We start from the raw sequence: 55,395 nt of genomic DNA, 5'->3' as shown, positions 1-55,395 counted from the left end.
GCCGCGCTCGCGATCAACCGCGCCGACCGGCTGACGGTGCTGGCCGCGAAGCCGCTGCCGGCCGGCTGGTCGGGCAAGGTGTGGGCGCAGTCGCAGGGGATCGCCGCGGTGCAGACGCTCGGCCTGCCGGCCGACTACCTGCTGCTGACGGATGCCGACATCGGCCATCCGCCCGACGCCGTCGCGCAGCTCGTCACGCGCGCGCAGGCCGAGAACCGCGATCTCGTGTCGCTGATGGTGCGGCTGCGCTGCGATTCGTTGTGGGAAAAGGCGCTGATCCCGGCGTTCGTGTTCTTCTTCGCGAAGCTCTACCCGTTCTCGTGGATCAACAATCCGCGCAACCGGACGGCCGGCGCCGCGGGCGGCTGCATGCTCGTCAAGCGCACCGCGCTCGAGGAAGCGGGCGGCATCGAGTCGATCCGAGGCGCGCTGATCGACGACTGCAGCCTCGCCGCGCAGATCAAGCATCGCGGCGAAGGCCGCCATCCGATCCGGCTCGACCTGGCCGACCGCAGCGTGTCGCTGCGCCCGTACGACAGCTGGCGCGACATCTGGAACATGATCGCGCGCACCGCGTTCACGCAGCTGCACTATTCGCCGCTGCTGCTGGCGGGCACGCTGCTCGGGATGACGATCATCTATCTCGTGCCGCCTGCCGCGGCGCTCGCGTACGGCGCGCGCGCATGGCCGGCGTGGCTCGCGTGGGCGTCGATGTGCGCCGCGTATGCGCCGATGCTGCGCTACTACCGGCGCTCGCCGCTGTGGGCGCCTGCGCTGCCGCTCGTCGCGCTGTTCTACGTCGGCGCGACGTTCGCGTCCGCGTGGCGCTACTGGCGCGGCAAGGGCGGCCAGTGGAAGGCGCGCGTGCAGGCGCCGGTGGATCGCTGAGTATTGCCCGGGAGGCGCGCCTCCCGGCAGCCGGAAAGCAAACAGCCCGATCGGTGGAAACCGGTCGGGCTGTTTCGTTTTCGGCGGTGCTGCCTGCCGGCGCTTAGCGCTGGGTCAGCATCATGTACATCTGGACCACGACGTCCGGCGAGAACGTGAACGGCACCCAGCCGTAGCCCGTGTGGCGGGCCACCAGCAGGCGGTCGCCGTTCGTCTGCTTCTGCACGGCCATCATCGGGTTCTTCGTCGTCACGAAGCGCCAGCCGGCCGGGATGCCGGGCGGCGGCTCCGGCTGCATCGACGCGCGCACGTGCGCGAGTTCCTCGATCAGCTGGCCCAGTTGCTCCGGATGCAGCGTGATCGATTCGCCGTTGATGGTCAGCGTGAGTTCGTTCTGCGTCGGGCGCGACACGTGCAGCGTCGATTTGTCGGCCGGGGCCGGGGTGATGGCGTCGGTTTCGACTTCGCCTTCAACCGGCGTTTCGGCTTGCGCCGTCGCGACGATGGCCGTTTCGGCATCGGCCGTTGAATCCACCGTTTCGGCCGCAGCCGGCGCGGGTGCGATCACGGCTGGTTCCGCTGCCGGCGTATCGGCCGGCGCAGGTTTGACGACTTCGGCTGCAATTGCCGGGGCTGCGACCGCCGGGGCTGCAACCGCCGGCGCTGCAACCGCGTTGGTCGCGGCTTCCTTGACGACGGCCTCGACCAGCGCCTCGGCATCGGCGATGGCCTTCGCGTGGTGCTGCGCAGCCGCTTCGGCTTGTGCGATCGCTTCGGAGTGGCGCTGCGTGACGGCCTCGGCCTGCGCGGCGGCATCGGCGTGGCGTTGCGCGGCCGCCTCGGCCTGCGCGATCGCTTCAGTATGGCGTTGCGTGACGGCTTCGGCCTCGGCGGTCGCGTCGGCATGACGCTGCGCGGCGGCCTGCGTTTCCGCGATCGCCTGCGTGTGCTGCTGCGCGAGTGCTTCGGCTTCCGCGATCACAGCCGTGTGGCGCTGCGCGGCGGCTTCGGCTTCGGCGATTGCTGCCGCGTGACGCTGCGTGGCCGCTTCGGCTTCGGCGGTCGCTTCCGCGTGACGCTTCGCAGCGGCCTCGGCTTCGACGGTCGCGGCCGTGTGGCGTTGCGCGGCCGCATCGGCTTCGGTGGCTGCCGCGTGATGACGCTGCGCAGCGGCCTCGGCTTCGGCGATCGCTGCCGCGTGGCGCTGCGACGCCGCTTCGGCATCCGCGTGACGCTGCGCGAGCGCTTCGGTCAGCGCGGTGGCTTCCGCATGGCGCTGCGAGGCGGCTTCGGCTTGCGCGGTCGCATCGGTATGACGCTGGGCGGCGGCTTCCGCGGCGGCGGTCGCGCTGGCGTGGCGCTGCTGCGCAGCCTCGGCATCGGCGGCCGCAGCCGTGTGGCGTTGCGCGGCGGCCTGCGCTTCGGTTTCCGCGGCGGCGTGACGCTCTGCCGCGGCCTGGGCTTCCGTTGCTGCGGCGCGCGCGAAGGCTTCCGCGCTGCGGGCCGCCTGCTGCGCGGCGTGGTGATCGTGGAGGAGCTGATCGACGCCCATGGTGAGCGAAGCGATCTGATCGTTCAGGTTCATGCGTGTCTTCTCTGCGTAAGACCCGCGATTTTAACCGCTGCGCCGGTACCGGGCCGCGCGGGACGTGTAACAAAGTGCGCAAAGCGGCGTGAGGCACGCCGCTTTGTGTTACTTCAGGTAGCCCGCGGAGCCGAACCAGTCGAGCGCATCGCGCAGCCCTTCGCGGTACGGACGGGCACGGTAGCCGAGCTCGCGCTCGGCTTTCGCGGACGTGAAATACATCTTGTTCTTCGACATCCGCAGCCCGTCCACGGTGACGAACGGCTCCTTCTTCGTGAACTTCGCGACCGCTTCCGCACCGACCGCGAGCGGGTAGAGCGGCCAGCGCGGCAGCGCGATCGTCGGCGCCTTGCGGCCCGTCATCTGCGCGATGTCCGCGAGCATCTGCTGCAGCGGCAGGTTTTCGCCGCCGAGGATGTAGCGCTCGCCGATCCGGCCGCGCTCGAGCGCGAGGAAGTGGCCGTGCGCGACGTCGTCGACGTGCACGAGGTTCAGCCCCGTGTCGACGAATGCGGGAATCTTGCCGAGCGCGGCCTCGACGATGATGCGGCCGGTCGGCGTCGGCTTCACGTCGCGCGGGCCGATCGGCGTCGACGGATTGACGATCACGGCCGGCAGCCCCTCGTCGGCGATCATCCGCTCGACCGCGCGTTCCGCGAGCACCTTGCTGCGCTTGTAGACCCCGATCGCCTGCTCTGCCGTGAGCGGCCGGTTTTCGTCGGACGGATCGCCGGCGCTCGTCACCTTCAGCGTCGCGACGCTGCTCGTGTAGACGATCCGCTCGACGCCTTCCGCACGCGCCGCGCGCATCGTCGCGACCGCGCCCTCGAGGTTCGCACGCTCGATCTCGTCGGGATCGGGGGCCCACAGCCGGTAGTCGGCTGCCACGTGCAGCAGGTAGCGCACGCCGCGCAGCGCGGCGCGCATCGACGCCTCGTCGCGCATGTCGCCGGTGACGATCTCGGCGTCGAGATCCGCCACGTTCGTGCGCGGGCTGGTCGGACGCACGAGCACGCGTACCGCATAGCCTTTCTGCTGCGCAATGCGCGCGACGGCCGAGCCGACGAAACCGGATGCGCCGGTGACGAGAACGAGATCGCGGGAGGTATCAGTCATGCGTTTCCTTCAGGGCCGCGCGCGGGCGGCGCGGCGGTTGAGCATCGGCGAGATTGTACGTGGTCGGCGCGCGCGGCGACGCCAGGCCGTGACGGGTGCGAACCGGCTCCGGCCCGTGTGCGAAGCGGCCGACGCGACTACAATGCCGGGCTTGAATGCAACGGGAGGGCGACGCGATGAGCCGCAATGAACTGGACGAACGGATCGAGACCTACTACGTGCGGGTGCGCGGCGTCGTGCAGGGCGTCGGCTTCCGTCATGCGACGGTGCGCGAGGCGCATGCGCTGAAGCTGCGCGGCTGGGTCGCGAATCTCGAGGACGGCACCGTCGAGGCGATGATCCAGGGCCCCGGCGCGCAGATCGACCGGATGCTCGCGTGGCTGCGTCACGGCCCGCCGGCCGCGCACGTGACCGAGGTGACGTTCGAGGAACGCCAGACCGAGAAGCGCTTCGAGCGTTTCCAGCAGCAGTAAGAGGCACGGAACGATCATGACGGGGTATCCGGAGGCCGGGCGCGGCCTCATGTTGTCGGTGGCGGCGTCGACGCTGTTCGCGCTGATGTCCGCCTACGCGAAACTGCTGGCGCCGCTCACGGGGCTCGACATCTTCGCGTGGCGCGTGTTGTGGACCGCACCGGGCGCGCTCGCGCTGATCGCGCTGCGCGGCCGTTTGCCCGCACTCGTCGATCTCGTTCGACGCAGCGTGCGCGACTGGCGTCTGCTGATTGCGCTGCCCGTGAGCGCCGCGCTGCTCGGCGTGCAGTTGTGGCTGTTCCTGTGGGCGCCGCTGCACGGCCGCATGCTCGAAGTGTCGCTCGGCTATTTCCTGCTGCCGCTGACGATGGTGCTCGTCGGCCGCTTCTACTATCACGAACGGCTCGATCCGCTGCAATGGGCGGCGGTCGCGTGCGCCGCGCTCGGCGTCGCGCACGAAGTGTGGGCGACGCGCGCGTTCGCGTGGCCGACGCTCGTCGTCGCGCTCGGCTATCCGCCGTATTTCGTGCTGCGCCGGCGGATCAACGCCGATTCGCTCGCCGCGTTCGCGGTCGAGATCGCGCTGCTATGCCCGATCGCGTTCGCGATGGTCGTGACGAGCACGACGCGCGTGGCCGACCACCCGGTGCTGTGGGCCGTGCTGCTGCCGGGGCTCGGCGTGCTCAGCACGCTCGCGCTCGCGAGCTACCTGAAGGCGAGCCGGATGCTGCCGATGGCGCTGTTCGGGATTCTCGGCTACGTCGAGCCGGTGCTGCTCGTCGCGGTGTCGCTGCTGCTGCTCGGCGAGACGCTGAGCATTGCGAAGCTCGCGACGTACGGGCCGATCTGGGTCGCCGTTGCGCTGACCGCATGGCACAGCGCCATGCTGATGCGGAGCCTGCCTGCGCGCGGATAAGCGTCGATCGCGATGCGGCGGCTGCATGCAGCGTGCCGCGTCGTGTATCGAAAAACATCTGCACGGCAGCGGTCGAACGCATCGATGCTGACTGCAAACTGGCGTCGCGCTGACGTGAGTCTGGCGACGCTGCCTGCTTTGAACCACAAGGCTCGCGCGTGTAATCGAACAGAAGATTCGGTTGCACTTTGTTACTTAGGGTCTCCCCGGATCGGCCATTAGACTGGCCTCACCGACTTCCCTACGTATGCAGCCTTTCAATGAACGGTCATCCCCGTGCCTGGCCGGCCGGGTTGGCGCGATGCGGGCATACGCGTATCGCCGCTGATCACGCTCGCCTTCTTCTCCCCGATCCAGTCCCCGGTGCGTGCTGCACCGCCGTCGTGCAGGTGTGCTCATGTCGTTGAGCCCGCCGCCTTCCGCCACGTTTCCACCGTCGCGCAGCGGCCGCCTGATCGAAGTCGATTTCTTCCGCGGCATCGTGCTGTTGATGATCGTCGTCGATCACATCGGCGCAAGCGTGCTGTCGCGCGTCACGCTGCACGCGTTCGCGCTGTGCGACGCGGCCGAGGTCTTCGTCTTTCTCGGCGGCTTCGCGACCGCGAGCGCCTATGGCGCGATCGCCGAACGACAGGGCGCGCGCGCCGCGCAAAAGCGGTTCGTGCGCCGCGCGATGCAGATCTACCGCGCGTTTCTCGCGACCTCGACGCTGATGCTCGTCGTGTCGGCCGTGCTCGACCACTACGGGATCGATGCGCCGAACCTCGCGCTCGACGACGTCAGCGTGATGCTCGCGTCGCCGCTCACGGGCGCAGCCGAGCTGCTGACGTTCCAGCGCCAGCCCTATCTCGCGTCGGTGCTGCCGATGTATGTGCTGTTCGCGCTGGCGTCGCCGGTGCTCGTGCCGTTCGCGCGTCGCCATCCGTGGCTGCTCGTCGCGCTCGGCATCGCGTCGTGGCTCGCGGCGGGCTGGCTCGGCCCCGAGTTGCTGGATACCGACGGATTCCGCTGGAGTTTCAATCCGTTCGCGTGGCAACTGATGTTCGTCGCCGGCGTGCTCGCGCGCTGCCAGCCGTTCTACCGGCGCATCGCGCTCGGGCGCTGGGGGGCCGCGGCGACCGGGCTCGCGTGCGCGGTCGTGCTCGGCTGTGCGAGCTACAAGCTGTTCTCGGGGCTGCCGCTGCCGGAAGGCGTGTTCAAGCGCGATCTCGCGCTGCCGCGCGTCGTGAGCTTCGCGGCCATCGCGTGGCTGATGGCCGATTGCGTGCGCTTCGGCTGGATCGCGCGGATCGCGCAGGGCGTGCGGCCCGTCGTGGCCGTGGGCCAGCGCGGGCTGATCTGTTTCGTCGCGGGCGCGGCGATCTCGCTCGTCATCGATTCGTTATTGCATCCGGTCGTGCGGAGTGCCGATCTGCGGCATGTCGGCGTGGGCCTCGTGGCCGACGCGTGCGCGCTCGGGCTGATGATGGCCGTGGCCGGTTCGGGAACGTGGATCGCGCGATGGCGCAGCGCGACCGCGTGAGCGGTGCGGGAGGCGGCGCGTGCGGCACGGGGTGTGCCGCGCGGCCTTAATGAGGTGAGCTGATACGGGAGCGGGGAACGGCGGTTGCGTCGTCGGATTCGGCGTCGTCGCGTTCGTCGGGCGCCGGATCGTCGCGCTCCGCGAGTACCGCGTCGGCTTCGGCTGCCGCCCGGGCGGCGCGCAGCGCAGTGCATCGCTGTGCGTGCCGGATGTCCGAGAGGATTCTCAGAAGCCTCGTGGTCTTGCTTTTCATGGTCTTCTCCCGCCAGTGCGCATCTCGGCGGATGCACTGCTTGCAACCAGTGTAGGACGCAATCGCGCAACCGGCGGGAGAATGTGGCGTGCAGGCCGCACGCCGAGGGATTTTACTTACTGCGCGGTGGCGACGCCCTGCGCCTGCAGCGCTTCTTCGCGGCGCTCTTCCGCACAACGCTGGTGCTGGCGCGACAGGCGGTTCATCAGCGGCAGCAGCAGCAGCGCGAGCAGCATGCCGATCGCGGCGAGCCAGCCGAGCTTCTCGAACAGCGACAGGTACAGCGGCAGCGATTCGGTGGCCGGCAGTTCGTGCGACGGCATCTGCGCGAAGTTCGCGACGACGCTGCCCAGATACTGTGACACGCCCGTCGCGACGAAGTACGCACCCATCATGAAGCCGCTCATGCGCGCCGGCACGTAGCGGGCGATCATCGCGAGGCCGAGGCCGCTCACCAGCAGTTCGCCGAGCGAGTAAAGGCCGTAGCCCCACACCATGAACCACGACGACACACGGCCGTCGACCGCGTAGCGGCCGCTGATCGTGAACACCAGGTAGCCCGCGGCCACCGCGCCGAAGCCGAGCGCATACTTCGCGGCGACCGGCAGGTCACGGCCGCCCTTCGCGACGGAGTTGTAGACCCACACGAGCACGGGGCTCAGCAGCATGATCCAGATCGGGTTCAGCGCCTGGAACTGCGCGGCGCTCCACGTGAACAGCGTCGTGCCGAACAGCATGAAGCGCGGATCGACGTTGCGCAGCGCGAACAGCGTCAGCGACGTCGACATCTGCACGTAGAAGATGAAGAACAGGATCACCTGGCCGATCAGCACGAGTGCCGCGATCAGGCCTGCGCGCTCCGAGCGCTCCGACTTCGCGATCATGTACGCGAAGATCGCGAGGATCGCGAACGCTGCGGTCCACACGCTGGCGACGGCGAGCTGCTTGTGCTGCAGCACGTACAGCGTGATCAGCGCGAGCCCGACACCGCCCAGCGCGACTGCGCCGAGGCGCTTCCAGCGGATCGGCTGGTCGTCCGGCAGCGAGCCGACGTGCGCGAGCGTGCGATGCATCAGCATGAAGTTGAGGATCGCGAGCAGCATGCCGCCGCAGCAGACCGCGAACGCGGTGTGCCAGCCCCAGTGATCCTTGATCCACGGCGTCGCGAGCATCGACACCGTCGAGCCGATGTTGACCGCCATGTAGTAGATCGTGAACGCGCTGTCGATGCGCGCGTCGTCGCCTTCATAGATGCGGCGCACGAGGTTCGCTGCGTTGGCCTTGAACAGGCCGTTGCCGACGACGATCACGCCGAGCGACGCATACATGTACGTCAGCTGATCGTTCGGTACCGACAGCATCAGGTAGCCGGCGCACAGCACGGACGCGCCGATGATCATCGTGCGGCGGGCGCCGAGCACCTTGTCGCCGATCCAGCCGCCGATCGACGGCGCGGCATAGACGAGTGCGGTGAACGCACCCCAGGTCAGGTTCGCATGGCTGTCGGTGAAACCGAGCCGGTCGACCATGAAGAGGACCAGGAGCGCGGCCATGCCGTAGTAGCCGAAGCGCTCCCACATTTCGATGAGGAAGACCGTCGTAAACGATCGGGTTTGTGAAACAGGTGGTTGCATCATCAATCTCGTTTGAAACGGACGGCACGGATCGCGCGTCGTCTTGGGGTCGAACTGGCGCCGGTGCACAATGGGCCGGGTAGGCTTCGTGCTGGCGGTGGAACAGTCGGGCGGTTAGCCCGGGCCGGGGTCTGACTCCGCCTGGTGTGGCGGGGAGGGGCCCCGACCGGCGCGCGCGTGGTAGCGGCTGCCGGTCCGGTGCGTCAGGTATCTGCCACCTAGGGAAACTCCCAATGTGGCAGTAGCTTTCAGGAACATTCGTCTCATCATCTATTTGTAAACTTTCGAGCCGTCCCTCCGAAGATTCCCGGAGAGCCGCTTGCAGCTTGCCTGTGAAGCCGGCGAGTCTGGCAAGATAGCGCGTCGTTTCGCTCGCTTCGTGTCCCGTTTAGTGCACCGGGCTCAACACCGAAGACGTGTGCGAACCCGAAGACTAAGCTATATCGTTCTAACTTAGTTATTTTCCATCAAACATTTTTTGACGATCACTTTTCGGCCTGCTATGGTTCCCCCCACTGAAAACTCGCGGTCTGCAAACGCTACCGCCGCACTGGGCAGCAAGATTCGCGCGTTGCGCCAACGACTCAAGCGCACGCTCGACGACACCGCTACCGCCGCGGGGATTTCGAAGCCGTTTCTGTCTCAAGTCGAACGCGGGCTCGCGTCGCCGTCGCTGACATCGTTGGCCGGTATCGCGCACGCGCTCGGTGTGACGGTGCAGTACTTCGTGGATACGCCGAGCGAGGAACGCTCGGTTTGCCGAGGCGAGCAGCTGCGCTTCTTCGGGTTTGCCGATTCGGCGAACCTGTTCGCGAGGCTGACGAACGTGTCCGAAGGACGCCAGCTGGAGGCGATCCTCGTGAGGATGCCGCCGGGGCAGAAGCGGTCGGAGGTGACGACACATGCAGGAGAGGAGTTCCTGTATGTGATTGAAGGGGAAGTGTCGCTGACGCTGGAAGGCAAGACGTTCGTCCTGCAGGCCGGTGACAGTTCGCACTATCAGTCGACGGTCCCGCACAGCTGGGTCAACACCGCGAAGATCGAGTCGGTGGTGGTCTGGGTCGGTACGCCGAGGCTGTTCTAACGCACAGGTATTCCTTCGTTTCCAAGACGGAATGCCTGTCGAAAGAAACGTAAGGAATACTAAAATGCAATACGAGAATCACGGGCCTCCTCAATCGCTGCACCCGTCAGCGTCTCACGCGTAAGCCGCGGCATTCGCCGCGCGACGCTCACCGAACAACCCTTCTCAAGACTGCCACGATGAAATCCTTGCATGCCATGTCGGCCGTGCTGGCCGCGCTCGCCCTGACGCCTGCCGCCCACGCCGTTACCGTTCCGTCGAACGTCGCGCTCGCTCCTCAACAGGACCTGACGCGCCAGGTGCCCGCCGAAGTCGAGTCGCTCGACCCCGCGCACATCGAGTCGTGGACCGGCAACACGATCGGCCTCGACCTGTTCGAAGGGCTGGCCCGCATCGATGCAGGCGGCCAGGTCGTGCCGGGTGTCGCGCTGTCGTGGGAACACAAGACGCCGACGACGTGGATCTTCAAGCTTCGCCGTGACGCGAAGTGGAGCAACGGCCAGCCGGTGACGGCCGCCGATTTCGTCTATTCGTGGCAGCGCCTCGTCGATCCGAAGACGGGCTCGAAATACACGATCCTCGTCGAGTTCGTGAAGAACTCGAAGGACATCATCGCGGGCAAGGCCGCGCCGTCGACGCTCGGCGTGCGCGCCGTCGATCCGTACACGCTCGAGGTGACGACCGACGCGCCCGTCGCGTTCTTCCCTGAGCTGACCGCGATGGCGCCGCTCGTGCCGGTGAACAAGGATGTCGTCGCGAAATTCGGCGACGCGTGGACGCGCCCGGGCAACATCGTCAGCAACGGTGCATACCAGCTGGTCGACTGGCAGCCGAACAACCGCATCGTCGTGACGAAGGACGCGAAGTACTGGAACGCGTCGAAGGTCGTGATCAACAAGGTCACGTTCCTGCCGATCGAAAGCGACGAAACCGCGATGCGCATGTACCAGGCCGGCCAGATCGACTACAGCTACTCGATTCCGTCGGGCATCTTCCAGCAGGTCAGCAAGCAGTTCGGCGGCGAACTGCGCCCGGGCCTGCAGCTCGCGACCTACTACTACTACCTGAACAACAGCGATGCGGCACTGAAGGACAAGCGCGTGCGCCAGGCGCTGTCGATGGTGATCGATCGCGAAGTGCTGACGTCGAAGCTCACGCAGGCCGGCGAGAAGCCGATGTACGGCCTGATGCCGAACGGCACAAAGGGCGTGCAGCCGTTCACGCCGGAATGGGCGTCGTGGCCGATGGCCAAGCGCATCGAGGCCGCGAAGGGCCTGCTGAAGCAGGCCGGCTACTCGGACGCGAAGCCGCTGTCGTTCACGCTGACGTACAACACCAACGACCTGCACAAGAAGGTCGCGCTGTTTACCGCGTCGGAATGGCGCACGAAGCTCGGCATCAACACGAAGCTCGAGAACGTCGAGTTCAAGGTGCTGATGAAGGAGCGGCATGACGGCAAGGTGCAGATCGCGCGCGACGGCTGGTTCGCCGACTACAACGACGCGATGACCTTCTTCGACCTGATCCGCTGCGGCAGCTCGCAGAACACCGTCGGCTACTGCAACAAGCAGGTCGATACGTACGTCGAGGACGGCAACCAGAAGCTCGACGACAAGGCGCGCACCGCGCTGCTCACGCAGGCGCACGACGCGGCGATGAACGACACGCCGATGGTGCCGCTGTTCCAGTACTCGGCAGACCGTCTCGTGAAGCCCTACGTGGGCGGCTACTCGCTGAAGAACGTGATCGACATGCGTGCTTCGCAGGACATGTACCTGATCAAGCACTGAGCGGAGCGATCATGCTGGCCTACGCACTGAGGCGCACGTTGTGGGCGGTGCCGACGATCCTCGCGGTCGTCACCGTCTGCTACCTGCTCCTGCATTTCACGCCCGGCGGCCCGTTCGATACGGAGAAGCAGCTGTCCGCGGCCACGCTCGCGAACCTGAACGCGAAGTATCACCTCGACGAGCCGCTGTGGAAGCAGTACCTGCTGTACCTGAACGCACTGCTGCACGGTGATCTCGGCCCGTCGTTCCGCTACGTCGACTGGTCGGTGAACGATCTCGTGAAGAAGGCGCTGCCCGTGAGCCTCGGCGTGGGCGGCGTGTCGATCCCGATCTCGATCGGGTGCGGCGTGCTGCTCGGCACCGTCGCGGCCGTGCGCCGCGACAGCTTCATCGACCGCTTCGTGATGCTGATCGGCAACTTCGGCAACGTGATCCCGCCGTTCGTGCTCGGCCCCGTGCTCGTGTGGATCTTCGCGATCCTGCTGAAGACGTCGTCCGGCAACGGCTGGCTGCCCGCTGGCGGCTGGGGCGACGGCGGCTGGCAGTACCGGCTGCTGCCGATCGTGCTGCTGACCTTCATCAACATGTCGCTGCTCGCACGCGTGATGCGCGGCTCGATGATCGAGACGCTGTCGAGCAACTACATTCGCACCGCGCGCGCGAAGGGCCTGCCGGGCTCGACGATCGTGCTGCGCCACGCGCTGAAGCCCGCGCTGATGCCGGTCGTGTCGCTGTTCGGCACGGTCTGCATCTCGTCGATCACGGCGGCCGTCGTCACCGAATCGGTGTTCGCGCTGCCGGGGCTCGGGCAGCTCGTCGTGAACGGTGCAATCAACCGCGACTACACGCTGGTGCTCGGCCTCGTCGTCCTGACGACCGTCTGCGCGGTGCTGTTCAACCTGCTGGTCGATCTCGCGTACGCGTGGCTCGATCCGCGCATCCGTTATTGAGCGAGGCACAGCGATGACTCCGACTACTCCTGTCGTCGGCCTGCCCGTGCAGACCGACTCGCCGCCGCGTTCGCGCTCGCCGCTCGCGCTTGCGATGGCGCGCTTCCTTCACAACCGTGCGGCCGTGTTCAGCCTCGTGCTGCTCGTGCTGGTCACGCTCATGTGTTTCGTCGGCCCGTGGCTGCTCGCGGCCGATCCCGCCGCGAGCGACTGGGGCTCGATCAGCCTGCCGCCCACCTGGGCGAACCAGCACTGGTTCGGCACCGACGAACTTGGCCGCGACCTGCTGGTGCGTACGCTGATCGGCGGCCGCGTGTCGATCGAGGTCGGCCTGCTCGGCACGCTCGTGTCGGGCCTGTTCGGCGTCGCGTGGGGTGCGACCGCGGGCTTCGCGGGCGGCCGCGTCGACTCCGTGATGATGCGCATCGTCGACATGATGTACGCGATCCCGTACCTGCTGATCGCGATCCTGATGATGACCCTGTTCGGCCGCTCGTTCATGCTGGTCGTGCTGACCATCAGCGCGTTCTCGTGGATCGACATGGCGCGTGTCGTGCGCGGCCAGACGCTGTCGCTGCGCAGCCGCGAGTTCGTCGATGCGGCACGTGCGATCGGCGTGTCGCCGGCGTCGATCGTGCTGCGCCACATCGTGCCGAACCTGCTGGGCGTGGTCGTCGTGTACGCGACGGTCTCGGTGCCGGGCATCGTGCTGACCGAATCGGTGCTGTCGTTCCTCGGCCTCGGCGTGCAGGAACCGATGACGAGCTGGGGCGTGCTGATCCAGGACGGCGCGCAGAAACTGGAATCGATGCCGTGGCTGCTGCTGGCCCCGGCCGTCATGCTGTGCGTGACGCTTTACTGCGTGAACTTCGTCGGCGATGGCCTGCGTGACGCGCTCGACCCGAAGGATCGCTAACGATGGCCGCACTACTTGAAGTAGACAACCTCGGCGTGCGCTTCACGCGCAAGGACGCGCCGCCGGTCGACGCCGTGAGCGGCGTGTCGTTCTCGCTCGAAGCCGGCAAGACGCTTGGCATCGTCGGCGAATCGGGCTCGGGCAAGAGCCAGACCGTGATGGCGATGCTCGGCCTGCTGGCCGGCAACGGCTCGACGACCGGCGCCGCGCGCTATCGCGGCGACAACCTGCTCGAGATGGATTCGCGTGCGCTGAACAAGGTGCGTGGCGACCGGATCGCGATGATCTTCCAGGATCCGATGACGTCGCTCAATCCGTTCCTGACGATCGAGCGGCAGATGACCGAGACGCTGCAGCTGCATCGCAAGCTGTCGCGCAAGGAAGCCACGAAGCGCGCGATCGAGGCGCTCGAGTCGGTGCGCATTCCCGATGCGGCGCGCCGCATCCGCATGTATCCGCACGAGTTCTCGGGCGGCATGCGCCAGCGCGTGATGATCGCGATGGCGCTGCTGTCCGAGCCGGAAATCCTGATCGCCGACGAGCCGACCACCGCGCTCGACGTGACCGTGCAGGCACAGATCATCGACCTGCTGCGCGAGTTGAACCGCGAGCGCGGCACCGCGATCGTGCTGATCACGCACGACATGGGCGTGGTCGCGGGCCTCGCGGACGACGTGATGGTCATGTATGCGGGCCGCACCGTCGAATACGCGCCGGCCGAATCGATCTTCGCGGCGCCGTCGCATCCGTACACGATCGGCCTGCTCAACGCGCTGCCGCGCCTGACCGACGCGGACGATGCGCCGCTCGTCGCGATTCCCGGCAATCCGCCGATGCCCGGCACCGCGCCGGCCGGCTGCGCGTTCGCGAAGCGCTGCACGTATGCGGAAGAACGCTGCGGCGCGGCGCGCCCCGCGCTCGAAACCTATGGCGCCGTGGGCGCGGTGCGCGCGTGCCACCGGCCCGTGGCCGATCTGACGGGAGGTCTGCGATGAGCGTCGATGAACGCCGCCATGCCGGCGCGATGGACGACACGCTGCTGTCCGTCGATGGTCTGAAAGTGCATTTCCGCGTGCCGCTCGGCGGCTATCCGTGGTCGCCGAAGGGCACGCTGCGCGCCGTCGACGGCGTGTCGTTCGACGTGAAGCGCGGCGAGACCGTCGGGCTCGTCGGCGAATCGGGCTGCGGGAAGTCGACGCTCGCGCGTGCGCTGATCGGTCTCGTGCCGATGACGGCCGGCACGGTGAAATGGCGCGGCGAAGCCGTGGCGCCCGATCACCTGCGCGGCACCACGATGCGCAGCGAAGTGCAGATGATCTTCCAGGATCCGCTCGCGTCGCTCGATCCGCGCATGACGATCGAACAGGTCGTCGCCGAGCCGCTCGTCACGCACCAGGCCGGCCTCGGCCGCGCCGAGGTGCGTCGCCGCGTGGTCACGATGCTCGAACGCGTCGGCCTGAACGCGCATCACCTGCTGCGTTATCCGCACGAATTTTCCGGCGGGCAGTGCCAGCGCGTCGGCATCGCACGCGCACTGATCGGCGAGCCGAAGCTCGTGATCTGCGACGAACCCGTATCGGCGCTCGACGTGTCGATCCAGGCGCAGATCGTGAACCTGCTGCGCGATCTGCAACGCGAACTGTCGTTGTCCTATCTGTTCGTTGCACACGATCTGGCGGTGGTGAAGGCGATCAGCCAGCGTGTGCTCGTGATGTATCTCGGTCGCGTGATGGAGTTCGGCACGCGACATGACGTGTACGGCGTGCCGCAGCACCCGTACACGAAGGCGCTGCTCGACGCGGCGCCGACGCCGGAGCCGGCGCGCGAGCGTGCTCGCCGCCCGATGCTCCTGGCGGGCGAGATGCCCTCGCCGCTCAACCCGCCGTCCGGCTGCGCGTTCCGCACGCGCTGCCCGGTCGCGATCGACGCGTGCGCGCAGGACGTGCCGCTGCCGGAAGTCCGGCAGGGGTCGGCAGCGCGTGTCGCGTGCATCCGCGCGGGTGTGGCGTGAGCTGAAGTGACGCAGCAAACATAACCAAGGCAGGTCAACAGGGGTAGGTGCGGCGCGAACGATCTTCGCGCCGCGGGTACAGGCGCGTCCTTAACCGGGCGTGCCGGGGGGCCGGGCGCGGATCGCAACCGGCGTGGACGATATCAACACAAGACGAGAATGACGATGAAAAAACAGAAGACGATCGGGACGGCATCGAAAATGCTGCTCGCATGGGGGCTGCCGGCACTCGCCGGTGTCTCGCTGACGGGCGTCGCGCACGCCGACGACGCGGCCCCCGCACCGCTGACGGTCGCACAGGCCGCACCGGGCACGACCGTTGCGCAGGCAACGACCCCGAACGCCATTATCAACGCCGAAGCGAACCAGGCCGTCACGCCGCCCGACGAGCCGTCGGCCCAGTCGCAGTCGAAGGGCTTCATTGCCGACAGCCATCTGAACTTCCTGTTCCGCAACTATGCGGACGTGCTCGACGCCAAGGGCGGCCCGCATCGTCACGCGTGGGTCCAGGGCGCGATGGCGAACTTCGAGTCGGGCTATACGACGGGCCTGATCGGTATCGGTTTCGACGCGTCGCTGTATGCGGCGTTGAAGCTCGACGGCGGCCAGGGCGCCGGCAGCATGGTGCACATCGCGAAGGGCGGCGGTGGCGGCAACCAGCTCGCATGGGCCTATCCCGGCATCTACGACGTGAAGGCGCGCATCTCGAACACGGTGGTCAAGTACGGTCTGCAGGCCGTCGACAACCCGTTCATGGAACAGCACGACAACCGTGCGCTGCCGCCGACGTTCCTCGGCGCGACTCTCGTCAGCAATGAATTCAAGAACGTGATGCTCGAGGCCGGCAGCTTCACGAAGACCGACGCGCGCGGTCACACGACGCTCACCAACCTGACGACGCAATACGGCGGCACGCGCATCAATCGCCTGTCGTATGTCGGCGGCACGTGGGATTACTCGCCGAACGGCGAAGTCGCGCTGTACGCGAACCAGGCCGACGACGTGTGGCATCAGTACTACGCGTCGGTGAAGCACAGCATCGGCAGCCCGCAGACGATCAAGTGGACGGGCTTCGGCAACGTCTACTCGACGCACGACACGGGCGATGCGCTGCAAGGCAAGATCAACAACAACGCATACAGCCTGTCGCTGGCCGCGCAGCACGGCCCGCACGAACTGCTGCTCGGCTTCCAGCAGGTGCTCGGCGACCAGTTCTTCGACTACCTGAACGAAACGAACGGCATCTTCCTGACCAACTCGATGGACGTCGACTACAACGCGCCGCACGAAAAGTCGCTGCAGCTGCGTTACACGTTCTACGGCAAGGAAGCGGGCCTGCCGGGCTTCAAGGCGATGGTCTGGGGCGTGACGGGCTGGGGTGCGGACGGCAGCGCGGGCGCGGCGAACGACCCGAGCAAGTCGAGCATCTACTGGAGCAACGGCGCGCCGGTGCAGGGCCGTCACCACGAGTTCGGCTTCATCCCGTCGTACACGTTCCAGAGCGGCAAGCTGAAGGACACGAAGGTCACGTTCATCGCGATGTGGCACGCCGGTTCGGCGCACTACTCGGACGCGACGAACACCGAGTACCGACTGGTCGTGAACCTGCCGCTGCACGCGTTCTGATCGAAGGGGGCGCATGCGCCCCCGCATCGCACGGCCGGCCTTCGATCGAGACGATCAGGCCGGCTTGTGCAGCCCCGCGACCGGATCGTTCGCGGCGGGCATGTCTTCCACCAGCGACGTGAGCTGGCGGCCCGTATCGCGCCATGCGTCGAGGCCGCCGCGCAGCGCGAGCGCATCGGTGAAGCCTGCGTCGAGCAGGCGCTTCGCCATCAGCGCGGCCGTGAACTCGTTCGGGCACGAGCAATACACGACGAACTTCTGCGTGAACGGGTAGCGCGCGACGATGTCGCCGATCTGGCGTTCGTCCGCGAACTGCGCGCCGGGAATCGTGAACGGGTCGAGTTTGCGGTGCTCGGGCGAGCGCACGTCGAGGACCACCGGCGCGGACGTATCGCGCAGCATCGCGTCGAGCTCGTCGACGCCGACCCGTGCGCTCGCGAGCTGGCGGATCAGCGCGCGGCGGCGCATCCAGCGAATCGCCGCATACACCGCCAGCACTGCGACGGCCGCCAGCAGCGCCACGCGGCCGAGCTGGCCCGCACCGGCGAACAGCCAGTCGATCTGGCGATAGAACGTCACCCCGACCACCAGCCCGACGATCGTCCACAGCGCGGCGCCGAGCGCATCGTAGCCGACGAACGTGCGATAGCGCGTGCCGAACGCGCCGGCCATCGGCACCGACACGAGCGACAGCCCCGGAATGAAGCGCGCGACGGCGAGCACGCGCACGCCGTAGCGACCGAAGAAGCGTTCGGTCTTTTTCACGCAGCTGTCACGCGACAGCGACAGCCGGCAGATCGTCTTCAGCGTCGTGCCGCCGAAGCGCCGGCCGGCGAGGTACCAGACGGTGTCGCCGATCAGGGCGCCGAGCACCGACAGCGCGACCACCGTGACCAGTTGCGAGCCGATCATCGCCGGATGCATCGCGGACATCGCGCCGAACAGCACGAGCGTCGGCATCGCGGGCACCGGCAGCCCGATGGCCGCGGCGAGTACGTTGGCGAAGACGAGAAGCGGCCCGTATTGGGCGACGAGGTCACGGAGGAGCATGACGGGCTGGCCGAAAAGGAAACGCGTGCGGAAAGCACACAGATGGGCCGATTATCGGCCTTTTTCAAGACAACGGCGGGAATGACGGAAAGCGCCTGATGGCGGCAGGGGGATGTCGGTGAGCCGGCAATCTGTATGCGGCTCACCGTCCGAATTCAAATCAGGAGGAGGTGCGGGCGAGCGACGCTGCGCCGTGGTTTTCGCCGGGCAGCTCGGCGCCGTGCGAGCGGATCGCCGCGATCAGTTCGGCCGGCGTGATCTCGTAGCGGACTTCGCGGTGGATGCCGGGCTTGCGTTCGTCGATCTCGATCAGCAGCACGCTCTTGCCGTCGCCGGTTGCTTCGAGCCTGAGCGAGCGCAGTTCGCGGCCGTCGGCCGGGTCGTGTTCGGTGAGCAGGGTCATTGCCCCGGATGAGCCGGTAGTGCGCATCGAACCTATCCTCGTATCGTGGATGCCGTAGTGGCGAAGATGTCTTTGTTGAATGCAGCTTGACGCAGTTTAACGCGAACGGGCCGCAATTCGGAGCAATTTCGTGGGGCGAAATGAGGGCTGAAGCAGGGATCCTTCTGATGTTTGAGCCACGCGGGGCGGGCGTTTGCGCCGGATCGGGCGCAAACGCGGCCGGCGCCTGACCGCCGTTCGCGGCCGGGCCGGCTCGGGTGGCGACACGCGGCGCAACGCGGGTCGCCACGGTGGCATCAGAAGCGGTCGGCGAGCCCCATCGCCGGGTCGCTGACCGAGTGGCGGCCGGTTTCGACGCGGCCGGCGACGCGGCGCGAGAAACTCGCGTCGCTGTCCGCGGTGACGATGAAGTCGTACCAGTGGCCGGTCGAGTCGAGCTTCCAGTGCAGCTCGGCCTGGTCGCCGGCGCGCACCGTGACGGTCCACGTGGTACCGGTACCGTGGCCGTGCCCCTGGCTGTTGCCGTCCTCGTTGCCCTGGCCATGGCCGCGATCGTCGTGTGCGCCGCGGCCGGACAGCGGCCCGTAGACCTGGTTCGACTTCACGGTGAAGCGCACCGTGCCGCCGCCGTGGTTGCGCAGCCGCAGGTGGAGGTTGCCGCTCGCGCTCGCATAGCCGACGCGAACTTCCGGATGAGGCGCGCGTGCACCGGCCAGGCGGCTCAGGTCGCCGGTGAAGCGGCGGTGATAGCCGTTCGGGCCCAGCACCCACAGGTCATATTTACCGCCATTGTCGGCGCGCGCGGCCCAGTCGCCGTGCAGCGTCTTGCCCGGTTCGACGACGTAGCGCTGCGGCAGGCGGTCGAGGTGCAGCTTGTCATAGACGTGGAACACGGCGGCGGCGCGGCCCGTGTTCGCGAACGTCAGCGTGACCGTGCCGTTGCCGGCATCGGCGCGCGCGCTGGCATGCAGTTCGTAAGGCAGCGCGCGCGACGGGCGCACGCCGGTGGCCTGCGCGGGCAATGACGGCACGGCCGGCGGCACGATCTTCGGCGCGGCCTGCTGCGCGGCGCTCAGCGCGTCGACCTGGCTTTTCGTCGTATGGCCGGCGAGCGTCGGCAGCGGTTCGTTGTTCGGCGAGCGGAAGTTGAACGCGCTCGTCAGGTCGCCGCACACCGCGCGGCGGTACGCGCTGATCTGCGGCTCCGCGACGCCGAAGCGCTTTTCGAGGAAAAGCAGCGTCGACGTATGGTCGAACACCTGCGAGTTGACCCAGCCGCCACGGCTCCACGGCGACACGACCCACATCGGCACGCGCGGGCCCGGGCCGTACGGACGGCCATCGGCCGCCGGCTGGCTCGACGTGGCCGGCGTGAAGTCGTGGTATTCGGCGGCGACGTCGGCATCCCGTAGCGTATGGCCGCCCGCGAGCGTGCCGTCGGCGTTGCGCGACGGCACGGCCGGCGACGGCATGTGGTCGAAGAAGCCGTCGTTCTCGTCGTAGTTGACCAGCAGCACGGTCTTGCTCCACACCTCCGGGTTCGCCGTCAGCGCATCGAGCACGGCCTGCACGTACCAGCCGCCCTGCGCGGGGCTCGACGGCCCCGGGTGTTCGCTGTACACGGACGGCGGGATGATCCACGACACCTCGGGCAGCGTGCCGTTGCGGATGTCGTCGCGGAACGATTCGAGGAAGCCGTACGGCATCGTGTTGCCGAACCCTTTCGCGAGCGGGCTCAGCGGATCGTCGATCGCCGGATCGTAGAACGCGCCGGCCGCCGTCACGGGCTGCGTGATGTCCGTCGACGCGACGTACGCGGGCCGGCGAGCCGGCGGCATCTGCTCGATCGCCGCGCGCCAGTGGCGGAAGCTCATCATCTCGTTGCAGCCGAAGTTGTCGATCAGGCTCTGGTAGACCTTCCAGTTCACGCCGGCCTGCTGCAGCCGGTCGGCGTAGGTGGTCCAGGTCCAACCCTGGCTCGACGGGCCGATGTCGTTGCCGCCGTTGAACTGGTTGTTCAGCGCGGCGATCTTCACGCGGCTGCCGTCGGCCGGGCTGATGCCGTTCGGGCCGTTGGTGCCGCTCCAGTAGAACAGGCGGTTCGCGATCGTGCCCGTGTGCATCCCGCAGTGGTAGTGGTCGCACAGCGTGAACGCATCGGCGAGCGCGCGCTGGAACGGTACTTCCGCCGCGTCGTAGTAGCCCATCGCCAGTGGCGTCTTCGCGTCGGGCCAGCGGTTCATCCGGCCGTGGTCCCACGCGGCCTGCGCATCGGCCCACGTGTGCGGCGTGCCGCCCGCGCGTTGCGCGTTGCCCTGGCTCGCGTCGAGGTGATACGGCGTGACGGTGGTGGCGGGCGTCGGCTTCGTGTACGTCTGGTAGAACACGTTGCGGCCGTTCGGCGACGGCACCGCGAAGCGGTCTCCGTAACCGCGCACGCCCCTGAACGTGCCGAAGTAGCTGTCGAAAGCGCGGTTCTCCATCATCAGCAGCACGACGTGCTTCACATCCTTGATGGTCCCCGTTTCGTGAAACGCGGGAATCGCGAGCGCGCGGCGGATGCTCGGCGGAAACGCGGACAGCGCGGCGGCGGCGAGGCCGGAAGTGGCGGTCTGCTGGAGGAATTTGCGGCGTGACGTCATGGCGTTCGGGTCCTGTGATGATGGGAGCGTTCGTGACTTCGTCTGGAGGCGCCCGTGCATCGCCCCCCTGGGACGATTCGCGCGGCGTGTGCGTTCGAGTGCATCGGCCGATGCGTGGCGGAGGTGCGCGCATCGCGCGCGGTGCGTGATGTCGCGTGGATGCGATGGCCGTCGCCGCGATCCTGCGCGCCGCGCGCTCGTGATGCGCGGGCCAGGACGTCGGCGCATGCCGGGTTGGGCGGCGCCTAGTCTAGGGAGACGACGTGACGTCGACGTGATGAAGACGTGACATCGCATGTCGCACGCGTGACGTTGCGTGTGCAACGATTGATCGGGAAGCGATGCGTGACGGAAGCGAGTCGGGAATTACCGATTGCCGCTTGTGGGGCCGGTAAGATTTTTCCTGTTCGCGGTGGTGTGATCGCGTGTCGTTGCGGGTGCAACGGCATCGCATGGCGCCCATGTTTCAAATGCGTGAAATCGGCTAAGCTCGATCTGTTGCTGCGCACGTGTGCAGCCCGCGCGACTGGCGCGACTTTTCGGAACCGGCCCACCCATGACCGACATCACGATCCGGCACAGCGAGGCGCACGACGTCGACGCGATCCGGCAGATCGCCGCGCATCCCGCGGTGTACGCGAATACGTTGCAGCATCCGTTTCCGTCGTTCGAGAAATGGCAGAAGCGGCTCGACGGCGTGCGCGAGCACGGCGTGAGCATCGTCGCCGGAATCGACGGCGTGGTGGTCGGCCACCTCGGCCTGCATCCCGAACAGAATCCGCGCCGGCGCCATGCGGCAGGGCTCGGCATGATGGTCGATGCGGCGCGTCACGGGCGCGGTATCGGCGGCCGGTTGCTCGCGGCCGCGATCGATCTCGCGGAAAACTGGCTGAACATCACGCGTCTCGAGCTGACCGTATTCACCGACAACCGCGCGGCGATTGCGCTCTACGAGAAGCACGGCTTCCGGATCGAGGGCGAATCGCCGGGCTATGCATTGCGCGACGGCGTGCATGAGTCCGTGTATCACATGGCACGGATCAAGGCGCGGCAGTGAAGGCTCGGCCGACGCGTATCTGACAGCACGCGCGGCCGCGATGCCGCGCGTCATATTCATTCGAGAATTCGTTCGTTTTCTGCCGGCTGTGCCCGTCGTATCGTTGAAGGATTTGCCGGTCGCCTCGGCCGGCGTGCACTTTTCCGTAACGATCATGCGCGGCGTTGCACATCGGCAGGCTTCATCGTCATCGCTTCATGGCTGTCGCTTCACAGCCATCGCTTCGCGCGCCGCACCTTCCCGCAACCGTCTCTTTCAACGGACCCGCTTCGATGAAAACCGCTCTCCGGAATCTGACTGCCACCTGCCTGCTCGCCGCCGCGGGTGCGGCGCTTGCCGCTGCCACGCCCACGGCCGCCCCGGTGGCGAGCGCGTCGCCTGACGGCGCGCATCTGCCGCCCGGCATCGCATGGCAGCACGGCGACGTCGACGCCGCCTTCGCGTTGGCGAAGCGCACCGGCAAGCCGCTGCTGCTCTACTGGGGCGCGGTGTGGTGCCCGTCGTGCAACCAGGTGAAGTCGACGATCTTCAGCCAGCAGGCATTCAAAGCCCGTTCGTCGTTCTTCGTGCCCGTGTATCTCGACGGCGATACCGAAAGCGCGCAGAAGCTCGGCGAGCGTTTCAAGGTGCACGGCTATCCGACGATGATCCTGTTCCGTCCCGACGGCACCGAAGTGACGCGGCTACCGGGCGAAGCCGATCTCGATCGCTACATGCAGGCGCTGTCGCTCGGGATGACGGCCGCGCATCCGGTGCGGCAGACGCTCGCGACCGCGCTGAAGAACGGCGCGTCGCTGACGCCGGACGAATGGCGCCTGCTGGCCGATTATTCGTGGGATACCGATGGCGCGCTGCCGGTGGCGGCCGATCGCGTCGCCGAGACGCTGCAGTCGCTCGCGCAACGCGCGCGGGCGGCCGGAGCGAAGGCCGAATCGGCGCGCTTCGCGCTGAAGTCGGCCGTGGTCGCCGCGTCCGGTGATCCGGCACAGGCCGGCGCGCTCGACAAGGCGGCGCTTGCCGATTCGCTGCGCGCGGTGCTGCAGGACCCTGCATTGTCGCGGGCCGATTCGGATGTGCTCGTCGCGGCGCCCGCGCGCGTGGTCACGTATCTCGGCAGCGACGACGCGCAGCGCGCGAAATTGCGAGGCGCATATGACGCAGCGCTTGCGCGCCTGTCGACTGACACCACGCTGTCGTCGATCGACCGGCTGATGGCGCTGCACGGCCGCGTGCTGCTCGCGCGCGGCGATGCACGCAAGGGCGCACCGCTTGCCGCGCCAGCGCTGGCCGACACGGCGCGCAAGCAGATCGCCGCGTCCGTGCAGGGCGCCGCAAATGCATACGAGCGGCAGGCGCTCGTCAGCGAAGGCGCGGACACGCTGACCGACGCGGGGCTGTACGACGAGTCGGATGCGTTGCTGAAGGCCGAGTTGCCGCGTTCGTCCACGCCGTACTACTTCATGTCCGGACTGGCCGCGAATGCGAAGGCGCGCGGCGACAAGGCCGCGGCGCTCGACTGGTACCGCAAGGCATATGACGCGGCGAGCGGGCCGGCGACGAAGCTGCGCTGGGGCGCGACCTACTTTGCGAATGCGGTCGAACTGGCGCCGGACGATTCGGCGCGCATCGAAGGGATTGCCGCGAGCGTGCTCGCGCAGGCCGACAAGACGCGCGACGCGTTCTACGGCGCGAACCTGCGCGCGTTGACCAAGGTCGTCACGCAGTTGAACCGCTGGCGCGGTGGCGGCGCGCACGATGCATCGGTCAGGTCGATCGCGAAGCAGTTCGACGGCATCTGTGGGAAACTGCCCGCCGGCGATCCGCAGGCAAATGCCTGCGCGCGCCTGATCCAGCCGGTCAAGGCATAGATCCGGTGGCACTGCGTGGGCTTTCGGGATGCCGTCCGGCGCTGTTCCCGATACCCACGAGGCCACCGACTCCATGCCCCACCTGACGCTCGAATATTCCGCGAACCTCGACGGGTTCGACGCCGGCGCGACCCTGCGCGCGCTCAATGCCGCGCTTGCCGCGTCCGGCCATTTCGACGAACTCGACATCAAGGGCCGCGCGCTGCGGCTCGACACATTCGCGGTCGGCACGTCGCCGGCGCCGCGCGCGTTCGTCCACGCGAAGCTCGCGGTGCTGAGCGGCCGGACGACTGACGTCAAGCGCGAATTTTCGGAGCAGGTGCTGGCGGAACTGAAGCGGCACGTCGTCGCGCCGCCCGGCACGCACCTGCAGCTGTGCGCGGAAATACTGGAGCTGGAGCGCGAGTCCTACACGAAAGCGAGCATCGAGCCGCGCTGACCGGGCAGGGCGGTGCGTGCTGCGCGGGCCGGGAACGTGGCGCTGACGCGAGCGCCGCCCACGGGTTCGAAACCGGACTATTGGCCCGTGGAGTACGTGCCGCGATTGCCGTAGCCGGCGCCCGTGGCACGCGGCGCGCCCTGCTGCCGGGCGATCTTCGCCTCGGCGGCCTGAATGCTGGCCGGGTAGAACCAGTCGCTCGGCTGGAAGCCGGCCTTTCTCAATGCAACCACTTCAGAATGAACTTCGGCGCGCGTGAGCGGCTGGTTGGCTTGCGCGTGCGCGGCGAGGGGCGCGGCGAATGCGGCAGCCAGGGCGATGGTGCGGATCAGCGGGTTCATAAGCGGAGACCTCCAGGTTTTCGACGGTGCCGATCGCATACGGCAACCGTCGAAACCAGTGTAGGCCTCGCCTGCGTCGCGAAAAATGCCGCTACGCCCAACGTAGTGTTCTGCTGCAGACAACAATGAGTGAGCCGGCGAGAGCGCCTGGACGGCGTTCGGCAAAAGGGGGGGAGGAGCGGAGGAGAAGCCGGCCGCATCGACGCGGCCGGCGGGCGGCGGCCCGGAGACGGGCCGCTGCGGAGGGTGTTACACGAGCCCCGTCGTGTAGTACACGGCGATCACGAAGAACACCGCGAGCGTCTTGATGATCGTGACCGCGAAGATGTCGCGATACGACTGGCGGTGCGTGAGGCCCGTGACCGCGAGCAGCGTGATCACCGCGCCGTTGTGCGGCAGCGTGTCCATGCCGCCGCTCGCCATCGCGACGACCCGGTGCAGCACGTCCATCGGGATGTTCGCGGCCTGCGCGCCCTTGATGAACAGGTCGGACATCGCGGCGAGCGCGATGCTCATGCCGCCCGACGCCGAGCCCGTGATGCCGGCGAGCGAGCTGACCGACACGGCCGCGTTGACGAGCGGGTTCGGAATGCTCTTCAGCGCATCGCCGACGACGAGGAAGCCCGGCAGTGCGGCGATCACGCCGCCGAAGCCGTATTCGGACGCCGTGTTCATCGCGGCGAGCAGCGCGCCGCCCACCGCCGCCTTCGACCCGGCCGCGAAGTGTTCGCTGACACGCTTGAACGCGGTGGCGACGACGAGCAGGATGCCGAGCAGCAGCGCGGCCTCCACCGACCAGATCGCGACGACGGTCTTGATCGACGTCGTCACCGGCGTATGCACGCCCGGCAGCACGTCGGGCGCGACCGTGTACGACGCAGCGCCGTACCACGTCGGGATCAGCTTGGTGAGCGCGAAGTTCGACACACCGACGAGGATCAGCGGCAGGATCGCGAGGAACGGGCTCGGCAGAGATTCGGCCGCGACGCGCTCCGGTTCGTTGACGAGCGACGTGCCGTAGCCTTCGCCCTTCGCCATCGCCGAACGGCGGCGCCATTCGAGATACGAGAGGCCGACGACGATGATGAACAGCGAGCCGATCGTGCCGAGCGCCGGGGCGGCCCAGGCGGTCGTCTTGAAGAACGTGGTCGGGATGATGTTCTGGATCTGCGGCGTGCCGGGCAGCGAATCCATCGTGAACGAGAACGCACCGAGCGCGATCGCGCCGGGCATCAGCCGCTTCGGAATGTTGCTCTGGCGGTACAGCTCGGCCGCGAACGGATAGACCGCGAACACCACGACGAACAGCGACACGCCGCCATAGGTGAGCAGCGCGCACACCGCGACGATCACCGCATTCGCGCGCGAGCGGCCGATGTAGCGGATCGCCGCATGGACGATCGACTCGGAGAACCCGGAGAGTTCGATCACCTTGCCGAACACGGCGCCGAGCATGAACACCGGGAAATACAGTTTGACGAAGCCGACCATCTTCTCCATGAAGATGCCGGAGAAGACCGGAGCGACGGCCGCTGGCTCGGTCATCAGGACCGCGCCGAGCGCGGCGATCGGCGCGAACAGGATCACGCTGTAGCCGCGGTACGCGGCGAACATCAGGAACGCCAGCGCGGCGAGGACGATCACGAAAGACAAGGGAGTCTCCTAATGGCTTTGGTTGTTGTTCGATCGCGCGATGCGCCGCGGACCGGCTCAGGTTCGTGCAGGTTTCGTGCCATCGGCCGGATTGCGCCGCCGGACGCGGGTCCGCCGGAGACTGGCGGGCCCGCGCCGGTCGTTGTCTGAGGATTCTACATAAAACGTCTCCATCCGGAGACGAAATGGCCGTCCGGCCAGCCCGTTGAATCGGGCAGGGCTTTCCCGGACAACGCATTGCGGCGTGTCTCCATAGTGAGATAATCCGTCCCGTTCCGGAGACAACCGGCCAAAAATACACGGAGACGACGACACGATGATGAACGACTGGGCCCGCCTGCCCGTCAACTACGGCGACGTGCTGCGGCGCGCCGCCGAGTCGCTGTTCCGGACCTTCGAGGATTCGAGCGCGGGCACGGTGGTCGTCGATCGCGATGCGCGCGTCGTGTGGATGAACGAGCGGTACGCGGCGCGCTTCGGGTTCGCCGATCCGCAGCAGGCCGTCGGCCTCGACTGCGAGGCCGTGATCCCGAACAGCCTGATGCGCGAGGTCGTGTCGACCGGGCAGCCGATCCTGCTCGACATCATGGAGACGGGCCGCGAGCCGCTCGTCGTCACGCGCCTGCCGCTGAAGAACGAGGCCGGCGAGACGGTCGGCGCGATCGGCTTCGCGCTGTTCGACCAGTTGAAGACGCTCACGCCGATCTTTTCCCGCTACGCACAGCTTCAGCAGCAGCTGATTGCAACGCAGCGTTCGCTCGCGCAGGCGCGCCGCGCGAAATACACGTTCGCGAGCTTCGTCGGCACGAGCGCCGCGAGCCTCGAAACCAAGCGCCAGGCGCGCCGCGCCGCGCAGGTCGATTCGCCGGTGTTGCTGCTCGGCGAGACGGGCACCGGCAAGGAACTGCTCGCGCATGCGATCCACGCGGCGTCGGCGCGTGCACTCCAGCCGCTCGTGACCGTCAACGTCGCCGCGATTCCCGACACGCTGCTCGAAACCGAATTCTTCGGCGCGGCGCCCGGTGCGTACACGGGCGCCGACCGCAAGGGGCGCGTCGGCAAGTTCGAGCTGGCCGATCGCGGCACGCTGTTTCTCGACGAGATCGGCGACATGCCGCTGCCGCTGCAGGGCAAGCTGCTGCGCGTGCTGCAGGACAAGGAATTCGAGCCGGTCGGCTCGAACCGCATCGTGCGCGCGGACGTCCGGATCATCGCGGCGACCAGCGCCGACCTGCCCGCGCTGGTCGCGGCCGGGCGTTTTCGCGCGGATCTCTATTACCGGCTGAACGTGCTGACGATCCACGCGCCACCGCTGCGCGAACGTGCGTCCGACATCGCGGCGCTCGTCTACGCAACGCTCGAGGAACTGGCCGCGCAGCACGGGCGCGCCGCCCATTGCGAGCTGACCGACGATGCGCTGCGGATGCTGTGTGCGTATCCGTGGCCGGGCAACGTGCGCGAGTTGCGCAATACGCTCGAACGCGCGCTGATGCTGTCGGACCGGTCGGTGATCGATGCGCGTGCGCTCGCGCCGTTCCTCGGGCCGGTGCGCGTATCGACGGACGGTGCAGCGCCGGCGCAGCCGGTTGCCGCGCAGCCGGTCGAGCGGCGTGCGGGCGAAGGGCCTGCTGCGCCGGCCGCTTCGTATGCCGATGCATTGGCGGCGTGGGAGCGCCAGTTCCTGACCGATGCGCTGGCGGCCTGTGACGGGAAGGTGGTGGAAGCGGCCGCGCGCATCGGGATCGGCCGCGCGACGCTGTACAAGAAGCTGGCGGCGCTGGGCATCGACCGGTAGGCCGATCGGCCAGGCCGACGCGCTCGGACGTGACGCATCGAACAGGAGATCACGATGAAACGGATCGGCATCGCAGGGTGGCTGGCCCTGTTGCTGGCGACCTCCGCGCTCGCGCAGCCCGGCGACGCCGACGCACCCGAGGCGCGGCGCAACTGGTACAACGATCCGTTCATCGCGCTGTCGCGGGACGTGGCCGAATGCCCGTTGCCGCTCGGCCCATGGATGACACGGGCCGAGATGACGGACGACGCGCATTACCGCGCCGAACGCGGCACCACCTGCTGGCTCGCGCACCGCTGCACGAAGCCGAACTCTTATATGTATGACGCACCGATCGCCGATGTCGTGAAGGCGCACTTCGCCGGCTCCGACCGGCTGCATGGCACGAGCCTGTGGATCACCGTGCAGCGACGTTTCATTTACGTCGAAGGATGTGCCGATACGGCGTTCGATCGGCAGGCGTTGCAACGCGAACTCGAGGCGCTTCCGGACGTCGAGCAGGTGTTCGTTCGCATCACCGACGATCCGCGCAAGAGCTTGCCGTACAAGGCGCGCGGGCAACCGGGCCGCACGCCGAACTGACGGCGGAACGGCCGCGCATGGCATACTCGCGACATTCAAAAAAAGGTTGACGGGAACAACAATGAAACACATGCTTGCGTCGGTCTGTCGGTGGCCTCGGGCGGCCGTGGTGTTGGCTCTGGTTGCGGGGCTCGGCGGGTGTGGCGGCAGCGCGCCGCTGTTCACTTCGGACGGGCGTCCGACCACACAGGTGCAATGCACCGGCCGCGACTGGAGCAATTGCACGGACAATGCCCGGGCGATCTGCAACGGGGATTTCGAAGTGCTTCAGCAATCGAGCGATGACACCACGCGAAATCTTCTCTTCGCATGCAAGAAGAAGAGCGGTTATTGATCCCGAGATAACCGGCTGGGGAGACCCCGATCGGGCGAAGTGTTTTTCTGTTGGCTGAGAGTCATCTATTTTTCACGAATAACACTCACGGAGTCCCATCCATATGGCGACCTACAGGCAACTGACCGCGCAGCTCGAACGGCTTCAGCAAAAGATCGACAAGGAACGCGAAAAGGCGATTGCCGATGCGATTGCCGATATCCGCGCGAAAATCGAGGAATACGACATTACGCCGGAAGAGCTCGGGTTTCGCCCGGTAGGAGCGGCGGCTGCCACGGCGAAGCCGAAGCGTACGTCGCCGCCGAAATACCTGAACCCGAAGACGGGCGAAACGTGGAGTGGCCGCGGGCGATCGCCGACGTGGCTCGGCAAGAATCGCGAGCGTTTCCTGATCAAGGACTGACTCCCGAAAAACCTCACCTTTCGCGTGTTGACTGACGGTGCGAACGGCCATGCGGCCGTCGCACCGTTTTGTTTTTGTGGATTCCCGGTGCGATTCCCCACGGCGTATTGAACTGCGAAGCCGCGTAATTAACGGATCCTGTTTTGCGAATTCGCCGCGATTCGACGGTATATCGCGGTGAATTCCGGTAAACAGCACTGCAATTGCGCAGCGCATGTGCATTGGCCTGCGCCATTCTCGCGGTGCAAGCGTGCCGCGAATTCGGATCACCTTTCGCGCGTTTGCGCGTGGCGCCGTGCAATTCCCGAAGATCCTCACCATGGCTCCTGTAAATCCTCACCTTTGACGAAGCGGACGCAGCGTCGCGCAGCATGCGCGCACCGCGTGCGCCGAGCGAATGTGTACGGCCGGCGCGCGGCGATGGCTTCCGTGCTCGTGTTACAGGCCTATGGTGCGAGCGTTGACGCGTGTCGAATAGTCGGCCGTTCGGCATATAGGCAGCCGCATGCGCTTCGCCTATGCTTGGGGTTCGCGTCGATCGGTGCACGGCACGGTGCGTGCCGCATGCCGATCGGGTCGTCTTTCGTTACCGCAGGGAGCCGATGTGACCGTTCGCCATCTCGATGCGTTGTTCCAGCCCAAGTCCGTTGCGGTCGTCGGCGCGTCGTCGCGCGCGGGCAGTATCGGCGCGATGGTGTGGTCGCGCGTGCTCGACGGTGCATTCCAGGGGCCCGTGTGGCCCGTCAATCCGAAGTATCGTGACCTGCACGGGCATGCGGTCGTTTCCGATGTCGACCGGTTGCCGGCGGCGCCGTCGGTTGCCGTGATCTGCACGCCGCCCGCGACCTGGGCCGGCATCGTTCGAAAGCTCGGCGAGCTCGGCACGCGCGTCGCGGTGATCGTCGGTGAGGCGCGCACGGACGCCGATCGCGCCGCGCTCGATCGCACGCTGAAGGCGGCGAAGCCGTTCGTGCTCCGTGTCGTCGGGCCCGGCAGCCTGGGCGTGCTGTCGCCTGCACGGCATGCGCATTTCGGCGCGCCGGCCTATACGGCGCGATCGGGCGGCGTCGCGTGGGTGTCGCAATCGAATGCGCTGACGAACGCGGTGCTCGGCTGGGCCGATGCACGGGGCCTCGGCTTTTCGCATGTCGTCGCGCTCGGCGGCGAGTCCGACGTCGATGCGGGCGACGTGCTCGACTATCTCGCGAGCGATCCCGGCACGCGCGCGATCCTGCTCGAACTCGATACCGTGCGTGCCGCGCGCAAGTTCATGTCGGCCGCGCGCGCGGCCGCACGCAACAAGCCGGTGCTCGCCTTGCGCACCGGCCGCGCCGATCCCGGCGACGCGCTCTATACGGCGGCGTTCCAGCGCGCGGGGATCGTGCGTGTCGATGCGCTCGACGATCTGCTCGACGAGATCGAGACGCTCGGCGTCGGCCGCGTCACGGCGCGCGGCGCGGCCACGCTCGTGACGAGCGATGCGGGCGTCGCGAAGCTTGCAGTCGATGCAGTGGCCGAGGTGCGCGACGTGCTGGCCGACTGGTCGCCCGCGGCCACGTCGGCCGTGTCGGCCGCGCTGCCGCATCTCGCGGCGCCCGGCAATCCGCTGACGCTGGGCGACGATGCGCGCCCCGAACACTTTGCCGCGGCGGTCAAGGCGCTCGCGCCGTTCCCGCAAACGGGCACGCTGTTCGTCGTCCATTCGACTTCCCACAGCGCGCCGGCCGATGCGGTTGCGCACACGCTGATCGAATCACGGCAGTACGCGCATCGCGGCATCCTCGCGTGTTTCTTCGGCGCGGTCGACTCGGCGACGCGCGATGCACTGCACGCGAACGGCATTCCCGTACACACCACGCCGCAGCGGCTTGCACGTGCGTATGCGCGTCTCGTCGACTACAACCTCGGGCGGCAACTGCTGATGCAAACGCCCGAGGGCACACCGCCGCAGCCGGCTGAGTGCGTTGCATCCGCGCAGGCCGACGCGCGCCGGATGGTCGAAGCCGGCCAGCATGAACTGACCGGCGAAGCGGCGTTGCACTGGCTGTCGCATTTCGGCCTGCACGGTGAACCGGCCGTCGAGCCGGCCGGGAAGAAAGTTGTCGATTTCACCGTCGACATGTACGACGATTCGAACTTCGGCCCGGTGTTTCGCTATGCCGTGCCGCCCGCGGACGGCGTCTCAGCACCGTTCGTCGTCTATGGCCTGCCGCCGCTGAACAGCGTGCTCGCCCGCGCGGTGATGGAACGTTCACCGTATGCGCGCAGCACGCCCATCGAGCCGACGCTTGACGCGTTGACGGCGCTGTCGCAGGTCGTCTGCGACGTGCGGGAAGTCGTTGGGATGTCGGTCACGCTGCGCGTGCTGCCCGACCGCGCGCAGGTGATCGCGCCGCGCATCACGCTGGCTGCGGGGCGCAGCCGGCTCGCGATCATGCCGTATCCGCGCCACCTCGAGCAGACGCTCGAGTGGCGCGGCGAGACGGTGACGATCCGCCCGATCCGTCCGGAAGACGAGGCCGCGCACAACGAGCTGCTCGGCGCGATGACACCGGACGATCTGCGGATGCGTTTCTTCGGCGCGGTGCGCAGCTTTGATCATTCGCAGGTCGCGCGCATGACGCAGATCGATTACGACCGTGAGATGGCTTTCATCGTGTCGTTCACCGATGTGTCCGGGCGCGACCACACGCTCGCAGTGGCACGCGCGGTTGCGGATCCCGACAACGAGACGGCGGAGTTCGCGATCGCGGTACGACCTGATCAGAAGGGCAAGGGGCTTGGCCGGCTGATGATGAACCGGATCATCGACTATGCGCGCTCGCGCGGAACCGCATGGATGATCGGCGAGGCGCTGCGCGAGAACTCGGCGATGATCTCGCTTGCGAAGTCGTGCGGTTTTGCTGTGTCGACGACGGAGGAGCCCGGCGTCGTGGGCTTCAGGATGAAGCTGCAGCCGTAACGTCTGCCGGCGGCACGATGCGCGGTGACGTCGCATGCAGTCGATGTCTCCGGCCTGCCGGCACGTCGCGGATGTTTCCAGTCAGGAATGCAGAGCATTCGAACCTGTCTCGCGAGCGAAGCAACCGTGAACGTCGCGGCGCCTGTTCGCAACGGCAATATCGCCGCACAAACGGCACCGGTGAGGCAGCGCGAGACGCGTGCCGCTCGTCGCGATGCCCGTCCCGCGCCGCTGTTTCAGGCAAGGTGTCCGCACGCATTTACCGCTGCATCCCACCCTCGAAAATTCAAACTTGCTCAAAAGGTGAGATTTTTCGGGAGCCGCTGGTGAGCTTCTCCGGGATGGAAGGGGTGAGCCGATACGGGAGCGCTCGGTGAGCCTTCCCGGGAGTGGCCGGTGAGCACCTTCGGGAGGCGCCGGTGAGCCTTTCCGGGGCGCATCGGTGAGGGGCTGCGGGAAGTATCGGTGAGGACATCCGGGAGGCTTCGGTGAGGGTCTCCGGGAGCCTTGGTGAGCTTTTTCGGGAGATGTAGGTGAGCGCTTGCGGGACGCCAAGGTGAGACTTTTCGGGAGCGTCCGGACGTACGGCTCCCGCAAGCGCAACACCGGCCAAGGCTGGCGTTGCGCAGGGGGCGGGCACGCACGAACCGTGCCCACGGCTACCTTCAGGCAGCGAGTTTCAACGCCGCGTCGTTCACCTGGTCGCGCGAAATCGCGAGTTCCTCGAGGTGCGGATCGGCATAAACGGCGCCGGTTTCACGCTCGAGGCGGGCGATCGTCAGTGCACAGCGTGCAGCGTCCTTCGGCATCGCGATGAAGCGCTTGACCGATTCGCCTGACGTGAACGCTTCGAACAGCGCGCCGCGAACGTCGTCCGGAAGCGTCTTGGTCCACTGGTACGGCTTGCCGTTGAACGTGATCGACGGCGGCAGCGTGCGTTCCTTCTTGGTCGCCGTGATGAGCCCATAGGTGCGGGCCGCGTCGCCGATCTGCTCGGGCGAGAAGAGCTCGTCGGGCGTGATGTCGAACTGCTCGATGTAGTTCTCGATCGCCTGCATTGCGGCGGTACGATCGTCGCGCTTCTTCTGCGCGCGCGCGACGATATCGCGCAGCTCGTCCGCCTCTTCGGGCGTGATCGTGAAGCTTGCCTGCTTCTGCTGAAGTTCGGAGAAACGCTGGAATTCTTGATCGTTCAGAAGTTTGGCCATGACATCCATCGGGCACGACGGCCGCGACAACCGGCCGCCGTAGTTTTTGAGAGGGCCGCTATTTTAGCGTAGCGCCGTGAGCGCACGATATGGCACCGTGCGTCGCGCCGCGCACAGGTGTTGCGCGCGACCGGGATCGACGCAATGGCGCCGTACCCGGTGCGCTCCGCCGAGCCTGCGCGTCAGCAGGCTTCGTCGCGGCACATCGACAGCTGGGCGGCCGTGTCGCGCAACCCTTCGACGACCGCGTCGACGGACGGCGCCATGTGCGCATCGATCCGCCGCATGTACGGGCACGTCAGCACCGCGATCGCATGGCCTGACGGCCCGAGGATCGGCGCGGTCAGGTCGGTCACGCCGTACGCCTGGCGGCTGTCCTGGCGCAGGTAACCGTCCTGCCGGATGGACTGGCACGCATACGCGAGTTCCTGCTCGTTCAGTGGCGCTTCGCCCTTGACCTTGCGGTGCTCGACGAGCATGTGCGAGCGCTGCTCGGCGCCCTGGAACGCCAGCATCACGCGCCCCGATGCGGTATCGGCGAGCCCGACGCGCGAGCCGAGCCGGACCGACACGCCCCACGCGCCGGGCCCGTCGACCTGCGCGATCACGAGCAGGTTGCCGCGATCGTAGACGGACAGGTGGCACGATTGCTCGGAGGAATCGGCGAAACGCTGCATCGGCGGCAAGGCCTCGGCGATCAGCCGGCTCATCGGTGGATGCCGGTGCGCGAGCGAGAACAACTTGAGGCTGAGCGTGTAACGGTCGCCGCCGGTCGAGCGCATAACGTAGCGGCGCGCGACGAGGCGTTCGAGCATCCGGTAGATCTCGCTCGCGTTGCGGCCGAGTTCCTTCGTGATTTCGGTGCGGGTGAGGCCTTCTTTCTGCTCCGACAGGAGTTCGAGAATGTCGAGACCCTTGTCGAGCGCGGGTGCGCGATAGCGGTCGATTGCGCCCATCGATTCCCGTGCGTCGCAGCCGGGAAGCAGGTCGTTGGTTGTTTGCATTGTCGGTGTGAAGTTGGGGGGAATTACTTTCGATCGATTGGCGACGCACGCTGACCAATTCTGCAACTTGCTTGTGTCGAGCCCGCGTGTGGCGACGAACGCCAACCGTTTGAGCTTAACAACAAACATTTAGTGTGCAATGCAGCGTCTTTTTACCGATCGTTACCGAATAAGAACGGATCGATTCCCTTTTGGGATGACAGGGAAGCCCCGAATACCCGGTATTCATGACAGGTGGCACCGGTTCAAGGTTTTCGAAAGGAAATCGGGCGGCGGCGCTGCCCCTGATGCTGCGCCGCAGCGTCCGCAGTTGTACCAATAGTCGGTATCCGTCGCGCGTCATTTCACGGCGCGCGGCCGATGGTACAAAGGCTGGCGGGCCAGCGACGGTGCGGCCGCGCGTGAAGCCGGCCGGTACGGGCCGGACCATGTCGCGGGTGCCGGGCCGTCGTCGCCGATGCGCAGACCGGCGGCCGCCCGTTCGATGTGCGCCGTACTTCCGTGCGGTGCCACGATCGCTGCGCCCGCGCGACCCTCGCGCGTCGAACGGCATGCCGGATTAGGCGCCGACGCGCGCAATCGACGATCGACAATCAGTTCGGCGCGCGGCCGCGGAGGGCCGCGTCGGCCGGTATCCTGTCCCATTCGACTACAGAGGTTGAGCACGATGAAACTGCTTCGCTATGGCCCGTCCGGCCAGGAAAAGCCCGGTATTCTCGACGCGGACGGCCGGATTCGCGACCTGTCCGCACATGTGCCGGATCTGTCCGGCGACGTGCTGTCCGACGCGGGTCTCGCGCGGCTGCGCGCGATCGATCCGGCCACGCTGCCGCTGGTATCAGGCGAGCCGCGCATCGGCGCGTGCGTCGGGCATGTCGGCAAGTTCATCGGCATCGGCCTGAACTACGCCGATCACGCGGCCGAAGCCGGCATGCCGGTGCCGAAGGAGCCGGTCGTGTTCGGCAAGTGGACGAGTTCGATCTGCGGCCCGAACGACGGCATCGACATCCCGAAGGGCTCGGTCAAGACCGACTGGGAAGTCGAGCTGGGCGTCGTGATCGGCGCGACCTGCAAGGACGTCGACGAAGCGCGCGCGCTCGATTATGTCGCGGGCTATTGCGTCGTCAACGACGTGTCCGAGCGCGAATGGCAGATCGAGCGCGGCGGCCAGTGGGACAAGGGCAAGGGCTTCGACACGTTCGGCCCGATCGGTCCGTGGCTCGTCACGCGCGACGAGGTGCCCGATCCGCAGCGTCTCGACCTGTGGCTCGAAATCGACGGCCACCGCTATCAGAACGGCAACACGCGCACGATGGTGTTCACCGTCGCGCAGCTGATCGCCTATCTGTCGAGCTGCATGACGCTGCAGCCGGGCGACGTGATCACGACCGGCACGCCGCCGGGCGTCGGCATGGGCATCAAGCCGTCGCCGGTGTTCCTGAAGGCCGGCCAGACCGTACGCCTCGGTGTCGAAGGGCTCGGCGAGCAACTGCAGCGCACGCGCGACGCGCGATAACCGCTCACCCGGCGATCCCGTCGAACGGCCGCCGGATACTGATTAGTGGTTCAAAGACAAGGGCCCGATTCCGCATTGCGCGGAATCGGGCCCTTGGCATTGGTACGCCGGCTCGATTACACGATGTTGTCGAGTTCGCAATGCGCTTCCAGCCGATACCCGTCGGGATCGACGACGAACGCCGCGTAGTAGCCGGGGCCGTAGTGTTCGCGCTTGCCGGGCCCGCCGTTGTCCTGGCCGCCGTGCTCGAGTGCGGCACGGTAGAACGCGTCGACTTCGACCGGTGAAGCGGCCTTGAACGACAGGTGCATCCCCGAGTCGGGATCGGCGACGACGGGGCGAGTCGCATGCTGCAACCACAGCTCCGGCTCGGTCGAGCCGTACCCGATGGAGCCGTCGTCGCTATACAGCCGTTTGTAGCCGAGCGCGCCGAGGGCGTTGTCGTAGAACGCCCGGCTGCGGCCGATGTGGGCAACGCCGAACGAAAGGTGATCGATCATGTGTGGCTCCTTGGACTGAAGAGGGACGTCAGTGCGGCAAACCTGCTTATAACCACCATGCCAGCCGCTTGTAGCGGAGTGCGCCGAGTGTGCTGTCGTAGAACGCGCGGCCGCTGTTGTTGTGGATAACGCGGGACAAAAGGCGATCGATCATCTGTGGCTCCTTGAACTGAGGCGGGTGTCAGTGCAGCAAACCTTTTTATAACTACCATGCTGGTTATGTTAGAAAGCGCCCGGATGCTTGTCAACCGGCATGATGGTTAGATACGATCCGGGCATGAGCGATACGCAACCTTCCGTCACGATGGACTGCCTGATTCCGGCGCCGCCCGAAACCCTGAGCATCGATTTTGCGAACACGCTGTACTGGCGCGGCAGCGACCCGCCGACGGAAACCTTCGGCACGATGGGCGACCTGCTGACGTGGTGCCGCGAGCAGGCGGGCGTGCCGGCTGTCCTGGCCGAAGCGTGCCGCGCGCACGGGAAAGAAGAGGGGGAACCGGCGATGCTGGCGCGCGCGCTCGCATTGCGCGAGGCGCTGTACCGGCTCTTTCGTGCGCAGGCCGAGCAGCGCGAGCCGCTCGCCGACGATCTCGCGCTGCTCGGCGGCTTCCTGGCGGAAGCGGCGCCGCGCGTCGCACTGGCGCGCATCGATGGCGGCTACGCGTGGCGGATCGGGGAGGGGCGTGCGACGCTGGCTGGACTGCTGAGCCCGGTACTGTGGTCGGCGATCGACCTGCTCGGCGGTGCGCGGCTCGCGAAGGTCAAGCGTTGCGCGAACGACGCCTGCCAGTGGCTGTTCATCGACGACAGCAAGAATGGCAGCCGCCGCTGGTGTTCGATGTCGTCGTGCGGCAATCGCGCGAAGGCGTACCGCCACTATCACAAGGCCGACTGACGTACCTCTTCAGGCAAGCGCGCGCCCGCGCGTCGAATCCGTGCCTGTTATTTCACCGACAACTTCCGCCACAGCGTCGTCTTGCTGATGCCCAGCATCGCGCACGCGCGGTCGCGGTCGCCGCCGCACGCGTCGAGTACCGCGCGGATCTCGTCGGCTTCCGCGCGACGGCGGCGCGCGTGCAGTGTCTGCGCATCGTCGGCGTCGGCCGCGTCGGGTGGCATCGCAAACAGCTCGGGCGCGATCGCCTGCAGCGCATCGGGATCGAGCGCGGCGCACGCGGTGGCGGAATCGTTTTCATCGGCTTCCTCGGCCAGCTCCACCGCGATTCGCTCGATCACATTCTGCAGTTCGCGCACGTTGCCGGGCCACCGGTAGCGCGCGAGCGCGGCCTGTGTCGCGCCAAGCACGCGCGCGGCGTCGTCGGCGTCGCGCAGGCGTTCGGCGAGGCGCGGTTCGCGTCGTGCGGCCTGCACGAGCAGCGTGGCCGCGAGCGCCGGAATGTCGGCAGCGCGCTCGCGCAGCGGCGGCAGGCCGACGTTCAGGATGTTGAGCCGGTAATAGAGATCCGCGCGGAACGTGCCGGCTTCGACGGCCGCGAGCAGCGGACGGTGCGTCGCGGCGATCACGCGCACATCGATGCGGATCGGCTCGGTCGAGCCGAGGCGGATCACCTCGCGCTCCTGCAGCACGCGCAGCAGCCGGCTCTGCAGCGACGGCGGCATCTCGCCGATCTCGTCGAGAAACAGCGTGCCGCGGTGAGCGGCTTCGAACAGGCCCGTCTTGCCGCCGCGCCGCGCGCCGGTGAACGCGCCTTCCTCATAGCCGAACAACTCGCTTTCGAGCAGCGCTTCCGGAAACGCGCCGCAATTGACTGCGACGAACGGGTAGCTGCGCCGCGCGGACAGCGCGTGCAGGCTTTGCGCGATCATTTCCTTGCCGGTACCGCTTTCGCCGAGCACGAGCACGGTTGCGTCGGATTTCGCGTAGCGGCGCACGAGATCGCGCACGCGCGCCATCGGCGCCGATGCACCGACCACGTCGTCGAGCGCATAGCGCGCCGCGAACTGCTGCGTGGTGGGTTGCGAACGCAATGCGCGGTCGAGCCGTTCGACCGCGCGCGATTCCTGGAACGTCAGCACGCTGCCCGACGTGACGCCGCGATCGACGAGCGGCCCGCGATGCACGACGTAGCGCACGCCGCGCACGGTCGCGAGCGCGTCGCCGTCCTCGCCGCGCAGCGTGCGCAGTTCGGGCCGCAGATCGACGAGCGCGCGGCCGACGGCCGCCGCGGGTTCGACCCCGAGCGCCGACGCGAGCCGCTCGTTGATCGCCTCGACACGGCCGCGCGCGTCGAGCGCGACCACGCCGTCGCGCAGGTGCTGGAGCAGGTTGTCGAGCCGCTGGCGGCGGAACGCCTCGGCATGCGTCGCGTATGCGACTTCGAGCGCCGTATCGACGGCCTTGCGTACCGATGCGTGCGAATACAGGAACACCGCGCCCATGCCGGCGCTGGCCGCGAGATCGGTGACGAGTCCGGGGCCGACGATCGTCTCGATGCCGCGGTCGCGCAGCTCGTGCACGCAGGCTTCCGCTTCCTGCGCGGACTGATATGACGCAAACTGCACGTCGAGGCCGTACGCGGCGACGAAGCGGCGCACTTCGGGCGGCGTTTCCCCGGCGCTGACGAGCGCGATCCGCGACGCGTCGCGCCGGGCGCGCGCGAGCGCCTGCATCACGTCGAAACCGGTCGGCGATACCACCACCACCGGCACCTGCGCTCGCGTCTTCAGGAAGGCGCCGTTCGAGCCGGCCGCGACGATCACGTCGGGCCGCGCGGTGCCGGCCTCGGCGATCGCGCTGAGCGCATCCTCATAGGCGCGCGTGACGATGCGCACGTCGGCGCGTTCGTCGAATTCACCGGCGATCTCGCGAAACAGGTCGCGCAGGCGGCTGATGCCCATCGCCCAGATGCGCGGGCGCGCCGCGCGATCGGCCGGGCCGACGGGCTTGGTCGAGGAGAGGTCCATGACGGTCGATTATGCGCGTGCGATTTCATTTTTGAAACATGAAATTGCCGAATTGAAATCGCCGGGCACTTCCTCACCCGTGCCGGTTGCTTAAGAATCAGTGGGTTAGCGACGTTGTGCGAGCTGGCCCGGTCCTTGCTGTTAATGGTCGTTCCTTCAGGAGGCCGTTCATGAGCAATACGCATCTTCAGAGCGCCGGCGCGAAATTCCGCGCGGCAGTCGCGGCGGAGCAACCGCTGCAGGTGGTCGGCGCGATCACCGCCTATGCAGCCAAGATGGCGCAGGCCGTCGGCTTCAAGGCCGTGTACCTGTCGGGTGGCGGCGTCGCCGCGAACTCGCTCGGGATCCCCGACCTCGGCATCAGCACGATGGAAGACGTGCTGATCGACGCGAACCGGATCACCAACGCGACCGACCTGCCGCTGCTGGTCGACATCGATACCGGCTGGGGCGGCGCGTTCAACATCGCGCGCACCGTGCGCTCGTTCATCAAGGCCGGCGTCGCGGCCGTGCACCTGGAAGACCAGGTCGGCCAGAAGCGCTGCGGCCACCGTCCGGGCAAGGAAGTCGTGCCAGTCGAGGAAATGGTCGATCGCGTCAAGGCGGCGGTCGATGCGCGTACCGACGACCAGTTCGTGATCATGGCGCGTACCGACGCCGCCGCGGCAGAAGGGATCGACTCGGCGATCGAGCGCGCGGTGGCTTACGTCGAAGCCGGCGCGGACATGATTTTCCCGGAAGCGATGAAGTCGCTCGACGACTACCGCCGCTTCAAGGCAGCCGTGAAGGTGCCGATCCTCGCGAACCTGACCGAATTCGGCTCGACGCCGCTGTTCACGCTCGACGAGCTGCGCGAGGCGAACGTCGACATCGCGCTGTACTGCTGCGGCGCGTATCGCGCGATGAACAAGGCCGCGCTGAACTTCTACGAGACGCTGCGCCGCGACGGCACGCAGAAGGCGGCCGTGCCGACGATGCAGACGCGCGCCGAGCTGTACGACTTCCTTGGCTATCACGAATACGAGCGCAAGCTCGACGAGCTGTTCGCGCAGGGCAAGAAGTAACGCGCCCGCGCGCCGGGACACGATTCCGGAGCGTTTTTGCATCGGTCGGGCCCGGCGCCGCTGCGCCGGTTGAACCGACAGCTTTGCATGGGGCGCGGACTAGGCGCTGAAGCGCCTAGTCCGGCCGCCAGCTGATACCCCCGATACACATTGGAGAACGGAAACATGAGCGAGACGAAAGACGCAGCAGCACCGGCCGCCGCAGGCGCATTCAAGCCGAAGAAGTCGGTGGCGCTGTCGGGCGTGACGGCGGGCAACACGGCGCTGTGCACGGTCGGCAAGACCGGCAACGACCTGCACTATCGCGGCTACGACATTCTCGACGTCGCCGAATCGTGCGAATTCGAGGAAATCGCGCACCTGCTCGTTCACGGCACGCTGCCGAACCTGACCGAACTGGCCGCATACAAGACGAAGCTGCGCGCGCTGCGCGGCCTGCCGAGCGCGCTGAAGGCGGCGCTGGAGCAGATCCCGGCGTCCGCGCACCCGATGGACGTGATGCGCACGGGCGTGTCGGTGCTCGGCACCGTGCTGCCGGAGAAGGACGACCACAACCTGCCGGGCGCGCGCGACATCGCCGACCGCCTGATGGCATCGCTCGGCTCGATGCTGCTGTACTGGTATCACTTCTCGCACAACGGCAAGCGCATCGAGACGGAAACCGACGACGACTCGATCGGCGGCCACTTCCTGCACCTGCTGCACGGCAAGACGCCGTCGAAGTCGTGGGTCGAGGCGATGCACACGTCGCTGATCCTGTACGCGGAGCACGAATTCAACGCGTCGACGTTCACCGGCCGCGTGATCGCGGGCACGGGCTCGGACATCTACTCGGCGATCACCGGCGCGATCGGCGCGTTGCGCGGCCCGAAGCACGGCGGCGCGAACGAAGTCGCGTATGAAATCCAGAGCCGCTACAGCTCGCCGGACGATGCCGAAGCCGACATCCGCCGCCGCGTCGAGAACAAGGAAGTCGTGATCGGCTTCGGCCACCCGGTCTACACGATCTCCGATCCGCGCAACAAGGTGATCAAGGGCGTCGCGCACAAGCTGTCGAAGGAAGCGGGCGACGTGAAGCTGTACAACATCGCCGAGCGCCTCGAATCGGTGATGTGGGAAGCGAAGAAGATGTTCCCGAACCTCGACTGGTTCAGCGCGGTGTCGTATCACATGATGGGCGTGCCGACCGCGATGTTCACGCCGCTGTTCGTGATCTCGCGCACGTCCGGCTGGAGCGCGCACATCATCGAGCAGCGCGTCGACAACAAGATCATCCGCCCGAGCGCGAACTACACCGGTCCGGAAGACCTGCAGTTCGTGCCGATCGAAAAGCGCTGATTGCCCACCGCGCACACCGGCCTCCCGCGTGACGGGGGCCGGCGTGCGCCGGACGCCATACCCGAGTTCCCCACACCATGAATACCGCCAACCGCAAACCCCTGCCCGGCACGTCGCTGGACTATTTCGACGCGCGCGCCGCGGTCGAAGCGATCGCGCCCGGCGCCTACGACACGCTGCCGTACACGTCGCGCGTGCTCGCCGAAAACCTCGTGCGCCGCTGCGATCCGGCGATCCTCGCCGATTCGCTGAAGCAGATCATCGAGCGCAAGCGCGAACGTGATTTCCCGTGGTTCCCGGCGCGCGTCGTGTGCCACGACATCCTCGGGCAGACCGCGCTCGTCGATCTCGCCGGCCTGCGCGACGCGATCGCCGACGGCGGCGGCGACCCGGCCAAGGTGAACCCGGTCGTGCCGGTGCAGCTGATCGTCGACCACTCGCTCGCCGTCGAATGCGGCGGCTTCGATCCGGACGCGTTCGCGAAGAACCGCGCGATCGAGGATCGCCGCAACGAGGATCGCTTCCACTTCATCGAGTGGACGAAGAAGGCGTTCGAGAACGTCGACGTGATCCCGCCGGGCAACGGCATCATGCACCAGATCAACCTCGAGAAAATGTCGCCGGTGATCCAGGCGCACGACGGCGTCGCGTATCCCGATACCTGCGTCGGCACCGACAGCCACACGCCGCACGTCGACGCGCTCGGCGTGATCGCGATCGGCGTCGGCGGCCTCGAAGCGGAGAACGTGATGCTCGGCCGCGCGTCGTGGATGCGCCTGCCCGACATCGTCGGCGTCGAGCTGACCGGCAAGCGCCAGCCCGGCATCACCGCGACCGACGTCGTGCTCGCACTGACCGAATTCCTGCGCAAGGAAAAGGTGGTGGGCGCGTATCTCGAATTCCGCGGCGAAGGCGCGGCGAGCCTCACGCTCGGCGATCGCGCGACGATCTCGAACATGGCGCCCGAATACGGCGCGACGGCCGCGATGTTCTTCATCGACGGCCAGACCACCGACTACCTGCGCCTCACCGGCCGCAGCGACGAGCAGGTGAAGCTCGTCGAGACCTACGCGAAGGCGGCGGGCCTGTGGGCCGATACGCTCGCCAACGCGCAATACGAGCGCACGCTGACGTTCGACCTGTCGAGCGTCGTGCGCAACATGGCCGGCCCGTCGAACCCGCACAAGCGGCTGCCGACGTCCGATCTCGCCGCGCGCGGGATCGCCGGCCAGTGGGAAGAGAAGGCGGGCGAGATGCCCGACGGCGCGGTGATCATCGCCGCGATCACGAGCTGCACGAACACCAGCAACCCGCGCAACGTGATTGCCGCGGCCCTGCTCGCACGCAACGCGAATGCGCGCGGCCTCACGCGCAAGCCGTGGGTGAAGAGCTCGCTCGCGCCCGGCTCGAAGGCGGTCGAGCTGTATCTGGAAGAAGCGAACCTGCTGCCCGAACTCGAGAAGCTCGGCTTCGGCATCGTCGCGTTCGCGTGCACGACCTGCAACGGGATGTCGGGCGCGCTCGACCCGAAGATCCAGCAGGAGATCGTCGATCGCGACCTGTATGCGACGGCCGTGCTGTCCGGCAACCGCAACTTCGACGGCCGTATCCACCCGTATGCGAAGCAGGCGTTCCTCGCGTCGCCGCCGCTCGTCGTCGCATATGCGATCGCCGGCACGATCCGCTTCGACATCGAGAAGGACGTACTCGGTCACGACCAGGACGGCAAGCCCGTCACGCTGAAGGACATCTGGCCGACCGACGAGGAGATCGATGCGATCGTCGCGTCGAGCGTGAAGCCCGAGCAGTTCCGCAAGGTCTACGAGCCGATGTTCGCGCGTAGCGCCGATGCGGGCGAGCGCGCGGCGCCGCTGTACGAGTGGCGCGCGCAGAGCACGTACATCCGCCGTCCGCCGTACTGGGAAGGCGCGCTGGCCGGCGAGCGCACGCTGCAGGGCATGCGCCCGCTCGCGGTGCTCGGCGACAACATCACGACCGACCACCTGTCGCCGTCCAACGCGATCCTGCTGGACAGCGCGGCCGGCGAGTACCTCGCGAAGATGGGCCTGCCGGAAGAAGACTTCAACTCGTACGCGACGCACCGGGGAGACCACCTGACCGCGCAGCGCGCGACCTTCGCGAACCCGACGCTGCTCAACGAGATGGCGGTCGTCGACGGAGCGGTGAAGAAGGGCTCGCTTGCGCGCGTCGAGCCGGAAGGCAAGGTCATGCGGATGTGGGAAGCGATCGAGACGTACATGAATCGCAAGCAGCCGCTGATCGTCGTGGCCGGCGCCGACTACGGCCAGGGCTCGTCGCGCGACTGGGCCGCGAAGGGTGTGCGGCTCGCGGGCGTCGAGGCGATCGCCGCCGAAGGCTTCGAGCGGATCCACCGCACGAACCTGATCGGGATGGGCGTGCTGCCGCTCGAGTTCAAGCCGGGCACGAACCGGACGACGCTCGGCATCGACGGCACCGAGACCTTCGACGTGATCGGCGAGCGCACGCCGCGCGCCGACCTGACGCTCGTGATTCACCGCAAGAACGGCGAGCGCGTGGAGGTGCCGATGACGTGCCGGCTCGATACGGCAGAGGAAGTGTCGATCTACGAAGCGGGCGGCGTGCTGCAGCGCTTCGCGCAGGACTTCCTCGAATCGTCGCAGGCGGCTTGATCGAGTCACACAGGGATAACGCACACATGGCTCACACTCCTCAAATCAGGATTCCCGCGACCTATATCCGCGGCGGCACCAGCAAGGGCGTGTTCTTCCGGCTGCAGGACCTGCCGGACGCCGCGCAGGCGCCGGGCGCCGCCCGCGACGCGCTGCTGCTGCGCGTGATCGGCAGCCCCGATCCGTACGGCAAGCAGATCGACGGGATGGGCGGCGCGACATCGTCCACCAGCAAGACGGTGATCGTGTCGAAGAGCACGCGGCCGGGCCACGACGTCGACTACCTGTTCGGTCAGGTCTCGATCGACAAGGCATTCGTCGACTGGACCGGCAACTGCGGCAACCTGTCGGCGGCGGTCGGCCCGTTCGCGATCAGCGGCGGGCTCGTCGATCCGGCGCGCGTGCCGCGCGACGGTGTTGCCGTCGTGCGGATCTGGCAGGCGAACATCGGCAAGACGATCGTCGCGCATGTGCCGGTGACGAACGGCGCGGTGCAGGAAACCGGCGACTTCGAGCTGGACGGCGTCACGTTCCCGGCCGCCGAAGTGCAGCTCGAGTTCATGGACCCGGCCGCCGAGGAGGAAGGCGCGGGCGGCTCGATGTTCCCGACCGGCAACCTCGTCGACGATCTCGCGGTGCCGGGTGTCGGCACGCTGAAGGCGACGATGATCAACGCGGGCATTCCGACGATCTTCGTCGAGGCGGAAGCGATCGGCTATACGGGCACCGAGCTGCAGGACGCGATCAACGGCGATGCGAAGGCGCTCGAGAAGTTCGAGACGATTCGTGCGCACGGCGCGCTGCGCATGGGCCTGATCGACACGCTCGATGAAATCGCGACGCGACAGCACACGCCGAAGATCGCATTCGTCGCGAAGCCGGCCGATTACGTCGCATCGAGCGGCAAGCGCGTGAATGCGGGCGACGTCGACCTGCTGGTGCGCGCGATGTCGATGGGCAAGCTGCACCACGCGATGATGGGCACGGCGGCGGTCGCGATCGGCACGGCCGCGGCGATCCCCGGCACGCTCGTCAACCTGGCGGCGGGCGGCGGCGAACGCAACGCGGTGCGCTTCGGGCATCCGTCGGGCACGCTGCGCGTCGGCGCGGAAGCGCAGCTCGAAAACGGCGAGTGGACCGTCACCAAGGCGATCATGAGCCGCAGCGCACGCGTGCTGATGGAAGGCTGGGTGCGCGTGCCGGGCGACGCGTTCTGAGTGTAGTGGGTTCCGGCAAGGCAGCCGGAATGCGCGCCGTTCACACCGATCCCTGCGAAGCGGACCCCGCGGCGCAGGGATTTTTCATTTGTCGTGCGTGACGGACGCGACCCGGTGCGAGGAGTACGGCATCGGAGACCGTCGCGACGCGCGGACATAAACAGGAGATTCGTATGCCGCTCGATGCGCCGCTTTCCGGCATCCACATCGTCGAATTCGAAGGTCTCGGCCCCGGCCCGCTCGCGGGCTGGATGCTCGCCGGGATGGGTGCACGCATCACGCTGATCGCGCGCCCATCCGGCCGCACGAGTGCGCCGGATGCGTTGCAGGCCCGAGACGGCGACCTGCTGCGCGAAGGCAAGACGATCGTCGAACTCGACCTGAAGTCGCCAGCCGGTCGCGATGCGGCGCTCGACCTGATCGCGCAGGCCGACGCGCTGATCGAGGGGCTGCGGCCCGGTGTGATGGAGCGGCTCGGCCTCGGGCCCGACGATTGCGCACGTCGCAATCCGACGCTCGTGTACGGGCGGATGACCGGCTGGGGCCAGCATGGCCCGCTGGCCGCCGCAGCCGGACATGACCTGAATTACGTCGCGTTGACGGGGCTGCTGTCGCTGTCCGCGCCGCGCGATGGCCGGCCGGGGTTGCCGCCGACCGTCGTCGGCGATGCGGGCGGCGCGCTCGGGCTCGCGTTCGGGATCGTCTGCGCGCTGTTCGACGTGCGCGGCGGCGGGCCGGGGCGTGTGGTCGACGGCGCGATCGTCGACATCGTGTCGATGCTTGGTTCACTTGCGCTGTGGGCGCGCGCGAACGGGCAACTCGACGGCGCGCAACCGAGCCTTTTCCACGATGCGCCGTTCTACGACGTATACCGCTGCGCGGACGGCGAATGCGTGACGATCGGCGCGCTCGAGCCGCCGTTCTATGCGCTGCTGGTCGAACGGCTTGGGCTGACCGACGTCGATCCGGCGTCGCAGTACGACCGCGCGCGCTGGCCCGCGCTGAAGGCCCGCTTCGCCGACGTGTTCGCGCAGCAGCCGTCCGCGCACTGGCGTGCGCTGCTCGAAGGCACCGATGCGTGTTTCGCGCCGCTGCTGAGCGTGCCGACGCGGCCGCGCATCCGCACAACGTGACGCGCGGCATCTATCGTACGGATGAAAACGGCAACGTGCGGGCGCGCGTGGCGCCGCGGTTTCTGCCGCTGGCGGGGGGCGGGGCGGAGTAGGCACGCCAGCATGTAGAGGTCGATGAGCCTGCCGCGAAACGCATTTCAACGAAAGACTTCGGGAACTTTTTGATCCAATTATGGTACTAAATTTGGTGCTAAATAGAGTACAATCTACATCCTGTTGAAGACGGAGCCGACATGCCTCATACCATCCTGGCCAACGTTACGGCGAGTGTTTCGGAACTGAAGCGGAACCCGATGGGTACGGTCGCGGCTGGAGAGGGTTTCCCGGTCGCGATCCTGAATCACAACGAACCTGCGTTCTATTGCATCCCGGCGAAGACGTGGGAAGCGATGGTCGAACGTCTTGAAGATATCGAAGACAACACGCTGGCCGACAAGCGCGCCAAGGAGAAGGTCGTCAAGGTCAAGCTGAATGAGCTTTGAGCTTGCCTTTCTCGAACCTGCTCTGAAAGAGTGGAAGAAGCTCGATCGCACCGTTCGCGACCAGTTCAAATCCCGGCTCGCCGAGCGGCTCGAGAATCCTCGCGTACCGTCTGCAAAGCTGCATGGTCATCCGGACCGCTACAAGATCAAGCTGCGCAGCGTCGGTTACAGGCTCGTCTACGAAGTGCGCGATTCGGAGGTGCTCGTACTTGTCGTGGCGGTCGGTCGACGCGAGCGTGATGCAGTCTATCTTGCCGCGATGAAGCGTTAGAACCATTTGTGCCGCGCACGGGAGCGGCAAACTTGTCCGCCAATCTGTCCGCTCGGCTCGACTATGCGCCCGTCGCCTTCCAGGTGGATGGGCGGTCCTTCAAGCGCGGGGAACCGCTCACGCCGTTTCCTCCGGCGCATCCGGCATCTTGCCGTCGCCGACGCGGTTGATCGTGCCCTGCGCGATCGCGACGAGCCGCTCGTGATCGCCGTCGATGACGAACACGTGACACTGGCAGGTCGCCTGATGCCGGCCCGCGTAGACGAGCTTCGCGCGGGCGACGAGCGTGCCGTTCACGGCCGGCCGCAGGTAGTTGATCTTGTATTCCGCCGTGATCACGCGCGGGCCGAGCACGAGTGCGCCGGCGAACGTCAGCGCGTTGTCCGCGAGGTAGCTGATGACGCCGCCGTGCACGAAACCATGCTGCTGCCGCAGTTCTTCGCGCACGGGCAGGCACAGCGACACTTCGTTGTCGCCGATATGCATCAGCTCCGTGCCCAGCAGCATGCTGAACGGTTGCGCACGCAATGCGCCGCGCGCGTGGTCCGTGATGTCGGTCATCGAACTTCCCTCGAAATGAGTGCCCGCTTGCGCTGAACTCTAGGAAGGGGGATGCGGATAAGCAAGGAAATTCGTCCGCGTTTCGTGCAATTTGCGGCGCGATGCGACGCGATTATTGCGTCGAATGCCGTGGATTTCCCTGTTTGCGGGCAATTCGACGCGAATGCGCGAGTAACGCGAGCTTTGCCGTCGTCCATTCCTAAAGTCCGACGAAGAAATGCCGCTAATGCCGGGGCATTGCCTCATCGTCCGCTTTCCAGGAATCTCCCCCATGTTCGGAAAAATCAAGCTCGCGTCGGGTCTGCTCGGCGTGTTGACCGTGTTCTGCCTGTTCCTGTTCGCGATCGAGGCGCTCGGCTTCTGGGCGCTCAAATCGACGCGTAGCGGCGTCGACGATCTGTCGAACGTTGCGATCACGCAGGTCGAGGCGGCCAGCCAGGCGACCCAGCAGCTGCTCGACGCGCGTATCAACCTGTCGCGCGCCGGCACGCGGATGGTGCGTGGCGGCCCGAAGCCGGAAGACATCATCCGCCATGCGGGCGCTTCGCTCGCGGAAGCGGACAAGGCGTTCGCCGCGCTGACCGCCGCGCAGCCGGTCGACGATGCCAACCGCGCGCGCGTCGCGGCGCTCGCCGAGCGCTATCGCGCGTTGCGCGGCGCGCTGGGCGAACTCGTGCAGTTCCTCGACGCCGACAACATCCAGGCCTTCCTCGACCAGCCGACGCAGAGCATCCAGGACGCCTATATCGCCGAGCTGCGCCGCTTCACCGACTACGGCGGCGCATCGAGCCGCACGGCGCTCGACACGATCGACGGCGGCATGCTCTGGTTCAAGTCGGTCGGCATCGTGCTGCTGGTGGCGATGCTCGCGGCGAGCGCGGCGATCTACGCGGCCGCGCGACGCGCGGTCGTCGCGCCGCTGGAAGAAGCCGGCCGCCATTTCGAGCGGATCGCGCAAGGCCGGCTCGATGAAGCCGTGCGGGCAGGCGGCGTGTTCGAGATCGACCGGATGCTGCGCAGCCTTGCCGCGATGCAGACGAGCGTCGCGGGCACCGTGCGCACGGTGCGCCACGCGTCCGACGCGATCCACCTCGGCGCGGGCGAGATCGCGGGCGGCAACGCCGACCTGTCGGCGCGCACCGGCACCCAGGCCGCATCGCTCGAGGAAACGGCCGCGAGCATGGAGCAACTGACGGCGACCGTCCGGCAGAACACCGACAGCGCACGCGCGGCGAGCGCGCTGGCCGACGCGGCACTCGAGGCGACGAGCCATGGCGGCGGCGTGGTCGACAGCGTGATCGACCGGATGCGCGGCATCGCGCAAAGCTCGGGGCGGATCGCGGAGATCATCTCGGTGATCGACGGCATCGCGTTCCAGACCAACATCCTCGCGCTGAACGCGGCCGTGGAAGCCGCACGCGCCGGCGAACAGGGGCGCGGCTTCGCGGTCGTCGCGGGTGAAGTGCGCTCGCTCGCGCAGCGCAGCGCGCAATCGGCGAAGGAGATCAAGGCGCTGATCGAGGATTCGGTCGCGCAGATCAACGGCGGCGCGGAGCTCGTCGAGCGCGCCGGCGACGCGATGCGGACGGTGTCGGCGTCGATCACGCGCGTCGTGCAGACGATGTCCGAGATCACCGCGGCGTCGGTCGAGCAGAGCGTCGGGATCGAGCAGGTGAACCAGGCCGTTACGCAGATGGATCAGCTCACGCAGCAGAACGCGGCGCTGGTGGAGGAGGTCGCGGCGGCGGCCGCGTCGCTGAACGACCAGACCGCGCACCTGATGCAGGCGGTTTCGGTGTTCGAGCTGGGCGATGGGCGTGCCGCACGCGGCGAACGTGCGGCACCGTCGTTCGCCGACGCGGGTTACGCGCCGGCCGGCAGCGCCGCGTAGGCGGTCGCGAGGTGGTAGGGCGTCGTCGACGGCATGTCGGCGCGCGACACCTGCCCGTCAGCCGTCTTGCACTCGAACCAGCCGCGCGGATGCAGGAAGCGCGCGGCGAAGCGTTCGCTCTGCCGCGCGAGCGGCGCGGAGGCCGGTGTGCCGCCGTGCGTCGCGAGCGCGCGCAGGTACTCGGTCTGCGCCCAGATCCGCTGCGTGCCGTCGATACATGCGCCTTGCGCGTCGAGCGCCGCGCAGACGCCGCCCGTCTGCGGATCGACGCCGTATTGCTCCGCGAACGCGTACGCGCGCGCCAGCGCGCCGGGGAGCCCGGTCTGCGCAAGACGCGCGCCGGCCGCATCGACCAGATAGAACCACTCGAACTGATGGCCGGGCTCGAAACGGTTGTCGGCCGCGCCGAGCGGCAGCTCGGCCACGCAGCCGGTCGCCGCGTCGACGAACGTGCGCTCGACGGCCTGCGCGGTGTGCGCGAGCGCGTCGTCGAATGCCGCATCGCCGAATGCATCGGCCGCCGCGAGCCACGCTTCGGTCAGGTGCATCAGCGGATTCTGCAGCGCCCCGCTGCCGGATGACGAGAAATCGGCGTGGCGCGCCGCATCGAGCAGCGCGTCGCCGGGGCGCGGCGCGAAACGATCCTGAATCAGCGCGGCGGTCTCCTCGGCCGCCTGGCGCGCGGCGGTGTCGCCCGACGCCGCATGCCACGCGGCGCACGCGAAGACGATGAAGGCGTGCGTGTAGAGATCCTTGGTCGTGTCGAGCGGTGCGCCTTGCGCGTCGACGCTGTAGTTCCAGCCGCCGTGGCGCGGATCGCGAAAGTGCCGGCCCAGCGCGTCGAACAGCGTGGCCGCGTGCGCGGTGTCGCCGGCCTGCGCGAACACGAACAGTTGCCGTGCGCAGGCCATTGCGCGATAACGGGTCACGGGCAGCGGCGCGTGGGTGGCCGGGTCGACGGCTTCGAACGGCAGCTGTAATGTCTGGTCGAACCCTGAACCCCGCCAGATCGGCAAGACGACGTGCGCGAAATGGTGGCGCAGCTGGGCGGCCTGGGCGGAAGCGGAGTCGGAAACGGACATGACGGGGTTGAGCGCTGGGTTCGAAACGTGTCGGCGCGGCCCGGAGGATCGGCGCGGCCGGGGCCAAGGATAAAACATTCCGCGCGGCCGGCACCAAAAAAGGAGATAAATCGCATGCTGAGCAACCTGGAACTCGTGATGCGGCTCGTTCTCGCGGCGGCCCTCGGCAGCGTCATCGGCTTCGAACGCGAGCGCCTGTCGTGGGCGGCCGGCCTGCGCACGCACATGCTCGTCTGTGTCGGTTCGACGCTGATCATGATCGTGTCGGCATTCGGGTTCGCCGACGTGCTCGGCAGCAGCGAGCACATCGTGCTCGATCCGTCGCGGATCGCCGCGCAGGTCGTGTCGGGCATCGGTTTCCTCGGTGCGGGCTCGATCCTGCTGCGCGGCGAGATCGTGCGCGGGCTGACGACCGCCGCGAGCCTGTGGTCGGTCGCCGCAATCGGCCTCGCGGTGGGCGGCGGGCTCTACGTCGCGTCGATTTCGGCGACGATCATCATCCTGATCATCCTGGCCGGCATCAAGCCGCTGGAGCGGCGCTACTTCACGGTGCGCCAGCGGCGCCAGCTCGCGCTGACGGTCGTGAGCGGCACGCTGAACTTCGATTCGCTGCACGCGGCGCTCGGCCCGGACAGTGCGCGCGTGAAGCAGTTCATCGTGCAGCGCGCCGACGACACGGGCGAGCACGACGAGGTGCGCATCGCGCTCGCGCGGGTGTCGGCACTCGAATACCAGGCGATCTGCGACAAGCTGCGGGCGCTGAAGGGCGTCACGCGTTTCGAAGAGGGCAATGGGCTGTCGGGCGACGAATAAGCTGAATCGGCAACGGGGCATGCGACAATGCCCGACCAGATTCCGTTCGACATCCGGTTCCGCGCTTGCGGGCCCCGCCATCCGATTTCCATGACCGAATCCGTTTCCTCGCCTCGCTCCCGTTCCCGTTCCAATCGTTCGTCGGCCCGTTCGCGCCAGCGCTCGGCTGCCGCCGCGGGCAGTACGTCAGCGAGGGCGACAGCACGGTCCGGCAGTGCGCTGGCCGACGCGCCGCGGGACGAACGTACGCTCGACCTGTTCGGCGATCCGGTGCTCGAGCCGGGCGAGCGCGCACCGGCTGCGGCGCGCGACGAAGCGGGCGCGCAAGCCGATGCGGCGGTCGATGTCGCGGACGATGTGGCCTCCGGGCGCCAGGCTGCGCTGGACGGGTTCAATGCGCCGGAAGGTGTGGTCGTGGCAGGGCATGTGGAAGCTGCGGAAGGTGCTGTGACGCAGGACGTCGCGAAGGTGGCGCACGGTGTTTCGGTGCCTGAAGTTGGGGACGTTGCAAACGCAGAGGTCGTGCCGGCTTCTGGCGGCGCTGCAATCGGGGCAGGCGATGTTCCCCTGGCCGATGGCGTGGCTACGAAGTTCGCCGAGGTGCCTGCGGTCGACGGCGCCACGATGGCGGCGACCAAGCGGCAGGCGGCCGATGGTGCTGCGGCGAAGGCGAGCGAATCGCAAGCGGCTGGCGGTGAAGTCGAGAAGGCTGTTGTTGTCGCCGCTGCCGTCAAATCCCGCGAAGGGCGAGCTTCCGGCGATGCCGCGAAGGAGCGTCGTGCGTCGTCGGGCGGCAAACGCCGGGCGGCTGCGGGTGCAAGCGACGCGACAGCGGAGCAATCCGCGCCGGTCGTGACGAGCGCCGACACGGCGCTGGACGCGGCTGGGTCGAGCCCGGTGCCGGACGCGGTGTCGGCGGTCGAGCCGCAGACGTCGGCGCAGCCGGCCAAGCCGGTGAACGCCGCGAACCCCGCGAACCCCGCGAAGGCCCACGACGCCGCACCGCAGGCCGGCGCCACCGTATCCCCGGTCACGCAGCCGACGGCTTCCGCTGCCTCCTTTGTCACGAAGCCGTCGGCGGAGCGTACGCAACCGGCCGCGCCGGCGTTCGATCCGGATACGCACCTGCGCCCGCTGACCGACCGGCTCGCCGCCCTGCAGGCCGACGTGGACGGCCTGACGCGCGCGGCCGATCGCGAGATGCGCCGCGTCAACCGCCTGCTGCTGGCGTTGGCCGTCGTCGCGCTGGCCGGGCTCGTCGCGCTGGTGATGCAAACGCGGCAGATTGCGCACCTGAAGCAGGACGTGGCCACGAAGCAGCAGCGGATCGATCGCCTCGCGGCCGATCTGTCGACGCAGCAGGCAACGCTGATGACGCTCGAGGAGCATCACGAAGCGCTGCTGTCGCAAGTCGACCGGCTTCAGCGCAACGCGAATCGCGAGGCGGCCGTCGCGAAGCGTGCTCGCCGCACGCGTTAATCGTTTCGACCCTATCCCGGGAGCCCGACGGAGCAAGGATCACCGTTCCATATCGGCGATCGGCCGTTGCGCGCATGCGGCAAACTGATGCGACGCGCTGGCAGAGTTCAGGGAAAACCCTTAGAATAGAGTCCATCTAAGGGAAAACCCTAGTCACATCTGTCAGGAGTCTCACATGAGCTTCATCCTCGCCCTGCTGCAAAAGATCGACGACCTTTTCGTGTCTCCGCACCTGCCGCTCGACGCCGAATACTCGTACGCCGCGCGTCGTGCCGAAGCCGAGCGCGTGCGCCGTGCGCACCTCGTGCCGATCGTCCTGTACCGTCGCTGATTCGCTGATTCGCTGATTCGCTGATTCGCTGATTCGCTGATTCGCTGATTCGCTGATTCGCTGATTCGCTGATTCGCTGATTCGCTGTCAGCGCGGCGCTCGCCGCACCTGCCTGCCCGCTTTCCGCCGCCGCATCGCGCGCCGGTGCGACCGTCCCGCTACACTGGAAGTCCGATTCCGTTCACGGTGACCGGGCCATGCTGCAGATGCGGCCGATGACGGCCAGCGAATTCCACGCGTACCGCACGCGAGCCATCGACGGCTACGCGAGCGATCTCGTTTCATCCGGACAAAATGCTGTCGAAGATGCGGCCAGCCGGGCGCGTGCCTGCTTCGACACGCTGCTGCCGGACGGCCTGCGTACCTCCGGCCAGACCTTCGTCGTGCTCGTCGACGGCGCCAGCGGCGACGCGGTGGGCGACCTCTGGTATGCGATCGTGCCTGAAGGGCCGAACCGCACGCTGTTCATCTACGACCTCGACATCGTCCCGTCCCGGCGCCGCCAGGGCTGGGCCACGCGTACGCTCGACGCACTCGATGCCGAGGCGCGCCGGTACGGTGTCACCGAGATCGGGCTGTCGGTGTTCAATCACAACGCGGCAGCCCGCGCGCTGTATCGGGCGTGCGGCTTCGCGCCGATCACGACGACCTTGATCAAGCCGGTCATTTCGGACTGAATCCACCGGCCGGTGCCGCGTCCTCATGCGCCGGCGATTCGACTCGCCGTGACTGGCCAACACCGGCCGACCTCACGATCCTTCCTGTTCGCCAAGCGCCAAGCGCCAAGCGCCAAGCGCCAAGCGCCGAACGCCGAACGCCGAACGCCGAACGCCGAACGCCGAACGCCGAACGCCGAACGCCGAACGCCGAACGGCCATCCGGCCGTTCGGCACACGTCACTGGCACACGTCACTGGCACACGTCACTGGCACACGTCACTGGCACACGTCACTGGCACACGCCACCGGCACACATCACCGCGCGCGCCCCTTCCATCTCCGCAACAGCAACGCGTTGGTCACGACGCTGACGCTGGAAAACGCCATCGCCGCGCCCGCGATCACCGGGTTCAGCCAGCCGAGCGCCGCGAGCGGCACGCCGACCAGGTTGTAGACGAACGCCCAGAACAGGTTCTGCTGGATCTTCCGGTACGTGCGTCGGGAGATGTCGATCGCGTCGGCGACGAGCGCCGGGTCGCCGCGCATCAGCGTGATGCCGGCCGTGTGCATCGCGACGTCCGTGCCGGTCGCCATCGCGATGCCGACATCGGCCGCGGCGAGCGCCGGTGCATCGTTGATCCCGTCGCCGACCATCGCGACGATCCCGCCGTGCGTGCGCTTCAGCTCGGCGACGACGCGCGCCTTGTCGTCGGGCAGCACCTGCGCATGCACCTCGCCGATGCCGAGCGACGCCGCGACGGCTGCCGCGCTGCCGCGGTTGTCACCCGTCACGAGCACGCTGGCGACGCCGCGCGCCGACAGCGCCGCGATCGCGTCGCGGGCGCCCGGCTTCACGGTGTCGCCGAAGGCGATCAGCGCGAGCAACGCGCGCGGCGCATCGGCGCGCATCAGCCACGAAATCGTGTTCCCTGCACGTTCGAGCTCCGCCGCGA

General features: G+C 67.4%; 49 protein-coding genes and 1 pseudogene. 33 read left to right on the top strand and 17 right to left on the bottom strand.

The annotated features are described in order from the left end of the window. Window positions 1-888, top strand: an 888-nt coding sequence (locus G3O06_RS21765) for a glycosyltransferase (RefSeq protein ID WP_205817468.1), incomplete at its 5' end; no start/stop codon positions are given. A gap of 103 nt (window positions 889-991) precedes the next feature. Here the strand turns inward: G3O06_RS21765 and G3O06_RS21760 are convergent. Further along, a complete protein-coding gene (locus G3O06_RS21760; RefSeq protein WP_205817467.1) occupies window positions 992-2,473 on the bottom strand; it encodes a phage tail protein in 1,482 nt (493 codons plus the stop codon). Between the two features lie 108 nt (window positions 2,474-2,581). After that, the gene (gene hpnA, locus G3O06_RS21755; protein ID WP_011353724.1) at window positions 2,582-3,589 is read right to left on the bottom strand and encodes a hopanoid-associated sugar epimerase; all 1,008 of its coding nucleotides are present in this window, start codon (window positions 3,587-3,589) and stop codon (window positions 2,582-2,584) included. A 176-nt stretch (window positions 3,590-3,765) separates the two neighbouring features. Between hpnA and G3O06_RS21750 the strand changes: the two genes are divergently transcribed. The 3 genes from G3O06_RS21750 (at window position 3,766) to G3O06_RS21740 (ending at window position 6,500) form a co-directional block, all read left to right on the top strand. Beyond that, on the top strand, window positions 3,766-4,062 hold the full coding sequence (locus G3O06_RS21750; RefSeq protein ID WP_174971501.1) for an acylphosphatase: 297 nt from the start codon (window positions 3,766-3,768) through the stop codon (window positions 4,060-4,062). 16 nt (window positions 4,063-4,078) lie between these two features. Next, a complete protein-coding gene (gene rarD / locus G3O06_RS21745) occupies window positions 4,079-4,978 on the top strand; it encodes an EamA family transporter RarD (protein WP_205817466.1) in 900 nt (299 codons plus the stop codon). 397 nt (window positions 4,979-5,375) lie between these two features. Next, window positions 5,376-6,500 (top strand): OpgC domain-containing protein, encoded by a 1,125-nt coding sequence (locus G3O06_RS21740; RefSeq protein WP_205817465.1) that lies wholly within the window; start codon window positions 5,376-5,378, stop codon window positions 6,498-6,500. Window positions 6,501-6,546: 46 nt separating this feature from the next. Here the strand turns inward: G3O06_RS21740 and G3O06_RS21735 are convergent, their stop codons facing one another. Together G3O06_RS21735 and G3O06_RS21730 are read right to left on the bottom strand one after the other, a co-directional pair. After that, complete coding sequence (locus tag G3O06_RS21735) at window positions 6,547-6,753, bottom strand: hypothetical protein (RefSeq protein WP_174918386.1); 207 nt, start codon at window positions 6,751-6,753, stop codon at window positions 6,547-6,549. Window positions 6,754-6,869: 116 nt separating this feature from the next. Then, on the bottom strand, window positions 6,870-8,390 hold the full coding sequence (locus G3O06_RS21730; protein WP_205817464.1) for an oligopeptide:H+ symporter: 1,521 nt from the start codon (window positions 8,388-8,390) through the stop codon (window positions 6,870-6,872). 499 nt (window positions 8,391-8,889) lie between these two features. On the opposite strand from G3O06_RS21730, the gene G3O06_RS21725 reads away from it, so the two are divergent. The 7 genes from G3O06_RS21725 to G3O06_RS21695 all read left to right on the top strand — a co-directional run bounded on the left by G3O06_RS21725 (window position 8,890) and on the right by G3O06_RS21695 (window position 16,764). Further along, window positions 8,890-9,471 (top strand): cupin domain-containing protein, encoded by a 582-nt coding sequence (locus G3O06_RS21725; protein WP_011353729.1) that lies wholly within the window; start codon window positions 8,890-8,892, stop codon window positions 9,469-9,471. Window positions 9,472-9,650: 179 nt separating this feature from the next. Continuing rightward, a complete protein-coding gene (locus G3O06_RS21720; RefSeq protein WP_174999872.1) occupies window positions 9,651-11,261 on the top strand; it encodes a peptide ABC transporter substrate-binding protein in 1,611 nt (536 codons plus the stop codon). 11 nt (window positions 11,262-11,272) lie between these two features. Next, window positions 11,273-12,211 (top strand): ABC transporter permease subunit, encoded by a 939-nt coding sequence (locus G3O06_RS21715; protein ID WP_174918383.1) that lies wholly within the window; start codon window positions 11,273-11,275, stop codon window positions 12,209-12,211. A gap of 13 nt (window positions 12,212-12,224) precedes the next feature. Then, window positions 12,225-13,127: an ABC transporter permease subunit gene (locus G3O06_RS21710; RefSeq protein ID WP_174918382.1), complete on the top strand. Its 903-nt coding sequence runs from the start codon at window positions 12,225-12,227 to the stop codon at window positions 13,125-13,127. Window positions 13,128-13,129: 2 nt separating this feature from the next. Beyond that, the gene (locus G3O06_RS21705) at window positions 13,130-14,122 is read left to right on the top strand and encodes an ABC transporter ATP-binding protein (RefSeq protein WP_174945793.1); all 993 of its coding nucleotides are present in this window, start codon (window positions 13,130-13,132) and stop codon (window positions 14,120-14,122) included. Beyond that, a complete protein-coding gene (locus G3O06_RS21700) occupies window positions 14,119-15,138 on the top strand; it encodes an oligopeptide/dipeptide ABC transporter ATP-binding protein (protein WP_205817463.1) in 1,020 nt (339 codons plus the stop codon). Before G3O06_RS21705 ends, G3O06_RS21700 begins: the two co-directional genes overlap by 4 nt. Window positions 15,139-15,303: 165 nt before the next feature. Beyond that, the gene (locus G3O06_RS21695; protein ID WP_174918379.1) at window positions 15,304-16,764 is read left to right on the top strand and encodes an OprD family porin; all 1,461 of its coding nucleotides are present in this window, start codon (window positions 15,304-15,306) and stop codon (window positions 16,762-16,764) included. Window positions 16,765-16,818: 54 nt separating this feature from the next. On the opposite strand, the gene G3O06_RS21690 is transcribed toward G3O06_RS21695, so the two are convergent. The 3 genes from G3O06_RS21690 to G3O06_RS21680 all read right to left on the bottom strand — a co-directional run bounded on the left by G3O06_RS21690 (window position 16,819) and on the right by G3O06_RS21680 (window position 20,859). Beyond that, on the bottom strand, window positions 16,819-17,814 hold the full coding sequence (locus G3O06_RS21690) for a DedA family protein/thiosulfate sulfurtransferase GlpE (RefSeq protein WP_174971476.1): 996 nt from the start codon (window positions 17,812-17,814) through the stop codon (window positions 16,819-16,821). Between the two features lie 160 nt (window positions 17,815-17,974). Continuing rightward, window positions 17,975-18,244, bottom strand: a complete 270-nt coding sequence (locus G3O06_RS21685) for a hypothetical protein (protein WP_011353737.1) — start codon at window positions 18,242-18,244, stop codon at window positions 17,975-17,977. A 269-nt stretch (window positions 18,245-18,513) separates the two neighbouring features. Next, complete coding sequence (locus tag G3O06_RS21680) at window positions 18,514-20,859, bottom strand: phospholipase C, phosphocholine-specific (RefSeq protein ID WP_205817462.1); 2,346 nt, start codon at window positions 20,857-20,859, stop codon at window positions 18,514-18,516. 556 nt (window positions 20,860-21,415) lie between these two features. Here G3O06_RS21680 and G3O06_RS21675 point away from each other — a divergent pair. The 3 genes from G3O06_RS21675 to G3O06_RS21665 all read left to right on the top strand — a co-directional run bounded on the left by G3O06_RS21675 (window position 21,416) and on the right by G3O06_RS21665 (window position 24,223). Continuing rightward, window positions 21,416-21,916, top strand: a complete 501-nt coding sequence (locus G3O06_RS21675; protein ID WP_205817461.1) for a GNAT family N-acetyltransferase — start codon at window positions 21,416-21,418, stop codon at window positions 21,914-21,916. Window positions 21,917-22,188: 272 nt separating this feature from the next. Next, window positions 22,189-23,784, top strand: a complete 1,596-nt coding sequence (locus G3O06_RS21670; RefSeq protein WP_205817460.1) for a thioredoxin family protein — start codon at window positions 22,189-22,191, stop codon at window positions 23,782-23,784. Window positions 23,785-23,857: 73 nt separating this feature from the next. Next, window positions 23,858-24,223: a 5-carboxymethyl-2-hydroxymuconate Delta-isomerase gene (locus G3O06_RS21665; protein WP_205817459.1), complete on the top strand. Its 366-nt coding sequence runs from the start codon at window positions 23,858-23,860 to the stop codon at window positions 24,221-24,223. Between the two features lie 77 nt (window positions 24,224-24,300). On the opposite strand, the gene G3O06_RS21660 is transcribed toward G3O06_RS21665, so the two are convergent. Next, the gene (locus G3O06_RS21660; RefSeq protein WP_174971463.1) at window positions 24,301-24,564 is read right to left on the bottom strand and encodes a DUF4148 domain-containing protein; all 264 of its coding nucleotides are present in this window, start codon (window positions 24,562-24,564) and stop codon (window positions 24,301-24,303) included. 249 nt (window positions 24,565-24,813) lie between these two features. Beyond that, window positions 24,814-26,217, bottom strand: a complete 1,404-nt coding sequence (locus G3O06_RS21655; RefSeq protein WP_085038086.1) for a GntP family permease — start codon at window positions 26,215-26,217, stop codon at window positions 24,814-24,816. A gap of 316 nt (window positions 26,218-26,533) precedes the next feature. On the opposite strand from G3O06_RS21655, the gene G3O06_RS21650 reads away from it, so the two are divergent. The 5 genes from G3O06_RS21650 to G3O06_RS21630 all read left to right on the top strand — a co-directional run bounded on the left by G3O06_RS21650 (window position 26,534) and on the right by G3O06_RS21630 (window position 32,293). Further along, on the top strand, window positions 26,534-28,012 hold the full coding sequence (locus tag G3O06_RS21650; RefSeq protein WP_174971461.1) for a sigma 54-interacting transcriptional regulator: 1,479 nt from the start codon (window positions 26,534-26,536) through the stop codon (window positions 28,010-28,012). Window positions 28,013-28,066: 54 nt separating this feature from the next. After that, window positions 28,067-28,594, top strand: a complete 528-nt coding sequence (locus G3O06_RS21645) for a BON domain-containing protein (protein ID WP_205817458.1) — start codon at window positions 28,067-28,069, stop codon at window positions 28,592-28,594. A gap of 61 nt (window positions 28,595-28,655) precedes the next feature. Next, the gene (locus G3O06_RS21640; RefSeq protein WP_174918370.1) at window positions 28,656-28,928 is read left to right on the top strand and encodes a hypothetical protein; all 273 of its coding nucleotides are present in this window, start codon (window positions 28,656-28,658) and stop codon (window positions 28,926-28,928) included. Window positions 28,929-29,031: 103 nt separating this feature from the next. Next, window positions 29,032-29,331, top strand: a complete 300-nt coding sequence (locus G3O06_RS21635) for an H-NS histone family protein (protein ID WP_174918369.1) — start codon at window positions 29,032-29,034, stop codon at window positions 29,329-29,331. Window positions 29,332-29,935: 604 nt separating this feature from the next. Continuing rightward, window positions 29,936-32,293, top strand: coding sequence for a GNAT family N-acetyltransferase (locus tag G3O06_RS21630; protein ID WP_205817457.1), 2,358 nt, complete (start codon window positions 29,936-29,938; stop codon window positions 32,291-32,293). A 665-nt stretch (window positions 32,294-32,958) separates the two neighbouring features. Here the strand turns inward: G3O06_RS21630 and G3O06_RS21625 are convergent. Together G3O06_RS21625 and G3O06_RS21620 are read right to left on the bottom strand one after the other, a co-directional pair. Next, on the bottom strand, window positions 32,959-33,510 hold the full coding sequence (locus G3O06_RS21625; protein ID WP_174918367.1) for a hypothetical protein: 552 nt from the start codon (window positions 33,508-33,510) through the stop codon (window positions 32,959-32,961). Window positions 33,511-33,683: 173 nt separating this feature from the next. Beyond that, window positions 33,684-34,505 (bottom strand): IclR family transcriptional regulator, encoded by an 822-nt coding sequence (locus G3O06_RS21620; protein WP_205817456.1) that lies wholly within the window; start codon window positions 34,503-34,505, stop codon window positions 33,684-33,686. A gap of 667 nt (window positions 34,506-35,172) precedes the next feature. On the opposite strand from G3O06_RS21620, the gene G3O06_RS21615 reads away from it, so the two are divergent. Then, on the top strand, window positions 35,173-36,021 hold the full coding sequence (locus G3O06_RS21615; RefSeq protein ID WP_174918365.1) for an ureidoglycolate lyase: 849 nt from the start codon (window positions 35,173-35,175) through the stop codon (window positions 36,019-36,021). A gap of 116 nt (window positions 36,022-36,137) precedes the next feature. Here the strand turns inward: G3O06_RS21615 and G3O06_RS21610 are convergent, their stop codons facing one another. Further along, entirely contained in the window at window positions 36,138-36,521 is a 384-nt protein-coding gene (locus G3O06_RS21610) for a VOC family protein (RefSeq protein WP_205817455.1), read from the bottom strand. Between the two features lie 277 nt (window positions 36,522-36,798). On the opposite strand from G3O06_RS21610, the gene G3O06_RS21605 reads away from it, so the two are divergent. Further along, window positions 36,799-37,419: an ABATE domain-containing protein gene (locus G3O06_RS21605; protein ID WP_241020180.1), complete on the top strand. Its 621-nt coding sequence runs from the start codon at window positions 36,799-36,801 to the stop codon at window positions 37,417-37,419. Between the two features lie 47 nt (window positions 37,420-37,466). On the opposite strand, the gene prpR is transcribed toward G3O06_RS21605, so the two are convergent. After that, a complete protein-coding gene (gene prpR, locus G3O06_RS21600; RefSeq protein ID WP_205817453.1) occupies window positions 37,467-39,449 on the bottom strand; it encodes a propionate catabolism operon regulatory protein PrpR in 1,983 nt (660 codons plus the stop codon). 170 nt (window positions 39,450-39,619) lie between these two features. On the opposite strand from prpR, the gene prpB reads away from it, so the two are divergent. From prpB to G3O06_RS21565, 7 genes and pseudogenes are all read left to right on the top strand, one after another. Next, window positions 39,620-40,513: a methylisocitrate lyase gene (gene prpB / locus G3O06_RS21595; protein ID WP_011353756.1), complete on the top strand. Its 894-nt coding sequence runs from the start codon at window positions 39,620-39,622 to the stop codon at window positions 40,511-40,513. A 165-nt stretch (window positions 40,514-40,678) separates the two neighbouring features. Then, complete coding sequence (gene prpC / locus G3O06_RS21590; protein WP_174971447.1) at window positions 40,679-41,851, top strand: 2-methylcitrate synthase; 1,173 nt, start codon at window positions 40,679-40,681, stop codon at window positions 41,849-41,851. Window positions 41,852-41,928: 77 nt separating this feature from the next. Continuing rightward, entirely contained in the window at window positions 41,929-44,523 is a 2,595-nt protein-coding gene (gene acnD, locus G3O06_RS21585) for a Fe/S-dependent 2-methylisocitrate dehydratase AcnD (RefSeq protein ID WP_205817452.1), read from the top strand. 26 nt (window positions 44,524-44,549) lie between these two features. Next, complete coding sequence (gene prpF, locus G3O06_RS21580) at window positions 44,550-45,740, top strand: 2-methylaconitate cis-trans isomerase PrpF (RefSeq protein ID WP_174918359.1); 1,191 nt, start codon at window positions 44,550-44,552, stop codon at window positions 45,738-45,740. A gap of 173 nt (window positions 45,741-45,913) precedes the next feature. After that, window positions 45,914-46,965 (top strand): annotated as a pseudogene (locus G3O06_RS21575) (CaiB/BaiF CoA-transferase family protein). A gap of 141 nt (window positions 46,966-47,106) precedes the next feature. After that, window positions 47,107-47,355 (top strand): type II toxin-antitoxin system Phd/YefM family antitoxin, encoded by a 249-nt coding sequence (locus tag G3O06_RS21570; protein WP_174918349.1) that lies wholly within the window; start codon window positions 47,107-47,109, stop codon window positions 47,353-47,355. After that, window positions 47,345-47,626, top strand: coding sequence for a type II toxin-antitoxin system RelE/ParE family toxin (locus G3O06_RS21565; RefSeq protein ID WP_174918348.1), 282 nt, complete (start codon window positions 47,345-47,347; stop codon window positions 47,624-47,626). Before G3O06_RS21570 ends, G3O06_RS21565 begins: the two co-directional genes overlap by 11 nt. Window positions 47,627-47,743: 117 nt before the next feature. Here the strand turns inward: G3O06_RS21565 and G3O06_RS21560 are convergent, their stop codons facing one another. Beyond that, window positions 47,744-48,187, bottom strand: a complete 444-nt coding sequence (locus G3O06_RS21560) for a PaaI family thioesterase (protein WP_011353771.1) — start codon at window positions 48,185-48,187, stop codon at window positions 47,744-47,746. Between the two features lie 271 nt (window positions 48,188-48,458). Between G3O06_RS21560 and G3O06_RS21555 the strand changes: the two genes are divergently transcribed. Then, a complete protein-coding gene (locus G3O06_RS21555) occupies window positions 48,459-50,078 on the top strand; it encodes a methyl-accepting chemotaxis protein (RefSeq protein WP_205817451.1) in 1,620 nt (539 codons plus the stop codon). Here G3O06_RS21555 and G3O06_RS21550 read toward each other — a convergent pair. Beyond that, complete coding sequence (locus G3O06_RS21550; protein WP_174971411.1) at window positions 50,051-51,160, bottom strand: AGE family epimerase/isomerase; 1,110 nt, start codon at window positions 51,158-51,160, stop codon at window positions 50,051-50,053. The two genes, G3O06_RS21555 and G3O06_RS21550, sit on opposite strands and share 28 nt — an antisense overlap. A gap of 114 nt (window positions 51,161-51,274) precedes the next feature. Between G3O06_RS21550 and G3O06_RS21545 the strand changes: the two genes are divergently transcribed. Beyond that, window positions 51,275-51,973 (top strand): MgtC/SapB family protein, encoded by a 699-nt coding sequence (locus G3O06_RS21545; protein WP_089496033.1) that lies wholly within the window; start codon window positions 51,275-51,277, stop codon window positions 51,971-51,973. Window positions 51,974-52,159: 186 nt separating this feature from the next. Here G3O06_RS21545 and G3O06_RS50005 read toward each other — a convergent pair whose 3' ends face one another. After that, window positions 52,160-52,450, bottom strand: a complete 291-nt coding sequence (locus tag G3O06_RS50005; protein WP_346779546.1) for a hypothetical protein — start codon at window positions 52,448-52,450, stop codon at window positions 52,160-52,162. Here G3O06_RS50005 and G3O06_RS21540 point away from each other — a divergent pair. The 3 genes from G3O06_RS21540 to G3O06_RS21530 all read left to right on the top strand — a co-directional run bounded on the left by G3O06_RS21540 (window position 52,331) and on the right by G3O06_RS21530 (window position 54,460). Then, window positions 52,331-53,452 (top strand): flagellar hook-length control protein FliK, encoded by a 1,122-nt coding sequence (locus G3O06_RS21540; protein ID WP_346779545.1) that lies wholly within the window; start codon window positions 52,331-52,333, stop codon window positions 53,450-53,452. The two genes, G3O06_RS50005 and G3O06_RS21540, sit on opposite strands and share 120 nt — an antisense overlap. Before the next feature lie 175 nt (window positions 53,453-53,627). Then, window positions 53,628-53,783, top strand: coding sequence for a hypothetical protein (locus G3O06_RS21535; protein WP_006481665.1), 156 nt, complete (start codon window positions 53,628-53,630; stop codon window positions 53,781-53,783). Between the two features lie 197 nt (window positions 53,784-53,980). After that, complete coding sequence (locus tag G3O06_RS21530) at window positions 53,981-54,460, top strand: GNAT family N-acetyltransferase (protein WP_174971403.1); 480 nt, start codon at window positions 53,981-53,983, stop codon at window positions 54,458-54,460. 297 nt (window positions 54,461-54,757) lie between these two features. Here the strand turns inward: G3O06_RS21530 and G3O06_RS21525 are convergent. Beyond that, window positions 54,758-55,395, bottom strand: a 638-nt coding sequence (locus tag G3O06_RS21525; protein ID WP_205817449.1) for an HAD-IC family P-type ATPase, incomplete at its 5' end; no start/stop codon positions are given.

Origin of the sequence: Burkholderia sp. Ac-20345, assembly GCF_017104825.1 — a bacterium.
In the GTDB taxonomy this organism is placed as follows: Bacteria; Pseudomonadota; Gammaproteobacteria; order Burkholderiales; family Burkholderiaceae; genus Burkholderia; species Burkholderia lata_B.
The sequence above is the reverse complement of the archived record's forward strand: the minus strand, read 5'-3'. Positions and strand labels throughout refer to the sequence as shown.

Coding starts and splice junctions, on each gene's coding strand:
- G3O06_RS21720 (WP_174999872.1), top strand. CDS start 9,651: ATGAAATCCTTGCATGCCATGTCGGCCGTGCTGGCCGCGCTCGCCCTG.
- G3O06_RS21650 (WP_174971461.1), top strand. CDS start 26,534: ATGATGAACGACTGGGCCCGCCTGCCCGTCAACTACGGCGACGTGCTG.
- G3O06_RS21550 (WP_174971411.1), bottom strand. CDS start 51,160: ATGTCCGTTTCCGACTCCGCTTCCGCCCAGGCCGCCCAGCTGCGCCAC.
- G3O06_RS21740 (WP_205817465.1), top strand. CDS start 5,376: ATGTCGTTGAGCCCGCCGCCTTCCGCCACGTTTCCACCGTCGCGCAGC.
- G3O06_RS21605 (WP_241020180.1), top strand. CDS start 36,799: ATGAGCGATACGCAACCTTCCGTCACGATGGACTGCCTGATTCCGGCG.
- G3O06_RS21570 (WP_174918349.1), top strand. CDS start 47,107: ATGCCTCATACCATCCTGGCCAACGTTACGGCGAGTGTTTCGGAACTG.
- G3O06_RS21660 (WP_174971463.1), bottom strand. CDS start 24,564: ATGAACCCGCTGATCCGCACCATCGCCCTGGCTGCCGCATTCGCCGCG.
- G3O06_RS21545 (WP_089496033.1), top strand. CDS start 51,275: ATGCTGAGCAACCTGGAACTCGTGATGCGGCTCGTTCTCGCGGCGGCC.
- prpB (WP_011353756.1), top strand. CDS start 39,620: ATGAGCAATACGCATCTTCAGAGCGCCGGCGCGAAATTCCGCGCGGCA.
- G3O06_RS21680 (WP_205817462.1), bottom strand. CDS start 20,859: ATGACGTCACGCCGCAAATTCCTCCAGCAGACCGCCACTTCCGGCCTC.
- G3O06_RS21710 (WP_174918382.1), top strand. CDS start 12,225: ATGACTCCGACTACTCCTGTCGTCGGCCTGCCCGTGCAGACCGACTCG.
- G3O06_RS21725 (WP_011353729.1), top strand. CDS start 8,890: ATGGTTCCCCCCACTGAAAACTCGCGGTCTGCAAACGCTACCGCCGCA.
- G3O06_RS21610 (WP_205817455.1), bottom strand. CDS start 36,521: ATGATCGATCACCTTTCGTTCGGCGTTGCCCACATCGGCCGCAGCCGG.
- rarD (WP_205817466.1), top strand. CDS start 4,079: ATGACGGGGTATCCGGAGGCCGGGCGCGGCCTCATGTTGTCGGTGGCG.
- G3O06_RS21615 (WP_174918365.1), top strand. CDS start 35,173: ATGAAACTGCTTCGCTATGGCCCGTCCGGCCAGGAAAAGCCCGGTATT.
- G3O06_RS21640 (WP_174918370.1), top strand. CDS start 28,656: ATGAAACACATGCTTGCGTCGGTCTGTCGGTGGCCTCGGGCGGCCGTG.
- G3O06_RS21730 (WP_205817464.1), bottom strand. CDS start 8,390: ATGATGCAACCACCTGTTTCACAAACCCGATCGTTTACGACGGTCTTC.
- G3O06_RS21760 (WP_205817467.1), bottom strand. CDS start 2,473: ATGAACCTGAACGATCAGATCGCTTCGCTCACCATGGGCGTCGATCAG.
- prpR (WP_205817453.1), bottom strand. CDS start 39,449: ATGGACCTCTCCTCGACCAAGCCCGTCGGCCCGGCCGATCGCGCGGCG.
- G3O06_RS21620 (WP_205817456.1), bottom strand. CDS start 34,505: ATGCAAACAACCAACGACCTGCTTCCCGGCTGCGACGCACGGGAATCG.
- G3O06_RS21685 (WP_011353737.1), bottom strand. CDS start 18,244: ATGCGCACTACCGGCTCATCCGGGGCAATGACCCTGCTCACCGAACAC.
- G3O06_RS21530 (WP_174971403.1), top strand. CDS start 53,981: ATGCTGCAGATGCGGCCGATGACGGCCAGCGAATTCCACGCGTACCGC.
- acnD (WP_205817452.1), top strand. CDS start 41,929: ATGAATACCGCCAACCGCAAACCCCTGCCCGGCACGTCGCTGGACTAT.
- prpF (WP_174918359.1), top strand. CDS start 44,550: ATGGCTCACACTCCTCAAATCAGGATTCCCGCGACCTATATCCGCGGC.
- G3O06_RS21735 (WP_174918386.1), bottom strand. CDS start 6,753: ATGAAAAGCAAGACCACGAGGCTTCTGAGAATCCTCTCGGACATCCGG.
- G3O06_RS21670 (WP_205817460.1), top strand. CDS start 22,189: ATGAAAACCGCTCTCCGGAATCTGACTGCCACCTGCCTGCTCGCCGCC.
- G3O06_RS21675 (WP_205817461.1), top strand. CDS start 21,416: ATGACCGACATCACGATCCGGCACAGCGAGGCGCACGACGTCGACGCG.
- G3O06_RS21695 (WP_174918379.1), top strand. CDS start 15,304: ATGAAAAAACAGAAGACGATCGGGACGGCATCGAAAATGCTGCTCGCA.
- G3O06_RS21700 (WP_205817463.1), top strand. CDS start 14,119: ATGAGCGTCGATGAACGCCGCCATGCCGGCGCGATGGACGACACGCTG.
- G3O06_RS21625 (WP_174918367.1), bottom strand. CDS start 33,510: ATGGATGTCATGGCCAAACTTCTGAACGATCAAGAATTCCAGCGTTTC.
- G3O06_RS21565 (WP_174918348.1), top strand. CDS start 47,345: ATGAGCTTTGAGCTTGCCTTTCTCGAACCTGCTCTGAAAGAGTGGAAG.
- G3O06_RS21705 (WP_174945793.1), top strand. CDS start 13,130: ATGGCCGCACTACTTGAAGTAGACAACCTCGGCGTGCGCTTCACGCGC.
- G3O06_RS21535 (WP_006481665.1), top strand. CDS start 53,628: ATGAGCTTCATCCTCGCCCTGCTGCAAAAGATCGACGACCTTTTCGTG.
- G3O06_RS21635 (WP_174918369.1), top strand. CDS start 29,032: ATGGCGACCTACAGGCAACTGACCGCGCAGCTCGAACGGCTTCAGCAA.
- G3O06_RS21645 (WP_205817458.1), top strand. CDS start 28,067: ATGAAACGGATCGGCATCGCAGGGTGGCTGGCCCTGTTGCTGGCGACC.
- G3O06_RS21690 (WP_174971476.1), bottom strand. CDS start 17,814: ATGCTCCTCCGTGACCTCGTCGCCCAATACGGGCCGCTTCTCGTCTTC.
- prpC (WP_174971447.1), top strand. CDS start 40,679: ATGAGCGAGACGAAAGACGCAGCAGCACCGGCCGCCGCAGGCGCATTC.
- hpnA (WP_011353724.1), bottom strand. CDS start 3,589: ATGACTGATACCTCCCGCGATCTCGTTCTCGTCACCGGCGCATCCGGT.
- G3O06_RS21715 (WP_174918383.1), top strand. CDS start 11,273: ATGCTGGCCTACGCACTGAGGCGCACGTTGTGGGCGGTGCCGACGATC.
- G3O06_RS21750 (WP_174971501.1), top strand. CDS start 3,766: ATGAGCCGCAATGAACTGGACGAACGGATCGAGACCTACTACGTGCGG.
- G3O06_RS21665 (WP_205817459.1), top strand. CDS start 23,858: ATGCCCCACCTGACGCTCGAATATTCCGCGAACCTCGACGGGTTCGAC.
- G3O06_RS21555 (WP_205817451.1), top strand. CDS start 48,459: ATGTTCGGAAAAATCAAGCTCGCGTCGGGTCTGCTCGGCGTGTTGACC.
- G3O06_RS21560 (WP_011353771.1), bottom strand. CDS start 48,187: ATGACCGACATCACGGACCACGCGCGCGGCGCATTGCGTGCGCAACCG.